This is a genomic window from Sphingomonas rubra (genome assembly GCF_900115745.1).
Taxonomy (GTDB): domain Bacteria; phylum Pseudomonadota; class Alphaproteobacteria; order Sphingomonadales; family Sphingomonadaceae; genus Sphingomonas; species Sphingomonas rubra.
The window spans coordinates 109270-165031 of record NZ_FOXP01000001.1; the positions used below are offsets into that span (position 1 = coordinate 109270).

Here is a 55762-nt window from a genome sequence, read left to right on the forward strand (position 1 = left end):
TCCGGAGGTGTTCCTGTGCCGCACGGCGCCGGTGCCCTTCGCGCAGTTCGGGCCGGCGGCCGTCTATCCGGCGACGGGCGCCTCCGCGTGAACGATCCGATCCCGCTGGGCGTCCTTACCTTTCACGACAGCATCAATTACGGGTCCTACTGGCAGGCGCGCTGCCTGGTCGAGGGACTGAGCGTGCGGGGGTGGCCGGCGGTGTTGCTTGACCATCGCTCGCGCCACGTCCGTTCGGCGGAGCTGCGCAGCGCGTTTCAACCGGAACTGCCCGCGCGCACGCCGCGGCATCGCCATCCCGCGCTCGGCCGCAAGGTGCGCGCCTTCGCACAGGCCGTGGCGGCGCTGCCGCGCTCTCCCGCCTTTCCGCTCGATGCGCCGCACGAGGCGCCCGCCTTCGACGCCGTGGTGGTGGGCAGCGACGAGGTGTGGAACTTCTCCCATCCCTGGTACAGCGCCAAGACGCTGTTCTTCGGCGACGGCCTGCGCACGCCGCGGCTGGTATCCTACGCCGCCAGCTTCGGCAATCACGCCGACGGGCTGGACGGAGGCTGGACGGAACGGTTGCGCGGGTTCAGCGCGGTATCGGTGCGTGACGAGAATTCGCGCCGCATCGTCGCGGACGCGCTCGGCCGGGAGCCGGCGATGGTCCTCGACCCCTGCCTGCAATTCCCCGAGGTGCTGCCGCCGCGCGGCGCGGCGGGCGACTATGTCGTCCTCTACGGCCACGGCCTGCCCGACTGGTTCGCGCGGCGCGTGCGCCGGTGGGCGGACGGCGCGGGGGTACGGATCGTCTCGGTCGGCTACCACCATCCGCTTGCCGACGAGGACCGCAGCGATGCCGGCCCGATCGAGTTCGCCGCGCTGATGGCAGGCGCGCGCGCGGTGGCGACCAGCTTCTTCCACGGCACGGTGTTCGCGCTCCATTACGACAAGCCCTTCGTCGCCGCGGCCTCGCCCTATCGCCGCATCAAGCTGGAGGGGCTGACCGCGTCGCTCGGCGCCGAACATCGCCTGATCGACGAGGCGACGGGCGATGCCGAGATCCGGCGGCTGCTGGAGACGCCGGTGGAGGATGCGGTGCACCGCGCCATCGCCGAGGGGCGACAGCGCTCCGCCGCCTATCTGGACCGGGCGCTTGGCTGAGGCGGCGATCACGCCGGAGCGGATCGTCGCGTCGGGCCTGTGCATCGGGTGCGGCGGCTGTGCCGTGGGACCGGAGCGAACGATGCGCTGGGACGCCCATGGCCTGCGCAAGCCGACGGGTGCGCTGGCGGAGGCGGCGCCGTCGTTCGAGCGCACCTGCCCCTTCTCGCCCGCCGCGGGCGACGAGGATGCGATCGCCGCCGCGCGCTTTCCCGCCGCCCCGCAGGCGGACGCGCGGCTCGGCCGCTTCGAGACCGGCTATGTCGGCCACGTCGCGGAGGGCGGGTTCCGCGCCGGCGGCAGTTCGGGCGGGATGGTCAGCTGGGTCGCGGCCGAACTGCTGCGTACCGGCGCGATCGACGGCGTCGCGCACGTCGTGCCGGTGACGGGAGAGGCGGGCGTGTTCTTCCGCTACGCCATCTCCCGCAGCCCCGCCGAGATCGCGCGCGGCGCGCGCTCGCGCTATTTCCCGGTCGACATGGCCGAGGTGATCGCCGCGATCCGCGCCACGCCCGGCCGCTACGCGATCGTCGGCGTGCCGTGCTTCATGAAAGCGGTGAACCTGCTGCGGGCGGAGGACCCGGTGATCGCCGAGCGCGTTACCCACCTGCTCGGCCTGTTCTGCGGCCATATGAAGAGCGCCCGCTTCGTCGACAGCTTCGCCTGGCAGCTGGACGCACCCCCGAGCGACGTGCGGGCGGTGGAGTACCGCCGCAAGGACGCGGGCCGCCCCGCCAACTGGTACACCGCGCAGCTGACGCTGGCGGACGGCGAGGTGCGCGACCGCGACTGGTGGCACCTGGTCGACGGCGACTGGGGTGCCGGCTTCTTCCAGGCGTCCGCCTGCAACTGGTGCGACGATGTGGTGGCGGAGACCGCCGACATCGCGTTCGGCGATGCCTGGGTGGAGCCCTATTCGTCGGACGGGCGCGGCACCAACGTCGTCGTCGTCCGCTCGCCCGCCCTGCGCGACATGCTCGCCGGCGCGATCGGCGACGGACGGTTGGGGCTGGAGGCGGTCGACGCCGACTTCATCGCCGACACGCAAGCGGCAGGTTTTCGCCAGCGGCGCGAGGGACTCGCCTATCGCCTGACCTGGGGCAAGCGCGGCATCGTCCCGCGCAAGCGCGTGGCGCCGGGCAGGGGCGACCTGCCGTGGCGGCGGCGGCTGATCTACCGCACCCGCGCGGGCATCTCCGCGTGGAGCCACCGGATGGCCGGGGCGGCGCGTGCGACGGGTGTGGCGAGGCTCTACACCGGCTGGGCGCGGGTCTCGCTCGCGCTCTACCAGGGTCTCGCCTATGGTCGCGGCCGGTCCGGCACGCTGTTCGACCGGATCGAGAAGCTGACGGGGTCGCGCCGGTGACCGGCGGAGAGCGGAGAGCGGAGGGCGCCGTGGCGAGCGTCGAGGTAAGCGCCCTGGCCAAGCGGTTCGGCACGTCGACCGCGCTGCACCCGACCGACCTCACGATCGGCGACGGCGAGTTCGTGGTGCTGGTCGGCCCGTCGGGGTGCGGCAAGTCGACCTTGCTGCGGATGATCGCGGGGCTGGAAGATCCGAGCGACGGTTGCGTGCTGATCGGCGGGCGCGACGTGACGCACGCCGCCCCGTCGGACCGCGGCGTCGCCATGGTGTTCCAGTCCTACGCGCTCTACCCGCAGATGACGGTGGCGGAGAACATCGCTTTTCCGTTGAAGGTCGCCAAGCTCCCCCGCGCCGAGATCGAGGAACGGGTGCGCGACACGGCGGCGATGCTGGACCTGTCGGCGCTGCTCGATCGCAAGCCGCGCGCGCTGTCGGGCGGGCAGCGCCAGCGCGTGTCGATCGCGCGTGCGGTGGTGCGCCGGCCACGCGTGCTGCTGCTCGACGAGCCGTTGTCGAACCTGGACACGTCGTTGCGCGCGCGGATGCGGCACGAGTTCGCGCGGCTGCACCAGCAGTTGGGCAGCACCATGATCTACGTCACGCACGACCAGCTGGAGGCGATGACGCTGGCCGAGCGGATCGTGGTGATGAGCGCGGGCCGTGTCGAGCAGGTCGGCGCGCCCATCGACGTGTACCGCGCGCCCGCCAGCCTGGCGGTGGCGGCGGCGATCGGGTCGCCGGGGATGAACCTGCTGCCCGCCACAGTCGTCGCCGTCGATGCCGACGGAACGACCGTGCGCCTGGGGGGCGGCGAGGACGTCCGTACGGCCGTGCGCGTGCCGGGCGACGCGATCGGCGCAGCCGTGACGCTCGGCATCCGGCCGGAGCATCTGCGGCCCGACGAGGCGGGGCCTTTCGCAGGCGCAGTGGAGCTGTTCGAGCGATTGGGGCCGCTGTCGTTCGCGCATCTCGGCGCGCGGGGCGAGGCGGGGACGATCGTGGCGCAGCTGCCCGGCGACCGGGCGGTGACGCTGGGCGAGACGATGCGAGTCGCCGTCGCGCCGCAGGACGCGCACCTGTTCGCCGCCGATGAACGGGCGTTTCCGCGGGCGTGATCTCCATCCTTCCTGCCACAGGATCGCCGCATCCAGCCTCCCCGGCGGGGGCGAGACCGCTGCGAAACTACTTCGTCATGCCGGACTTGTTCCGGCATCCACCGTGCCGCAAGCCAATAAGCTGTTGATTTCGCGGCACCATGGACCCCGGATCAAGTCCGGGGTGACGAAAGAAAAATGCTTTTGGAGGAGTTTCGCAGAGGTCTCGCGGAGGCCGGGGTCCAGGTGAGACGGGCGTCGTTGATTTCCCGAGCCGTTATCCAACTGGGCCCCGGCCTCCGCCGGGGAGGTGAACGGTAGGGAGGGTGAGGTTCCGCAAACATCCCTTGCAGGAGAGGATCGTCAGCCCTTGACGCTGCCGCCGAGCAGGCCGGTGAGGTAATAGCGCTGGAGCGTCAGGAACAGCAGCAGCACCGGCAGCGTCGTCACCACGGAGGCGGCCATCATCAGCTCCGCGTCGGCGGCGTGCTCGCGCGCAATGGCGGCGACGGCGACGGGGAGGGTGTAGCGGTTCTGGTCGGCGAGCACGATCAGCGGCCACAGGAAGTCGTTCCATGAGCCCAGGAACATGAACAGCGCCAGCGTGACGACCACGGGCGTCAGCAGCGGCAGCACGACGACGCGGAAGATGCGCGCCTCGCTGGCGCCGTCGATCCGGGCGGCGTCGATCATCTCGTCGGGGATCGCCAGCGTGGCCTGGCGGACGAACAGCACCGCGAAGATGCCCGCCAGGCTGGGCAGGATGACGCCGGCATAGCTGTTGACCAGGCCGAGCTCCTTGAAGATCAGGAACAGCGGCAGCATCGCCACCTGCCCTGGCACGACCAGGCTGGCGATCAGCAGCTGGAGCAGCCGCTGGCGCCCGCGGAAGCGCAGCTTGGCGAAGGCGTAGCCGGAGGGAACGGTCAGCAGCAGGCCGAGCAGCGTCGACAGGCTCGCCACCCAGACGCTGTTCCACAGCGCCGGCACGATGCGGTAATCGAACCAGGCGCCGTCGATCAGGCGGCGGACGAGCAGCTCGTAATAGTTCTCGCCCGACCAGCGCGACGGCCAGAGCGGCGTCGGCAGCGTGCTCGATTCCCCCCGCGGCATGAACGACACGACCGACATGTAGGCGAGCGGCGCGATCGTAAGCGCGGTGAGCAGCGCCGCCGCACCGGTGGTCAGCACTCCGCGCAAGGAGCGTGTCACAACCATTCGTACCGCCTGCCGATCCGCGTCTGGACGAGGGTGATGGCCAGGATCATCAGGAACAGGATGAAGGCGACGGCGCTGGCCTGGCCCAGATTCCACCATTTGAACCCTTCCTCGAACATGAAGAACAGCACGGTGGTGGTACTCTGCGCGGGGCCGCCCATCGTCATCACGTACGGCTCGGCGAAGATCTGGAGGAAGCCGGCGATGCTCATCACCGCGGCGAGCAGCAGCGTCGGGCCGATCGCGGGCAGCGTGACGTGGCGGAAGCGGCGCCAGCTGCCCGCCCCGTCGAGGCGCGCCGCCTCCATCAGGTCCTGCGGCACGGCGGAGAGGGCGGCGGTGAAGACGATCATGTTGTAACCGAAGGTCTTCCAGGTGACGAACAGCAGGATGGCGGGGATGGAGGTATGCGGGTTCCCCAGCCAGTCGACCGGCGGCAGCCCGATCGCGCCCAGCGCGCGGTTGAGCAGGCCGAACCGTTCGTTGAACAGGAAGCGCCAGACCACCGCGGTGGCGACCACGCTGGTGACGTAGGGCGCGAACAGCAGCACCCGCCACAGCGGTTTCCAGCGTACGGTGGTGTCGTGGAGGAGCAGCGCCACCGCCAGCGACGTGCCGATCGCCATCGGCACGCCGAGCCCGGCGAACATCAGCGTGTTGCCGAGCGCGCGCCAGAACAGCGGCGTCGACAGCAGGTCGACGAAATTGCCCAGGCCGACGAAGCGCAGATTCTGCCAGTCGCCGAGGGCGTAGACGGAGTAATCCGTCACCGACAGCGCCATGGCGAGCGCGGTCGGCAGCACGAAGACGAGCGCGATGATCGCCAGCACCGGCGCGCAGAACAGCCAGGCGGCGCGTTCCTGGCGGGTCATGCGAGCTTGCCCGCCTCGACCAGCGAGCGGCGCTTGGCGAGGAGCCGGTCGACCCGCTCGTCCAGGTCGGCGAGGGCCTGCGGGATGGTCTGCAACCCGCGCACGACGCGCTCGGCGGCGAACTGGATTTGGATCTGGATCTGCTCCCACTCGATCACCTTGGGATCGGGGGAGGGAAAGCGCATCTGCTCGGCGAACGGGCGCAGGACCGGTTTTTTCATCTGCGGCGAGGCCCAGGCGCGGACGCGGGCCGGGAGGTTGCCGATCGCGCGCTGGAAATGCAGCTCGCTGTCGATGGAGGTGAGGTGGCGGACGAGCGCCCATGCCTCGGCCGGGCGCCGGGTGGTCGCCGACACGCACAGGCTGGCGGACTGGCCCGACAGCGGCCCCGGCCCGTCCGGCCCGGCGCAGCGGGCGGTGCTCCATCGCTCCGGCGGCACGCCGCGCTGCGCCAGGTCGCGCAGCGTCGTCGGGCCGCTGGGCCAGATCGCGAAATAGCCCTGCGCGAAGGCGGCGACGGGGTCCTGCACCTCGGTCGACAACGCTTTGGGGGCGAGGCCGTCGGCGAACAGCGAGGCGTAGTAGGCGAACGCCTGTCGCGCCTCGGCCGTGCGGAAATTGCCGCGCGTGTTCCGGTCGCGCAGCGGGGTCGCGCCCGCCAGCGACAGGATGTTGACCAGCGCCGTCGGCCAGTTGAGCAGCATCAGGAAGACGTAATCGTCGGGCCGCCGCCGCTTGAGCTTCAGCGCCATCGCCCTGAGGTCGTCCCAGTCGCCCGGTGGCGCGTCGTAGCCGATCGCGGCGAGGAGGTCGCGGCGATAGAAGTTGACCTGCGGCGCGACCGACCAGGGCACCGCGTAATCGCGCCCGCCAACCCGCGTCGATGCCAGCACGCCGGGGAAGATGTCCGCGACCAGGCCGGGCGCGGGCACGGGGGCGATCGCGCCGATCGTCGCGAACTCCGTCACCCAGCCGTTGAACAGCATGAACACGTCGGGCAGCGCGCCGCCCGCGGTGGCGATCAGCAGCTTCTCGTGACTGGCGGTGGTGGGCAGCGACTGGACCTCGACAGGCACGCCCGTCGCGGCGGTGAAGGGAGGCATCAGCAGCGGCGAGTAATCGCCTTCCCAGCTCATCGCCCACATCCTGAGCGGATCGTCGCCGCCGCGGGCACAGGCGGCGAGCCCCAGCGCGGGCAGCGATCCCAGCACCGCGCGCCGCGTCCAACCGGTTGCGTCCATCCCCATCGCCCGCCAGCGTGGCGCATCCGGGCGGCGCGCGCTACCGCTGCCCGACGATAATCGCGCGAGGGTTGCCACAGGTAAACCGCTTCTACGCCGGGGCATTCGCAGCCGATTGATCGGCGCCGCCCGACCGTTCACAGGAAAGGGCAACACGCCGGCAGGGGCAAGGCCGGCCAACAGGGAGAAACATCATGTCGCGCACCATCCGGCGCACCCTTCTGACCGGCGCGGCGCTGCTCGTCGCGCCGCTCGCCCAGGCGCAGACGGCGCCGCAGGACGGGGGCGCGCCGCCGTCGACTGGCACCCAGGGGGCCGAGGATCAGGCCGACACGGGCGAGATCGTCGTCACCGGATCGCGCATCGCGCGGCCGGATTACGCCGCCCCCAATCCGATCGTGTCGTTCGGCGCGGCCGACATCCAGCAGTCGGGCAACACCAACGTCACCGCCTTCCTCCAGCGGGTGCCGGCGCTGACCAACTCGATCGACGGCAGCCGCTCGGCGGGCAACGCGCAGGCCGACGGTGCGGTCGGGCAGGCCGGGCTCAACCTGCTCGACCTGCGTGGGCTCGGCACCAACCGGACGCTGGTGCTGGTCAACGGTCGCCGCCACGTCGCCAGCCAGTTCGACACCGCCGCGGTCGACATCAACACGATCCCGACCGATCTCATCAGCCGCGTCGACGTGCTGACCGGCGCCGCCTCGGCCGTGTACGGCGCCGACGGCGTATCGGGCGTCGTCAACTTCATCCTGCATCGCGACTTCGAGGGGCTGGGCGCCCGCGCGCAGATGGGCGCGTCGAGCCGTGGCGACGCGGCAAACCGCTTCGCCTCGCTGATCGGCGGCCGCAACTTCGCCGACGGGCGCGGCAACGTGACGCTGGCGTACGAGTATAATGCCGAGGAGGCGCTGGCGAATGACGACCGCAGCTACCTGCGCTCGCCGAGCCGCGTGTTCTTCGTCAACAACCGCAACTACGTAGCGGGGCAGGCCGGCTCGTTCCAGAAGATCCCGGTGCGCGACAACCGCTACACCGGCGGTTACTTCGACGCCGACGGCGTGCTCCAGCCGGGCGGCTCCTACGCCAACATCCTGAAGATCGGCGATCGCTTCTTCCGGGGAGACGGGCAGCCCTACACGTTCGGGCCGCAGAACGAGACGTTTGATTATTCCAACGGCGGCGACGACACGCCGGTCGCGGGCTATATCGGCGACATCCTGCCGAGGACCCGGCGCCACGCGGTCAACCTGCTGACCCATTACGACGTGTCGGACGCGTTCAAGCTGAGCGTCGAGGGCAAGTTCGTCCAGGCCTCGGCGCGGACGTTCAGCAGCTATAGCGGCACCTACGGCGTGCCCATCACGCTCGACAACCCGTTCCTGCCCGCGCCGATCCTCGCCGCCGCGCAGGCGGCCGGGCTTACCTCGGTCACGATCAACCGCAACAATTTCGACCTGCCCCGGCGCGGCGAGGACGATCGCCGCCGCACCTGGCGCGGCGTCGTCGACGCGAGCGGGCGGATCGGCGACCACGCGTCCTACGACGCTTATTACACCTACGGCCGCACCGACGTGCGCGCGACCAAGCTGAACGATCGCCTGCCCGCGCGATCGTCGCAGGCGCTGGATGCGATCCGCGATCCCGCGACCGGGCAGATCGTGTGCCGATCGGTGGAGGCGCGGGCGGCGGGCTGCGTCCCGCTCAACACCTTCGGGACGTTCGTCGCCGACCCCGCCTCCTTCGCCTATGTCTACGACGATCCGGTCAGCAACGCGCGGGTGCAGCAGCACGTCGCCAACGCGACGCTGACCGGCGATTTCGGCGCCTTCTTCGAGCTGCCGGGTGGCCCGGTCCAGTTCGCCGCCGGCGGCGAGTACCGGCGCGAGTCGAGTCGCTTCCGCCCGGCCCAGGGCCTGATCGACGGCGCCTATTACTCGCCGGCCGACGGCGTCTACGACGAGCCGCTCAACCTGACGCCGAGCAGCGGCCGCTTCGACGTGTGGGAGCTGTTCGGCGAACTGAACGTGCCGCTGCTGAAGGACCTGCCCTTCGCGCACCTGCTATCGGTCGGCGCGGCGGGGCGCTACTCCGATTACTCCACCGTCGGCAGCACCAACGCCTATCAGTTCAACGCCATCTACGCGCCGGTCGCCGACATCAGCTTCCGCGGCTCTTACGGTCGATCGGTGCGCGCGCCCAACATCGCCGAGGTGTTCCGGCCGCGCACGGGGCTGTCCGATTTCATCGAGGACCCCTGCTACCTGGCGAACCGCGACCAGGGCACGCAGTTCCGCGCGGCGAACTGCCAGGTGCTGATAACCAGCGCCGGCGGCAACAACGCCCAGTTCACCCAGGATCGCAACCCGGACGCCAACCTGAACATCGTCGGGATCGAGCAGGGCAACGCGGCGCTCGACCCGGAGGTCGCGCGGACCTGGACCGCGGGGATCGTGGCGCGCCCCGGCTTCGTGCCGCGGTTGCAGATCGGCGCCGACTGGTACGACATCCGGCTGCGCGGCGCGATCACCCGTGCCACGCCGACCGATCTCGCCCGGCTGTGCGTCGATCTCGAATCGATCGACAATCCCTACTGCGCCGCGGTGTCTCGCCGGCAGGGGACCGGCTACATCAACGGCTATACCGTGTCGCCGCAGAACGTGGCCGCGTTCCGCACCGCCGGGCTCGAGGTCAATCTCAGCTACGTCGTCGAAAGGGAGGGGATCGGCCGTTTCGACCTGCGGCTGGTCGGCGGGTATCTGCACCGGCTGGAGCTGATCCCGCTGCCCGGTGCCGCGGTGACCGACAATCGCGACCAGCCGTTCAGGCCGAAATACACTGCCGTATTCTCGCCGACCTGGACGATCGGCCGGCTGACCACTTCCTACAATCTCCGCTACCAGAGCGGCACGCGGCGGTTCTCGCGTGCGGAGACGAACGGCCGTCCCGATTACGTCGATCCGCGCTACTTCCGCTTCAAGGAATTGTGGCAGCACGATTTGCAGGCGCAGCTGGAGGTGGACGAGCGCTTCTCCTTCTATGGCGGCGTCAACAACCTGGCCGATCAGAAGCCCGATATCGGGTTCGAGACCAATGTGCCGATCTCGCCGCTCGGCCGCTTCGTCTATCTGGGGGCGAAGCTCCGTTACGGGGGCCGGTAGCGCCATCCCTTGTGTGGGGGCGGAAAACCGGCATGGGGCGGGGATGCTTCACCAACAGACGATCATCTTCGCCCCCCTCGCCACCTACGACGTCGTCATCCCCTGCAATAACCGCGCGCACGTCGTCGCGGATGCGGTGCGCAGCGTCCTCGACCAGGAACACGCGCCCGGCCGCGTCATCGTCGTCGACGATGGGTCATCCGACGATAGTGCGCTGGTCATCCGCGACCTGATGAAGCGCCATCCGCGGGTCGAGGGCGTGATCCTGCCGCGCAACGTCGGCGCGTCGCAGGCGCGCAACACCGGCGCGGGGCTGGCGCGGGCCGAGTGGATCGCGTTCCTCGACAGCGACGATATGTGGCTGCCGGGCGCGGCGCGGGCGCTGCTCGACGGGCCGATGGCGATGGCGCACGACATCGTCGTCGGTCATTTCGCCCGCGTCGAGGGCGACGGCGCGCCGGGCGAGCCGGAGTGCGGCTGGGACGCGGGCTGCATCCGCCGCGGTCTCGCCAGCGGCGGAGTGATCGGTCCGAGCTGGTCGGTGGTGCGCCGCGCGATCGTCGAGCGGGTCGGCGGGTTCGACCCGAGTTTCCACAACTGCAACGACTGGGACTTCTACACGCGCGCGGCCGCGGCGGGTGCCCGCTTCGGCCGGATCGACGCGTGCGTCGCGCTTTATCGTACCGTCGCGGGCGGCCGGCTGGTCAACGACATCGCGATCGGCGCCCGCAACGCCGACCGGGTGTTGTCGCATCCCTATCTGCTCGGGGTGGACGCCTGATCCGACGCCGCTATCCATCGGGGTGAAGGAGAGGCCGGGATGAACGACAGCGTACGCGCCGGGATCGGGCAGATCAGGCTGGCACAGACCTACGCCGCCGGCATGATGGGGCAGCGCGCCGCTGTGCCGTTCCGCGCCGACGAGCTGGAGGCGCGGGCGGCGGCGATCATGAGCGCGGAGGGCTTCGGCTATCTTCGTTCGGCCGGGATGGAGACGACCGCGCGGGCCAATCGCGAGGCGCTCGACGCGGCGAGGCTGGTGCCGCGGATGGCGCGCGACGTCGGCATGCGCGATCTCGGCATCGAGCTGTTCGGGCGGCGGCTGGCGTCGCCGCTATTGCTCGCGCCGATCGGCGTGCAGGAACTGGCGCATGCCGAGGGCGATCTCGCCACGGCGCGTGCGGCCGCATCACGCGGTGTGCCGGCCATCTTCTCCAACCAGGCCTCGGTCGACATGGAGACGTGCGCGGCCGCGATGGGCGATGCGCCGCGCTGGTTCCAGCTGTATTGGACGCGAAGCGAGGCGTTGTCGGAGAGCCTGGTGCGCCGCGCGGAGGCATGCGGGTGCGAGGCGATCGTGGTGACGCTCGACACGACGATGCTGGGCTGGCGACCGGTCGATCTCGGCCACGGATTCCTGCCGTTCCTGAGCGGGCAGGGGCTGGCGCAATATACCGGCGATCCGGTGTTCCGCGCGATGCTCGACAAGCCGCCCGAGGAGGACGTGCTGGCCGCGGCGCAGTTGTTCAGCCGCATCTACTCGGACCCGAGCCTTGACTGGGGGCGATTGAAGCGCATCCGAGACTGGACGCGGCTGCCGGTGGTGCTGAAGGGCATCCAGCACCCCGCCGACGCGCGTCGCGCGGCCGAGGAGGGGTGGGACGGGATCGTCGTCTCCGACCATGGCGGCCGGCAGGTCGACGGTGCGGTGGGGAGTGCCGCGCAGCTCGCCGCCTGCGTCGAGGCGGTGGCGGGGCGGATCAGGGTGTTGTTCGACAGCGGTATCCGCGGCGGTGCAGACGTGGCGAAGGCACTGGCGCTCGGCGCGGACGCGGTGCTGCTCGGCCGGCCGTATATCTGGGGACTGGCGGTCGACGGCGAGGCGGGCGTGGCGGCGGTGATCGACAACGTGTTGGGCGAGCTCGACCTGACGATGGGCTTGATCGGGTGCTCGAGCGTCGCGGAACTGGGGCGGGACTACCTGGCGTAATCCCCCGTTGCCCTTGATCTGTGCCGGCATCCGGGGCCGTGGGCGACGTTGCTGCCTGGCTTTGATCCCGGCGCCAAGCGAGACCTCTGCGTGAGTCCTACGTCATGCCGGACCTGTTCCGGCATCCACCGTGCTGCAAACCAATAGCCTATTGATTTCGCGGAACGGTGGACCCCGGAACAAGTCCGGGGTGACGGGGAGGGAGGATTCGAGGGAGCGCGAGGCCCGACGCAAGGCGGGGGCGACGAGCGTCCAGGGCAGGATCAGGCCGTCCGACCCAGCGCGATGTAACGTTGCAGATGCTGGTCCTGATCGCCGAGCTGCTGGTCGATCATCGTCAGCCGCTTGGCATAATGCGACAGCGGCAGTTCCCAGGTCATGCCGATGCCGCCGTGGAGCTGGATCGCCTCCTCCGCGACCAGCTGGCCGGTGGCGCCGACGGTGTATTTGGCCGCCGACAGCGCGCGGGGGCCGTCCGCGCGGTCGAAGGCGTCGGCCGCGTTGATGACGGCGGAGCGGGCCTGCTCGATCTCCAGCAGCACGGTGGCGATGCGGTGCTGGAGCGCCTGGAACTTGCCGATCGGCACGCCGAACTGTTTGCGCGTCTGGAGATAGTCGATCGTCGCGGCCTTGGTCACCTCCATGACGCCGAGCGCCTCCGCCGACAGCGCGAGCAGCCCTGCCGCCTCCGCCGCCGCGAGCGCCGCCGTGCCGTCCTCCGCGACCAGCGCGTCGGCACCGACGCGGACACCGGCGAGACGGATCTCCGCCGAGCGGCCGCCGTCGATATTGAGGTAGCCGCGCTTCTCCACGCCCGCGGCGTCGCCGGGAACGAGGAACAGCGACGCGCCCGCATCGGTCTGCGCGGAGACCAGCAGCAGCGTCGCCGTGTCGCCGCTGGCGACCACCGCCTTGGCGCCGTCGATCGTCCAGCCGTCGCCGTCTCGGCGCGCCACGCTGGCGAGCGGCGCCCCATCGGCCCGGTCCTGCGGCTCGGCATGGGCGAGCGCGGGCACGACCGTGCCGGCGATCAGCCTCTCGATCTCGTCGGTGCGACCCGCGGCGGCGAGCGCGCGGCCGACCATCAGGGCGCCCAGGAACGGCTCGACCGCGAGGGCGCGGCCGATCTCCTCGAACACGACGGTGATGTCGTGGCCGGCGCCGCCGAAGCCGCCGACTTCCTCGCCGAACAGCGCGCCGATCACGCCCAGCTCGGCGAGCCCGGCCCAGACCTGCGGATCGTAGCCGGTGTCGCCGTAAGCCGCCTTGTTGCGCGCCTCGATGCCGGCGCGCTCGGCCAGGAAGCGACGGAGCGTGTCCGCCAGCATCTGCCGGTCCTCGGTATGCTGGAAATCCATCAGAGCCCCACGATCATCTTCGAAATGATGTTCTTCTGCACCTCGTTCGACCCGCCGAAGATCGAGAGCTTGCGGTTGTTGAAATAGCTGGCCGCGGCGGGGGCGGCGCCCTCCGGGCCGACGGGTTCGCCGTTATAGCCCTCCTCCAGCGCCTCGGGCACGAAGGGCTGGGCGTAGGGGCCGTAGGCGCGGCGCTGGAGCGCGGTGATCGCCTGGCGGATCTCGGTCCCCTTGATCTTGAGCATGGAGCTTTCCGCGCCCGGTGCGCCGCCGCCCGCCACCGCGGCGACGACGCGCATGTTGGTGGTGGCCATGTTGGCGAGATTGATCTCGATCCGCGCCATGCGGGCGGCGAACAGCGGGTCCTCCGCCAGCGGCTTGCCACCGCGGGTGAGGGTGTCGGCGGTCGCCTTCAGCCGCTCGAACGCGGCCATCGACGCGCCGACGCCGGCGATGTTGGTGCGCTCGTACGTCAGCAGGTATTTGGCGTAGGTCCAGCCCTTGTTCTCCTCGCCGACCAGATTGGCGACGGGCACGCGCACGTCGGTGAAGAACACCTCGTTCACCTCGGCGTCGCCGTCGAGCAGGACGATCGGGCGAACCTCGATGCCGGGCGACTTCATGTCGATCAGCAGGAACGAGATGCCTTCCTGCGCCTTGGCCTTGGGATCGGTGCGGACCAGGCAGAAGATCCAGTCGGCGTACTGCCCCAGCGTCGTCCAGGTCTTCTGCCCGTTGACGACGTAATGATCGCCGTCCCGGACCGCGCTGGTCTTGAGGCTGGCTAGGTCGGAGCCGGCGCCGGGTTCGGAATAGCCCTGACACCACCAGTCGCTGCCGTCGAGGATGCGCGGCAGGTAATGGCGGCGCTGCTCCTCCGAGCCGTATTTGATGAGCACGGGACCCAGCATGTTGACGCCGAAGGGCACCACGCGCGGCGCGTACGCCTTGGCCGACTCGTCCTCGAACAGCGAGCGTTCGACGACGCTCCAGCCGGGGCCGCCGTAACGTTCCGGCCAGTGGCTGGCGAGCCAGCCCTCCGCGTGGAGGACGGCGTGCCATTCCTCCATGTCGGCCTTGGTCAGCTTCAGCCCGCGCCGCACCTTGTCCGACAGGCGGGACGGCAGCTTGTCGCGGAAGAAGGAGCGTACCCGGTCGCGGAAAGCCTCTTCGTCGGGGGAAAGGCGCAGGTCCATAATACGCTCCGTCGTGCTGGTGCAGCGGCTTCTAGCATGGTGGAGGACGGGAACAAGCGCAGCGTACCGGATATTCGATCCGATGGCCGTTGCGTTGCCGGGCCGATGCGGGCACAGCGATGGCATCAGGCAGGGGGAATGATTGAACGAGGCGGTGACGACCGGCCCGGGGCACGCGATCGTGCTCGGCGCCGAGGGGCGCGTGGGCGGGGCGTTCGCGCGGCGGCTGGCGCTGCATGGCTATCGCGTATCCCGCGATCCGCGGCGGCCGGAAGCGCTCGCCCGCGCGATGCCGGGCACGCTGCTGCTCGACTGCGCGTACCGCGACGGCGAGGCGGAGGAGCATGTGTGGCGGGTGGAGGCCCACCTCGCCTCGTGGCGCGATTATGCGGGCATCTTCGTGCCGTCGTCATACTGGATCGAGGGCGACGGCGGCTATGCGCGCGCCAAGCGACGGGTGGAGCAGTTGGCGGCAAGCTACCGGGCGCTCGGCGCCAACGTGGTGACCGATCGGATCGGTTATTTCCCCGGTGACGGGGTGGAGCCCGACGCCAACGAACCGATGATCGCGCACCTGGTCGACGGCGATACGCTGTACGCGCGGGTCATGGCGCAGTTGACGTGCGGATTGCGGCGCGACGCGGCCGAGACGGTCGCGGTGGGCTGACCCTGCCACGTGAGCACGGTTGCGTCATGCCGCCCGGCGGGCGGCCTCCGCGAGAACGCGGTCCGCGAGATCGGGGCGGCAGATGACCAGATCGGGCAGCAGCGGGTCGGCGCAATTGTAGACGAGGGGACTACCGTCCAGCCGCGAGGCGTGGAGGCCGGCAGCCAGCGCCACGGCAGCGGGCGCGCAATTGTCCCACTCGTACTGTCCACCGTCGTGCAGGTAGAGGTCGGCGCGGCCGTCGACCACCGCCATAGCCTTCGCGCCGGCCGAGCCCATGCCGATCACCTCGGCGCCAAGCGCGTCGGCGATTCGGTGGACCACGGCGGGGCAGCGCGTGCGGCTCGCCACCACGCGTAGCCGGCCTGGCGTGCGCGGAGGTGGGGGCGTGACCGTATCGGTAGACCAGACCCGTCCCCGCTCGGGCACGGCGACGGCGCCGATCGCGGGCCTGCCATCGAGCGCGAGGCCGATGTGCACCGCCCAGTCGTCGCGCCCGTCGGCATAGTCGCGGGTACCGTCGAGCGGATCGACGATCCAGGCGCGGCGTGCGCCGCAGCGGCGGCGATCGTCGACGCTCTCCTCCGAAAGGACGAAGTCGCCGGGGCGGGCGGCGGCGAGGCGGGCAAGGATCAGCGCGTTCGCCTCCCGGTCGCCGCGGTCGCCGAGCGCCTCGCCCGTTTCCCGCCCCTCGGCGCGGATCGCGAGGAGCAGCGCGCCCGCTTCCTCGGCGATCGCGGCGGCGAGCGCGTCGTCCGTCACAGCTCGTGGCTCCAGACGCCAATGACGTGCTCGACGATGCGGCGCGCCGCGGCTTCGGCGATCTCGGTGGTGGTGTCGATGTGCAGGTCGGGGCGGATCGGCGCCTCATAGGGGCTGGAGATGCCGGTGAACGAGGCGATCTCGCCGGCGCGCGCCTTGGCGTAGAGGCCCTTGGGATCACGCGCCTCGGCGACGGCGAGCGGCGTGTCGACGAATACCTCCACGAACTCGTTCGGCGGCAGCATGGCGCGCACCATGTCACGTTCGGCGCGGAAGGGCGAGATAAAGGCGGTCAGGACGATGAGGCCGGCATCGGCCATCAGCCGCGCGACCTCGCCGACACGGCGGATGTTCTCCGTGCGGCCGGCGTCGGAAAAGTCGAGGTCGCGGTTGAGGCTGTGGCGGATGTTGTCGCCGTCGAGCAGGAAGGTATGGCGGCCGAGCGCGTGGAGTTCCCGCTCGACCAGGTTGGCGATGGTCGACTTGCCCGAGCCGGACAGGCCGGTGAACCACAGCACGCGCGGGCTCTGCCCCTTCTGCAGCGCATGCGCCTCGCGCGTCACGTCGTGCGACTGCCAGTGGATGTCGCCGCCGCGGCGTAGCGGATCGGCGATCATGCCGGCGGCGACGGTGGCGTTGGTCATCCGATCGATCAGGACGAAGCCGCCCAGCGCGCGGTCGTCGGCGTAGCGTTCGAAGACCAGGGGGCGGGCGGTGCGGAGCTCGACCGTGCCGATGTCGTTGAGGCGCAGCGTGTCGGCGGGGCGCTCCGTCTGGCTGTTGACGTCGACCACGTGGCGCGGGGCGGATACGGTCGCGACCGCCGTCTGCGTCCCCAGCTTCATCAGGTAGCCGCGGCCCGGGACCAACGTCGCCTCCGCCATCCACACCAGCGTGGCAGCGAAGGTGTCGGCAGCCTGGGGAGGCGCGGCGGCGGCGGCGATCACATCGCCGCGCGAGCAATCGACCTCGTCGGCGAGGAGCAGCGTGATCGACTCGCCGGCCATCGCGGTCGCGCGCTCGCCATCGGGCCCGAGGATGCGGGCGACGGCGGTGGTGCGGCCGGAAGGCACGACGCGGACGGGATCGCCCACCGCGATCGTGCCCGAGGCGACCAGTCCGGCGAAGCCGCGAAAGTCGAGATCGGGCCGGTTGACCCATTGCACCGGCAGGCGGAAGGGCCGGTCGCGATCACGGTCCCCGTCCACCGACACCGTTTCCAAGTGGCCGAGCAGCGCCGGCCCCGTGTACCACGGCATCGCGGGCGACGGCTCGGCGACGTTCGCGCCGGTCAGCCCTGACAGCGGAATGGCGGTGAAGCGATCGATGCCGACCGTGTTCGCGAAGCTGCGGAAGTCGGCGACGATCGCGTCGAAGGTATTCCGGTCGTGCCCGATCAGGTCCATCTTGTTGACCGCCAGCACGACCTCGCGGATGCCGACGAGGTTCGCCAGGTAGGTGTGGCGCCGCGTCTGGCCGAGGATGCCCTTGCGCGCGTCGATCAGGATCACGGCGAGGTCGGCGGTCGAGGCGCCGGTGACCATGTTGCGGGTGTACTGCTCGTGCCCCGGCGTGTCGGCGACGATGAACTTGCGCGCCGGCGTCGCGAAGAAACGGTAGGCGACGTCGATGGTGATGCCCTGCTCGCGCTCGGCGGCGAGGCCGTCGACGAGGAGCGCGAAATCGAGCGCAGTCCCCTGCGTGCCCATGCGCGCCGAGTCGGCCTCCAGCGTTTCCAGCTGATCCTCGAAGATCGCGCGCGAATCGTAGAGGAGGCGGCCGATCAGCGTCGACTTGCCGTCGTCCACTGAGCCGCAGGTGATGAAGCGCAGCATCGACTTGGCCGCTTGCGCGCCGAGATAGGCGTGGATGTCGGCGGCGACCAGCGCGTCTGGGCGGTAGGCGCGCGACTTCCCCTTCCCTTCCGGGGATGGATTGGGGGCGGGTACCGAACGCAGCGAGGCTCCAGCCGCTTCCGTAAAGCGCATCCCTGCGGGCTGCGCACCCACCCCTGGCCCCTCCCTGGAAGGGAGGGGAGTGTTGTTGGCAGCCATCAGAAATACCCCTCGCGCTTCTTCTTCTCCATGCTGGCGGCCTGGTCGTGGTCGATGGCGCGGCCCTGGCGTTCGGAGGTGGTGGCGAGCAGCATTTCCTGGATCACTGCGGGCAAGGTCGTCGCCTCGCTCTCGACCGCACCCGTCAGCGGATAGCAGCCGAGCGTGCGGAAGCGGATCGAGCGCTCGACCACCTGCTCACCCGGCCGCAGCCGGAACCGGTCGTCGTCGACCATCAGCAGCATATCGTCGCGCTCCACCGTGGGACGGGGAGCGGCGAGGTAGAGGGGAACGACCTCGATCCCCTCCGCCAGGATGTACTGCCAGATGTCGAGCTCGGTCCAGTTGGACAGCGGAAAGACGCGCATGCTCTCGCCGCGGTCAAGGCGCATGTTGTAGAGGCGCCAGAGTTCGGGGCGCTGCGCCTTGGGGTCCCAGCCGTGGGTGGCGGAGCGGAAGGAGACGATGCGCTCCTTGGCGCGGCTCTTCTCCTCGTCGCGGCGAGCGCCGCCGAACGCTGCGTCGAAACAGCCGGCGGCGAGTGCCTGTTTCAACCCTTCCGTCTTCCACAGGTCGGTGTGGCGGCTGCCATGGTCGAAGGGGTTGATGCCGAGTTGCTCGGCCTCCGGGTTGCGGTGGACGATCAGGCGCATGCCGGCCGCCGCGGCCGCACGATCGCGCAACTCGTACATCGCGCGGAACTTCCAGGTCGTGTCGACGTGGAGGAGCGGGAAGGGCGGGCGCGCGGGCGCGAACGCCTTCGCCGCCAGGTGGAGCATGACCGCGGAATCCTTGCCGACCGAGTAGAGCATCACCGGGCGTTCCGCCTCGGCGACGACCTCGCGCAGGATGTGGATGCTCTCGGCCTCCAGGCGTTGCAGGTGGGTCAGCGTCGTCATGGGCGGCCGGGATAGAGCCGGCGCGGGACCGACGCCGCACAGTTATCCTGTCAACCGTGAAAGTCGGCGCGCTCGCGCTCCAGTGAATCGAGGATGCGCGCGCCGGCCATGAACACCGCGACGGGGCAACAGGCGAACAGCAGGTAGCCGCCGGTGCCGGGATATTGTTCCAGATAGTTGACGCCGCGTTCCGCCGCCCCGGTAGCAAGGCCGTAGATGATAAGGAACGCCTCGAACTTGGTCTTGATGACGAACAGGCGGCCAATCTTGCGGAGCATACCCGAGAGTTAAGCAAGCTCCGCGCCAATGGTGGTTTTGCGCGCTCGGCGGGTTAACGCACGTGGTTACCTGTCAATTAACCCGACAGATCATGCCAGCTCGTCGAGGTCGAGCGCGTTCAGCAGCGCGGCCCGCGCGGACGCGATGCGGGTGAGGAGCGCAGGGTCGCCGATCGCGTCGGGGTCGATCGTGTCGGGCCAGTGACGCTCGACGATGGCGGAGAGGCGATCGAGCTTGGCGGCGTCGACCAGGAAGCGCGGGTCCACCGTGGCGGGGTCGCAGACGACGCGCAGGCGCAGGCAGGCGGGGCCGCCGCCATTGGCCATCGACTCGCGCACGTCGACCACGCGCACGCGGCGGATCGCGCCGTTGCCGCCGCGGTGGCGTTCGAGCCAGGACCAGGTGGAAGCCGTGGTGCGCGTCTCCTCCGGCGCGATCAGCGTGGGGCCGTCTTCGGTGGAGACGAGCTGCGCGTTGAACAGGTAGGAGGCGATGGCGTCCTCCAGCGGCACCTCGGCGGCGGGGACCTCGACGATCTCGACGTGCGGGAGCAGGCGGCGAAGGTCGTCGTGGAAGCGCGCCGGATCGGCGAAGGCGTGCTCGTGCGCGAACAGCACGGGGCCGTCGGCGACCGCGACGACGTCGTTGTGGAAGGCGCCGGCGGCGATCGCGCGCTCCGACTGTTCGACGAAGAGGGTGCGGGCGGGATCGAGACGGTGGGCGCGGGCGATGGCGGCGCACGCCTCGCGGTGCTGACGTGCCGGAAAGCGGCCGCCGGCCCGGCCGTAGACGAAAACCTCGACGCCGGGCGCGCCGTGATCGGCGCACAGGCGCATATGGTTGGCCGCGCCCTCGTCGCCGAACGGGGCCGGGACAGGCGCGTGGATGGCGAAGGCGGGGTGGGCGAAGGCGAGGCGCAGCTGCGCCAGCGTGTGCGGCCACTCGTGGCTGCGATGCGGCATGGTCACCAGATTGGCGACGGTCAGGTGGCAGCGACCGTCGCGCGTGTCCGGCGCGGGTGAGACGGTGGCCGCGTTGGCGGCCCACATCGGCGAGGCGGACAGCGCCTGCGCCTGGAGATGGCGGTCGGCCCCGGTATAATCGGTGGATAAGGTGCGCAACCAGCCATGGTCGGGGCGGGGGTGGGGCAGGAGGATGCCCTGCACCAGCCCCAGCGCGAGGTTCGCGCGCATCTTGTCGATGCCCTGCAGCGCGGCGGCGCGCGGCCGCGAGGAATGGCCGGCATTGCGCGTCGCGGCGAGGTTGCCCGGCGACAAGCCGGCATAGTTATGGCTGGCGCCGATCAACCCGTCGAAGTTGATCTCCCGCATCAGTTGCGGCCGACATGGATGACGCGATCGTCCTCGCCGATGCCCAGCGCGGCGGCGGCCGGCGCGGACAGCACGATGCCGTCGCCGTCGCCGACTGGGCGGACCTTGGCCATCGTGCAGCGGAAATCGGCGAGCGTGCCGGTGGCGACCAGCGCGTCGCCGCCGCCGTCGCGATCGACCGCGACCACGCGGGCCGTGCGCGCGTCGCGGATCGAGCGGACCTTGTCGATCCGCGCGGTCATGGTCGGGCCACCGTCGAAGATGTCGAGATAGCCTTCGTAGGAGAAGCCCTCATTCTCCAGCATGCGCATCGCGGCGCGGCCGGAAGGATGGGGCATGCCGATCGCGGCGCGCGCGCTCTCCGACAACATGGCGGTGTAGATGGGATGTTTGGGCATCAGGTCGGCGATGAACTGGTGGCCGTTGACCGCGTTGAAGCGATCGGCATCTTGAAAGTTCATGCCGAAGAAGCGGCCTGCTAGCCCATCCCAGAAGGGCGAGCCCCCTGCCTCGTCGATGATGCCGCGCAACTCGGCGAGGATACGATCGCCGAAACGGGCGCGGTGCGCGGCGATGAACAGGTAGCGGGCACGGGCGAGCAGCAGGCCGAGACCGCCGGCCCGCTCGCCGGGATGGAGGAACAGGCCACCCACCTCCGACGAGCCCTCCAGGTCGGTGGTGAGCGACAGCATCTCGGCACGAAAGGTGCGGTCGAGTTCGCGGCTGTGCTGTGCCAGCGTGCCGAGACGGTAACTGTAGAAAGGATGGCGGCGGCCGACCTCGGTGAAGATCTGGCAGGTGCCGCGGACCTCGCCGGTGTCGACATTCTCCAGGATCAGGACGAACAGTTCGTCTTCGACCGGACCGTCTGCCCGCGCGAAGGCGGCGTGGCTGCGTTCCAGCTTGGCGGCGAGCGCGGGGCGATCGGGGGGCAGGTTGGTGAAGCCGCCGCCGGTCAGCTTCGCCATCTCGTACAAATGCTTGAGATCGTCGTCGACGGCGGCGCGGACGCGGAAGTTCATGCGGGCGTTCCCAGGCGGAGGATGGAAAGGGCGGAGAGCGCCGCGCGCTCGACCAGGCTGTCGGTGAAGAAATATTCGTCGGACGAGTGGATGGCGCCGCCACGCACGCCCATGGTGTCGACCACGGGGACGCCCGCGGCGGCGACGTTGTTGCCGTCGCAGACGCCGCCGGTGTCGCGCCGCCCGATGACGAGGCCGAGATCGGCCCCGGCGTCGGCGACGAGCGCGAAGAGGCGCTCGGCGGCCGCGTCGACCGGCTTGGGTGGCCGGTTGAAGAGGCCGTGGACCTCCACCGCGACGTCGTGATCGCGGGCGACCGTGTCGGCGATCTCGCGGAGCAGCGCGCCCGCGGCCTCGATCGCGGCGGCGTCGCGCGGGCGGAAGTTGACGCGGAGCACGGCATGGTCGGGGACGACGTTGTTGGGGCCGCCGCCGTCGATCCGCGCAGGGTTGACCGCGAGGGTCGGGGCGCGCGCCGCCGCCAGCCGCACGGCGAGGTCGGCGGCGGCGACCAGCGCGTTGCGACCGTCTTCCGGATTGCGGCCGGCATGCGCGCTGCGACCGCGCACTACCACTGAGAAATTGCCGGTGCCGCCGCGCGCGCCGGCCAGCGTGCCGTCCGGCAGCGCGGGTTCGTAGCCGAAGGCGGCGTGCTTGCCGCGTGCCACCTCGCCGATCAGCGCCGCGGAGGAGAGCGAGCCGGTCTCCTCGTCCGAATTGACGAGAACGTCGTAGCCGATGGCGTCGATGACGCCCCCCGCCTCCAACGCCGACAGCGCGGCGAGCATCACGGCCAGTCCGCCCTTCATGTCGGTCACGCCCGGCCCGACCAGCGCGCCGTCGTCCCTGGTCGTGAGCGACTGGAACGGGTGGTCGACGCCGTACACGGTGTCCATGTGGCCGAAGAACAGCAGGCGCCGCGTCGCACCCGGCCGGACGGAGAGATGGAGGTGGTCGCCGTGGCCGATCGCCTCGACCCGGCCGTCGACGGCCACGGTGTCGACCGGGGCGGCGGGCACCAGGCGCACGCTGCCGGGCAGGGCGGCGGCGGCGTCGGCGAGCAGCCCGGCCATGGTCGCGTTGCCGGCGAGGTTGCGCGTGCCGCTGTTGATTGCGGCCCATTCCTTCGTCCGCGCGAGCATCGACGCGCCGTCGAGCCGCGCGAGCGTGTCCCGCTCCGTGGTGGTCAGCCTCTCCATGGGGCGCCGTCTAGCGCCGGTGTGCGCCGCTGGCGAGCCTTCAGAACGCGTAGACCAGCGATGCGCGCGTGGTGGTGTCGGTGGTGCGGCGGCCGGCCGGCGGCATGCTCTCATACTGCACGTAGTAGGAGAGTTGGGCAGAGAGCGGTCCCAGCAGCTTGGCGTTGACCCCGGTGGTGGAGGCGAGGGTGGAGTTGAACCGTTGGGCGATCGCGATCGTGTTCTGCGTCAGCGACAGGCCGGGCAGCAGCCGCCAGCGGAAGTCGACCGACGCACGCCCGGTGAAACTCGACTGCTCGCTTTCGTCGGTGAAGGCGGTGTAGCGGTAGCCGGGCCCGAGTTCGAGATCGAGCTGCACCGCCGGGCTCTTGATCGCGCTGTAGCCGAGCCCCGAGGAGACGGCGAGACGGTCGTCATAGCCGAGGAAGCGATCGCTCTCGTACGAGGTCTGACCGTAGACGTAGGCGCGATCATCGAACTTGTAGTTGGGTTCGTACGATAGGAGATAGTGCTCGCGCGTGGTGGTGCCGAGGCTCTCCTGATAATCCGCCTGGGCGCGGAACTTGTGGCGCCACTGCAATCCCTCGCGTGTCGCGTCCAGGATAGCGCTGCCGCCGGCGATCTCCGAATTGCCGGTGGAGACGAACCCGCCCAGTTCGGCACGACCGCGCCACAGGTTGAAGATGCCGGCTTGCCGGATCACCGCCTCGCGCTGGGCGGCGCGGTCGGCACGCCATTTCTCGGCGATGGCGAGGACGGCGTCGCCGCTGAACGGATCGGCGGCGCGCGCGTAGCGGACGATGGTCGACACGTCGCCGTCGTTGCCGGACTCGATGGCAGCGTCGAGCATCGCCCGGATATTCTCCGGGATCATCGCGCCCGCGTCCGACTGTTGCGGCGGGGCGGGCGCGGCGGCCGTTCCGTTGGCGACGGCGAGGAGCAGCAAGGGGGCGATCACACGTGGATGCCTAGCGGTGGGTCGCCCGGGCGCAAACCGGTCAGCGGGACGGACTTGCGCCGAGATGTGGCCGAAGCGCGGCGAGCACATCCTGGTACAAGGCGCGCTTGAACGGCACAATCAGGCGCGGCAGATCGTCCGGATCGATCCAGCGCCAGGCACGGAACTCTGGATGCTTGGTGGCGATGTTCACGTCGGGGTCTTGCCCCAAGAAGCGGAACAGGAACCAGCGCTGCGTCTGGCCGCGCCACTTGCCCTTCCATACTTTGCCGATCAGCTCGGGCGGCAGGTCGTAGGTGAAGTCGCGATCGGGCGCCGCGAGCAGTTCGACATGCTCGGGCGCGATGCCGGTCTCCTCGCCCAGCTCGCGGACGGCGGCGGTGAGCGCGTCCTCACCGGGATCGATCCCGCCCTGCGGCATCTGCCACGCCTCCAGCGTGGTATCGAGGCGCTGGCCGACGAACACGTGCCCGTCGCGGTTGACGAGCATCACGCCCGCGCAAGGACGATAGGGAAGCGCGCTCATGCCGGTACGCCCGCCGCCTGCGCCATCACGCGCGCGCCTTCCGCTGAGACGATCGCCTGCTTGAGCGCGACGAGATAGGCGGCAAGGTCGCCCTGGCTGGACGGAATCGCGCGGCGCAGATTGAGAAAGCCGTGGACGTTGCCCGTCGCTTCCTGGAACACGGTGGGCACGCCCGCTCCTACCAGCGCGGCGGCATAGGCGCGTCCCTGGTCGCGGATCGGGTCCAGCCCGGCGGTGACGATCACCGCGGGCGGCATGCCGGCGAGATCGTGGGCGAGCGGCGAGGTGCGCGCGTGCGGCAGGTCGGCGGCGTAGGCGTCGGCGAACCAGCGCATGGTCTCGCGCGTCAGCAAGTAACCGTCGGCGAATTCGGCGAAGGACGGGTATTCGCGCGCCATGTCGGTGGCCGGGTAGAGCGGCGCCTGCACGATCACCGGCACCGCGGCGGGCGCGCCGCGCAGGGCCATGGCCGTGACGATCGCCAGGTTGCCGCCGGCGCTGTCGCCGCACAGAACCAGGCTGGTGACCACGCGGTCGAGCTCCGGCGGATTGCTCGCCAGCCAGCGCGCCGCCGCCTCGCAATCGTCGGGCGCGGCGGGCCAGCGATGCTCGGGCGCGAGCCGATATTCGACGGAGACGACGGGCAGCGCCAGAACACGCGCGATCTCCGCGCAGGCGGCAGCGTGCGTATCGACGCTGCCGATCACGAAGCCGCCGCCGTGGAAGAACAGCAGCGCGGGGCCGGGCTCGCGTCGCTCCGCCGCGTCGAACAGACGGGCGGCGATGGTGCCGGCCGGTCCCGGGATGGCAAGGTCGCGAACCACCGCCAGCTCGCCCGCGGGCAGGTCCGCGACGCCGGGCATGGCCGCGAAGATCGCGCGGGCGGCGGGAGCATCCAGTTCGTGCGTGCGAGGGCCGGGCAGGTTGTTGAGATAGGCCAGGAACTGCGCGGCGTCAGGGCGGACGTACGGGGCGGCGGGTGCGGTCATGGCGGTCCTTCTCGGTCGCGTGCGGCACCCTAACTAGAAGGCATGATCCACGTCGTCCATCATCCCGCCTACGTGACGGCCGCCCCCGCCCGATCGACCTATCGCTGGGGCAAGAACGGGCTGATCCGCGACCTCTTACGGGCGGAGGGCGCAGGCATCGCGTGGCACGAGCCGGCCCCGATGCCGGTCCGCTGGTTGGAACAGGCGCACGATCCCGACTATGTCGCCGAAGTACTGGCGGCGGACGTGCCGGCGGCCAAGACGCGGCGGATCGGTTTCCCGATCACGCCGGAAGTGGCGGCGCGGGCGGCGGCGGTGCCCGGCGGTACCTATCTCGCGGCGCGATTGGCGATGGAGCACGGCTTCGCCGCGAACACCGCCGGCGGCAGCCACCACGCGCTGCACGACACCGGCGCGGGGTACTGCGTCTTCAACGACCTGGCCGTCGCTGCGATCAGGCTGGTGGAAGAGGGCACGGTCGCGCGACTGTTGATCGTCGACGTCGACGTGCACCAGGGCGACGGAACCGCGGCGCTGACCGCCGGGCGCCCGGAGATCGCGACCTATTCGATCCACGCGGAGAAGAACTTCCCGGCGCGCAAGGCGCGCTCGACACTGGATGTGCCGCTCGCCGACGGGATCGGCGACGACGCCTATCTGGAAACGCTGGAGCGGACGCTGGCGCCGCTCGTCGCGGAGGTGCGGCCGCAGCTGGTGCTCTACCAGGGTGGGGTCGATCCTTATGCGGGCGATCGGCTGGGGCGGCTGTCGCTGTCGCTGTCGGGTCTGGCCCGGCGCGAGCGGCTGGTGGCGTCGTTGCTCGCCGGCGTGCCGATCGCGTGCACGGTGGGCGGTGGCTACGGCGACGATGCGTTGGCGATCGCCAGGCGGCACGTCGACGTGATCCTTAATCTGGGTCACTCGATCGCGGGAACGCGAGAAGCGGTCGGGGCGTAGCGGCTGGTGTGACCGATCCCGTGATCCTCTGGTTCCGCCAGGACCTTCGCCTCGCCGACCAGCCCGCCTTGTCCGCGGCGATCGGGCAGGGGCCGGTCGTGCCCGTCTACGTGCTCGACGACGACGGGCCGGGCGACTGGCGGATGGGCGGGGCGCAGCGCTGGTGGTTGCATCGCAGCCTCGCGGCGCTCGACCGCCAACTGCGCGACGCCGGTAGTCGGCTGATCCTGCGCCGGGGCCGGGCGGCCGAGACGCTGGCGGTGCTGATGGAAGAGACGGGCGCGACGCGCATCCACGGCTTGCGTCACTACGAGCCGTGGTGGCGGGCGGCGGAGGAGGCGCTGGGCGATCGGCTGTGCCTGCATGACGGCAACCATCTGGTGCGGATCGAGGACGTCCGCACCGGATCGGGTACGCCGTTTCGCATCTACTCGGCCTTCTGGCGCGGGTTGCAGCCGCTGCTGCCACCCGACCGGCCGCTGCCCGCGCCCGACGATGTCCCTGGACCTGCGCGATGGCCGAAGAGCGACACGCTGGCCGAGTGGCGGCTGTCGCCCAGCGGGCCCGACTGGTCGACCGGTTTCGACGAGGATTGGACGCCGGGCGAAGAGGGCGCGGCGGCGCGGCTGAAGCGCGTCGCCGGCCTGATCGGGGGCTATCCGGTCGATCGCAACCTGCCGGCGGAGGATGGGACCACCCGCCTGTCGCCGCACCTTCATTTCGGCGAGGTGTCGCCCCGCGCCGTGTGGCACGCGAGTGGCGGCGGCGCGGAAGTCGACAAGTTCCACAAGGAGCTGGCCTGGCGCGACTTCACCTCGGGCGTGGTGATGCAATTGCCGCGCTACGCCGACGACAATGGCCGGGCCAAGTACGATCGGCTGGAGTGGCGCACCGGCAAGGCGGCCACCGCGGACCTGCGCGCCTGGCAGCGCGGGCGCACCGGCTACCCGATCGTCGACGCGGGGATGCGGCAGTTGTGGACCAGCGGGTGGATGCACAACCGCGTGCGGATGATCGCCGCCAGCTTCCTGGTGAAGCATCTGCTGATCGACTGGCGCGAGGGCGAGCGCTGGTTCTGGGACTGTTTGGTGGACGCGGATTACGGCAACAATTCCGTCAACTGGCAGTGGATCGCGGGCACGGGGATCGATGCCAATATGTGGAGCCGGATCATGGCGCCGCTGACGCAATCGGAGAAGTTCGACACGGGCAATTACATCCGCCGCTGGGTGCCCGAACTCGCCGACGTCGCCGACGCCGCGATCCATGATCCCGAGGGGGCGGGGGTGCGACCGAGCGATTACCCGGCCAAGATCATCGGCCATCGCGAGGCGCGCGAGCGCGCTCTTGCCGCCGGACGCGCCATCTAGCCTATCGACGCGGGGCCGTGCATGGCGGCGGAATGGAACAGGGGGTAGTGACAGCCGCGCGACGCGGCCGATGGTGGCGGCTGATCGCGGCGCCGTTCCACCGCATGCTCGATCGGATCGACCGGGGGCTGGAGGCGGGCGCGATCGAGGCGACGCTGCCGGACGGCACCGCGCGGCTGCTCGGCGGACGACGCGAGGGGCCGGTGGCGATCGTCGCGGTGCACCGTTGGCGGGCGCTGCGCCGCCTGGCGCTTGGCGGCTCGGCGGGCTGGTACGAGGCGTGGGCGGCGGGCGATTGGTCCAGCCCCGACCCGGTGCCGTTGTTCGACCTGTTCATGCGCAACCGGCTGAGCCTGGGCAGCGCGGCGCGGGCCAAGGGGACGGGGCGGCTGCTGCTGCGCGGGTTCCACGCGTTGCGGCCGAACAGCCGGCGGGGCGCGCGGGCGAACATCGCCTTCCACTATGACCTGGGGAACGACTTCTACGCGACCTGGCTCGACCCGACGATGAGCTATTCCAGCGCGATGTTCGATGGCGCGGACGAGCAGCTGGAGGCGGCGCAGCGGCGCAAGGTGGCGCGGCTGCTCGATCGGCTACGCCTGCGCGACGGGGCGGCGATGCTGGAGATCGGCTGCGGCTGGGGTTTCCTGGCTGGCGAGGCGGCGGCGCGGGGCGCGCGGGTGACCGCGCTGACGCTGTCGGCGGAACAGGCCGAGGTGGCGCGGGGCCGCGCGGGCGCCGGGGTGGTGGTCGAGCTGACCGACTATCGCGACGTCCGCGGACGGTTCGACGCGATCGCCAGCGTCGAGATGGTGGAGGCGATCGGCATCGCGCAGTGGCGGACGTACCTGGAGGCGATCGCGCGGCTGCTGGTGCCGGGTGGGCGCGCGGGGCTCCAGTTCATCTCCATCGCCGACGACGTGTTCGACGCCTATGCCGCCAATGCCGACTTCATCCAGCGCTACGTCTTTCCCGGCGGGCTACTGATTTCGGAGCGGCGGTTCCGCGCCCTTGCCGAGGCGTGCGGGCTGGAATGGACCGACCCGGTGGCGTTCGGGATCGATTACGCGGAAACGCTGCGGCGTTGGCGGCTGGAGTTCGACGCGGCCGACGCCGACGGGCGGCTGCCGACGCGCCTGGATGCGCGGTTCAAGGCGCTGTGGCGATATTACCTGATGTACTGCGAGGGCGGCTTCCGCGGCGGCGGCATCGACGTGGCGCAGGTGACGCTGGTGAAGCGCTAGCGACGGCGGTCGCGTTGCCAGACCAGCACCGCCGCGAGCGATCCGGCGGCAAGGCCGATCAGGGCGCCGGGCGTGGCCTGTCCGAGCAGCAGGCCTACACCCGCCCCGACGAGGACGCCGACCGCCACGAGGAAACCGCCGGCGTTGCTGGAAGGGGGCTGGGGCATAGCGGCGCCGATGCCATGTCCTTCGACGGGATGCCAGTGGGGATGGCGGATGACGGCGTGGCGGAGCCACGCCGTTGGTCGAGCCGGTGGCCCGCCGGCCGTGCTCGGGCGCGCCGATGGCGCGCCCTGCGCATCAGCCACTATAGTACATATCGTACTCGACCGGGCTCGGCGTCATCTCCCACCGGGCCACGTCCTGATACTTGATCTCCACGTAAGCCTCGATCTGCTCCTTGGAGAACACGTCGCCCTTGAGCAGGAAGTCGTGGTCGGCGGTCAGGCTTTCCAGCGCCTCACGAAGCGACGCGCAGACGGTCGGCACCTCGGCGAGTTCGGCCGGGGGCAGGTCGTACAGGTTCTTGTCCATCGCCTCGCCCGGATGGATGCGGTTCTGGATGCCGTCGAGACCCGCCATCATCAGCGCCGCATAAGCGAGGTACGGATTCGCGAGCGCGTCGGGGAAGCGCACCTCGACGCGCTTCGCCTTGGGGCCGGTGCCGTAGGGGATGCGGCACGACGCCGAGCGGTTGCGCGCCGAATAGGCGAGCAGCACCGGCGCCTCGTAGCCGGGCACCAACCGCTTGTAGCTGTTGGTCGACGGGTTGGTGAAGGCGTTGAGCGCCTTGGCGTGGCGGATGATGCCGCCGATGAAGTAGAGGCACATATCCGACAGGCCGGCATAGCCGTTGCCGGCGAACAGCGGCTCCTTGCCGTTCCAGATCGAGAAATGCGTGTGCATTCCCGAGCCGTTGTCCTCCTTGATCGGCTTGGGCATGAACGTCGCCGTCTTGCCGTAGGCGTGCGCGACCTGGTGGACGACGTATTTGTAGATCTGCATCCGGTCGGCGGTGGTGGTCAGCGTACCAAAGGTCATGCCGAGTTCGTGCTGCGCGGCGGCGACCTCGTGGTGGTGCTTGTCGCAGGGCAGGCCCATCTCCAGCATGGTCGAGACCATCTCGCCGCGGATATCGACCGCCGAGTCGACCGGCGCGACGGGAAAGTAGCCGCCCTTGGCGCGCGGACGGTGGGCGAGGTTGCCGCCCTCGTAATCGCGGCCAGTGTTGGTCGGCAGCTCGATATCGTCAATCTTGAAGTAGGAGCCGGCGTAGTTCGTGTCGAAGCGGACGTCGTCGAACATGAAGAACTCGGCCTCGGGGCCGACGTAGACGGTGTCGCCGATGCCGGTGGTCTTGAGGTACGCCTCGGCGCGCTTGGCGGTGGAGCGCGGATCGCGGGCGTAGAGCTCACCCGTCGATGGCTCGACGATGTCGCAGAACACGATCAGCATCGGGGTGGCCGAGAAGGGATCGGTGTAGATCGCTTCCAGATCGGGTTTCAGGATCATGTCGGACTCGTTGATCGCCTTCCAGCCCTCGATCGAGCTGCCGTCGAACATCAGACCGTCGTCCCACTCGTCCTCGCCCATGACCGAGGCGACCATGGTCAGGTGCTGCCACTTGCCCTTGGGATCGGTGAAGCGGAGGTCGACCCACTCGATCTCCTCTTCCTTGATGCGCTTCAGGATGTCGGATGCGGTGGTGGCCATGTCACGTGTTCCTTCTGAGAGATCCCTCCCGCTGGCGAGAGGGGCTAGGGGAGGGGAGTGCTCGTACCGCTCGCTTGCGGCCCTGCCCTCCCCCGACCCCTCCCGCAGGGTTCCCATCAAAGTAGTACTTTGATGGGGCCCAAGCGGGAGGGGAGAAAACTAGATCGCGGCGTCGTCGCGTTCGCCGGTGCGGATACGCAACGCCGATTCGACGGGGATGACGAAGATCTTACCGTCGCCGATGCGACCGGTCTGCGCGGCGGCGGCGATCGCCTCGACGCAACGTTCGGCGAGTGCATCCTCGACGACGACTTCGAGCTTCACCTTTGGGAGGAAATCGACGACGTATTCGGCACCGCGGTAGAGCTCGGTATGGCCCTTCTGCCGGCCGAAGCCCTTCGCCTCGGTGACGGTGATGCCGGATACGCCGATCTCGTGGAGCGCTTCCTTCACCTCATCGAGCTTGAACGGCTTGATGATGGCTTCGACCTTTTTCACGTGACTGCGTCCCCGGCTTGTCGTTGAACCCTCGCCCGTGCGGGCGCCTTGCACCTGTCGTGCCAATCGGGCCTTCCTCGGCAACGGCGCGATAGGGGGCGCTCGGCTGCCTAAGGATTGAGCAGGGTCGCGATACGTGCCTGCCGATGTGGCATCGACGAGGCGTTCGTTGACCGTTGCTTGACTCGATTGACCCCTAGAACGAAACACGACACCGTCATCGTTTCCAGATTCGAGCTGATGTCGGCCTGTCCGATCCTTGTCGCACATCCGGGCCTTGTAGGACAGCGGGTCGCGATGTCGGTTACAGGATATCGTGCACGCGTTCCGGCGGACGGGCGAGGACAACGCCGTTCGAGGTCTCCACCAGCGGTCGCTCGAGGAGGGCGGGATTGGCGGTGATCGCGGCGAAGACGGCGTCGGCCGCGAGCTTAGGTGCGTCGGGGCGGAGGAGCTGGTGCGCTGTGAGGCCGGCGCGGTTCGCCAAGCGGGCGAGGTCTTGTGTCGAGGGTGGGTTCTGGAGGTAGTCGATGATGGTGATGTCGGCGCCAGCTTCCTGGAGGAGGGCGAGGGCGGCGCGCGACTTCGAGCAGCGGGGGTTGTGGTAGATGGTGGCTCGACCCACTTCCGTTCGTCCTGAGGAGAGGCTGAGCGAAGTCGAAGCCTCGTCTCGAAGGACTGGTGCCCTTCGGCTGGCCGGCACGGCCGGCCGCTCAGGACAGGCTTCGAGACGGCATTTCGACAAGCTCAATGCCTCCTCAGCACGAACGGTTCTACTTAACATCCTCTCGCTCCCGCTGCGTCGTCAGACACGGCCCTTCGGCTGCCTGCCAAGGCAGGCGCTCAGGACAGGCAGCCGCGTCTTGTGACGCGCTTCGCCATGCTGGCCGGGCACGCGCGCGTGCGCAGTAGCCAGGCTACTGCGTCTCTCGCGCCAACCACTCCTCCAGCCACTTGATCGTATAGGCCCCCTCCAGGAATTCCGGATCGTCGATCAGGTCGCGGTGGAGCGGGATGGTGGTCTTCATGCCCTCGATCACGAACTCCTCCAGCGCGCGGCGCAGGCGGGCGATACAGCGGTCGCGGGTGGTGCCGTAGACGATCAGCTTGGCGATCATGCTGTCGTAATAGGGCGGCACCTTGTAGCCGGCGTAGAGCCCCGAATCGACGCGGACGTGCATGCCGCCGGGGGCGTGGAACTGCGTCACCAGGCCGGGCGAGGGGGCGAAGGTACGCGGGTCCTCGGCGTTGATGCGGCATTCGATCGCGTGGCCGGTGAAGCGGACCTCCTCCTGCTTGACCGATAGGGGGCAGCCCTCGGCGACGCGGATCTGCTCGCGGACCAGGTCGATGCCGGTAATCATCTCGGTCACCGGATGCTCGACCTGGAGGCGGGTGTTCATCTCGATGAAGTAGAACTCCCCCGCTTCCCACAGGAACTCGATCGTGCCGGCGCCGCGATAGCCCATGTCGGCCATCGCCTTGGCGACGATGCCGCCCATGCGCGCGCGCTCCTCCGCCGTGATGACGGGGGAGGGGGCCTCCTCCAGCACCTTCTGGTGGCGACGCTGGAGCGAGCAGTCGCGCTCGCCGAGGTGGATGGCATTGCCCTCGCCGTCGCCGAACACCTGGAACTCGATGTGGCGCGGGTTGCCGAGGTACTTCTCGATATAGACGGTGGCGTCGCCGAAGGCGGCCTTCGCCTCGCTGCCCGCCTGCTGCATCAGCGTCTCCAGCTGATCCTCGGACGCGCAGACCTTCATGCCGCGGCCGCCGCCGCCCGAGGCCGCCTTGATGATGACGGGGTAGCCGATCCGCGCGGCGATCTCGCGCGCCTCGGCCACGTCGCTGACCGCGCCGTCGGAGCCTGGAACGAGCGGCAGGCCGAGCGCGCCGGCGGTGCGCTTGGCCTCCACCTTGTCGCCCATGGTGCGGATATGCTCGGGCTTGGGGCCGACGAAGATGAGGCCGTGCAGCTCGACGATGTCGGCAAAGCGGGCGTTCTCGCTGAGAAAACCGTAGCCGGGGTGGATCGCGTCGGCGCCCGAGATCTCGGCGGCGGAGATGATGTTGGGAATGTTGAGGTAGCTGTCGGTCGCCGACGGCGGGCCGATGCAGATCGCCTCGTCCGCCAGGCGCACGTGCATGGCGTCGGCATCGGCGGTGGAATGTACCGCGACGGTCTTGATCCCCATCTCGTGACAGGCACGGTGGATGCGGAGCGCGATCTCGCCGCGATTGGCGATCAGCAGCTTCTTGATGGGCTTCATGTTATTCGACGACGACCAGCGGCTGGTCGAACTCGACCGGCTGGCCGTTCTCGACCAGCACCTGGGTGACGGTGCCGGCGGTCGGCGCGACGATGGGGTTCATCACCTTCATCGCCTCGACGATCAGCAGCGTGTCGCCGGCGGCGACCTTCTGGCCGACGGCGGCGAAGGGCTTGGCGCCGGGCTCGGCCGACAGATAGGCGGTGCCGACCATGGGCGACTTGACCGCGTCGGCGCTGACGGTGGGGGCGAGCGCGCCCGCCTCGGCCGGCAGCGGCGCCGAGGGCAGCGTGCCGGCGGGTGGCGGAGGGGCGTAGTGCATTGGCGGCGCGGCGTTGACGGCCGCCGCCTTGCGCGCGACGCGGATTTTCCGCGCGCCGTCCTCGACCTCGATCTCGGTCAGCGAGGTGGCATCGAGCAGTTCGGCAAGCTGGCGGACGAGATCGACGTCGACCTTCAGCGCTTCATTGGGTTCGGTCATCGTGGCTTCCCTGTTCAAGCGCGCGCGTGTGTCAGATGCGGGCCGCGGCTTCAAGCGCGAGCATGTAGGACAAGGCGCCGAAGCCGGCGATCGTGCCCTTCGCCGCCTGGCCGACGAGGCTGACGTGGCGGAAGGATTCGCGGGCGTGGGGGTTGGAGAGGTGGACCTCGATCACCGGGGTGGTCACCGCCTTGATCGCGTCGTGGATGGCGACCGAGGTGTGGGTGAAACCGCCGGCGTTGAGGAGGACGGCCTTGGCGCGGGTCGCCTGCGCCTCGTGCAGCCAGTCGACCAGATGGCCCTCGTGGTTCGACTGGCGCAGGTCGATCTCCAGGTCCAGCTCGCGGGCGCGGTCTTCCAGGCGGCCGGCAATGTCGTCGAGCGTGTCGTGACCGTAGATGTCGGGCTCGCGCAGGCCGAGCAGGTTGAGGTTGGGGCCGTTCAGGACGAAGATGGTGGACATCGCTGCTCCGGTTGAACGTGGCGGATGGGACGCCTAGGTGCGGTGGCCCCCTCTTAGCGCGAACGGAAGCTGCGGCACCATGGCCCATAGCGACGGCACCATCACGATCACCGTCAACGGCGAGCACAAGCGCGTCGTGGCGGGCATGAGCATCGCCGACCTCGCCACCGAACTGGGCCTCGTGCCCGAGAAGGTGGCGGTGGAGCGGAACATGGAGGTGGTGCCGCGGTCGACGCTGACGGAGGTGCGGCTGGAGGATGGCGACGATTTGGAAATCGTGCACTTTGTCGGCGGGGGCGATCACGCGCGGCCGGTGGATGCGGATACGTGGATGGTGGCGGGGCGGACGTTCCGGTCGCGGCTGATCGTCGGCACGGGCAAGTACAAGGATTTCGCGCAGAACGCCGCTGCGGTCGAGGCGTCGGGTGCTGAGATCGTGACGGTGGCGGTGCGGCGGGTGAACGTATCGGACCGGAACGCGCCGATGCTGACCGACTTCATCGACCCCAAGCGCGTGACGTACCTGCCCAATACCGCCGGCTGTTTCGATGCGGAGTCGGCGATCCGCACGCTGCGGCTGGCGCGCGAGGCGGGGGGGTGGGATCTCGTCAAGCTGGAGGTGCTGGGCGAGGCGAAGACGCTGTACCCCGATATGCGCGAGACGCTGAAGGCGACCGAGGTGCTGGTGCGCGAAGGTTTCAAACCGATGGTCTACTGCGTCGACGATCCGATCGCCGCGAAGCAGCTGGAGGAGGCGGGGGCGGTCGCCATCATGCCGCTCGGCGCGCCGATCGGGTCGGGGCTGGGCATTCAGAACCGGGTGACGATCCGGCTGATCGTCGAGGGTGCGGGCGTGCCGGTGCTGGTCGATGCGGGCGTCGGTTCCGCCTCCGACGCGGCGGTGGCGATGGAGCTGGGCTGCGATGGCGTGCTGATGAACACCGCGATCGCCGAGGCGAAGGACCCGGTGATGATGGCGGCGGCGATGCGTTCGGCGGTGGAGGCCGGGCGGCTGTCGTACCGGGCCGGGCGGATGGGTATGCGGCGCTACGCCGACCCGTCGAGCCCGCTCGCCGGATTGATCTAACGCAATTTTCACGGAACCGCGCGACCGGGAAGACCGTTTCTCTACCGCAACATCAAGCCGGCGCGGCGGTCGCGACGGCACATGCGTAGGAGGTCCGAATGGGCGAGTTCACCGACAAGGTCGCAGCGGCGGCGAACAAGGCGGTCGGCAGCGTGAAGGAAGCGCTGGGCGATCATAACCATGACGAGAGCTTGAAGGCCGAGGGTCAGGCGCAGCAGGCCAAGGGCACCGGCCAGGACGTCAAGGGTTCGGTCAAGGGCGCGCTCGGCGACAAGATCTAACCGGCACTGCCGACGTTTACGAGGCCGCTCCGAGCGATCGGGGCGGTCTTCTCGTATGTGGGTGATATCGGGGGTCAGCGCGATCGGATGGCGGTCAAGGTCGTCCCGTTGGTGATCGTCTCCACGTCCGTCTTCAGGTGCAGCAGGCGGACGCCGGAAGCTTCGGCCGCGCGGGCGAGGGCAGGGGCGAAGTCCTCTGTCCGCTCGACCGTCTCCGCCCAGCATCCATAAGCGCGGGCAAGCGCGGCGAAATCCGGATTGCGCAGTTGCGTGGCGACGGCGCGGGTCGGGAATTCACGTTCCTGATGCATGCGGATCGTGCCGTAGGCGCCGTTGTCGACCACGATGACGAGGAGCGACGCGTTCGCCTGTACCGCGGTGGCGAGTTCCTGGCCGTTCATCAGGAAACACCCGTCGCCCGCCAGCGCGACGACGCTGCGGCCGGGGTGGCGCAGGCTGGCGGCGATCGCGGCGGGCAGGCCGTAACCCATGGCGCCGGCGGTGGGCGCCAGCTGCGTACCGGGACCGGCGTAGCGCCAGTAACGGTGCCACCAGCCGGAATAGTTGCCGGCGCCGTTGCAGATGATGGTGTCGGCCGGCAGCCGGTCCCGCATGGCAGCGACGCAGGGGCCGAGATCGAGCACGACGTCGCGCGGCGCCGGTGTCGACCAGGCGAGGTAATCGGCATGCGCCTCGGCCCCCGTCGTTCGAGGGCGGAACTCGGACGCGGTCGTGGCCAGTGCCTCGCAGAAATTGGCAACATCGGCGCAGAGCGACAGGTCCGTGTCGAACACGCGGCCGAGCTCGTTCGGGTCGGGATGGACGTGGACCAACCGCTGACCGGGATGGTCGGGCGTCACCAGCGTGTAACCGTCGGTGGTCGCCTCTCCCAGCCGCGCGCCGACGACGAGGAGCAGGTCGGCGTCGCGGACGCGCGCGGCGAGCTTCGGGTTGGGCCCGTAGCCGAGATTGCCGGCGTACCACGGCGCGTCGTTCGCCACCGCGTCCTGCCGCCGAAAGGCGGCGACGACGGGAATGCCGGCGGCGTCGGCGAAGGTGGAGAAGGAGCGCGACGCGCGGGCCGCCCAGCCGGCGCCGCCGATGATCGCCACCGGCCGCTCGGCCGCGTTCAGCATGTCCACCAACGGAGCGAGATGGGCGGCGTCGGTCGGTTGCTCGACCCATTGACGACACGGGCGGTCGGCTGCGTCGACCCGATCGAGCAGCATGTCCTCCGGCAGCGCGATGACCACAGGGCCCGGCCGACCGCTGGTCGCCACCGTCCAGGCGCGTGCGAGATATTCGGGGATGCGGGCGGCATCGTCGATCCGCGTCGCCCATTTGGCGAGCGGACCGAACATCGCGGTGAAATCGACCTCCTGAAATCCCTCGCGGTCGCGCATGGAGCGGTCGACGTCGCCGATGAACAGGATCATCGGGATGGAGTCCTGCATCGCGACGTGGACGCCGATCGAGGCGTTGGTCGCGCCCGGCCCGCGCGTTACGAAGCAGATGCCCGGTCGACCGGTGAGGGTGCCGTCGGCGCAGGCCATGAACGCGGCACCACCCTCCTGCCGGCAGGTGACGACCTCGATCGCGGGCGTGTCGTGGAGCGCGTCGAGCACGGCCAGGAAACTCTCCCCCGGCACGGTGAAGAGCCGATCGCAGCCTTGGGCCACGAGTTGATCGACGAGGATGCGGCCGCCGGTGCGTTGAGTCATGCCGGCGGCATAGCGGCTGCACCGTCGCGTGGGAACTGGGCGGTGGTATGCCGTTACTCGTTACCTGCGACGGGCGAGTTCAGTGCTTCGCGAGCTTGGCCAGCGCTGCGTCGAGCGCCGAGAGGAAGCGGGATCGGTCGGCCTTGGCGAAGGGCGGTGGGCCGCCGAGCTGGTCGCCGCCGGCGCGCAGGTCGGCCATGATCGCGCGGGTGGCGATGGCGCCGCCGATCGAGGCGGTGGTGAAGGGCTTGCCGGTCGGCGCGAGAACGGTGGCGCCGACCTTCAGGCAGCGGTCGGCGAGGAGGATGTCGGCGGTGACGACGATCGAACGGGCGTCGGCCGCCTTGGCGATCCAGTCGTCGGCGGCGTCGAAGCCGTCCGAGACGACGACGCGGGTGACGAGCGGGTGCTGCGGCACGCGGAGGTGCTGGTTGCTGACGATCGTGACGGGCACGCCGACGCGCCAGGCGACACGGTAGATCTCGTCCTTCACCGGGCAGGCGTCGGCGTCGACGAGGATGCGGGCGGGGTGGGGGATCGTCGCTGGCTCCATGAGAAAAGGGCCGGGGTGCTAGCCCCAGCCCTTTGTCTCTCTACCAGGCCGTCACGGAAGTAAATTCCATGAAGCCAGACGCGGGCTGGCCCACACTGGCCGGCCGTTCGCGTGCGCGATGCGTACCGGTGCGTAGCTTGCGCTACGCACCTCGCTTCGGCTTACGCGCCTGCCAGCTCGGCGGTATCCACCCGAATGCCAGGCCCCATCGTCGAGGAGATCGCGACCTTCTTGACGTACTTGCCCTTGGCGCCCGACGGCTTGGCCTTGACCACCGCGTCGAGCAGCGCGTCGAAGTTGGCGCGTAGATCCTCGGCGGGGAAGCTCGCCTTGCCGATGCCGGAGTGGATGATGCCGGCCTTCTCGACTCGGTATTCGACCTGACCCGACTTGGCGTCCTTCACCGCCTGCGCGACGTTCATCGTCACGGTGCCGAGCTTCGGGTTCGGCATCAGGCCCTTGGGACCCAGCACCTTGCCGAGGCGGCCGACGATGCCCATCATGTCCGGGGTCGCGATGCAGCGGTCGAAGTCGATGGTGCCGCCCTGGATGGTCTCCATCAGGTCCTCGGCGCCGATCACGTCGGCACCCGCCTCACGCGCCTCGTCGGCCTTGGCGCCGCGGGCGAAGACGCCGACGCGGACGGTTTTGCCGGTGCCCTTCGGCAAATTCACGACGCCGCGCACCATCTGGTCGGCATGGCGGGGGTCGACGCCGAGGTTGAGCGACACTTCGATCGTCTCGTCGAACTTCGCGGTGGCGTTGGTGCGCGCCAGGGCGATCGCCTCGTCGAGTTGGTGGAGCTGCTCCGAGTTGATCGTGAGCGCCTTCTGCTTCTTGGTCAGCTTGGCCACGTTCAGCCCTCCGTCACTTCGAGGCCCATCGCGCGGGCCGAACCTTCGATGATCTTGGTCGCCGCCTCGATGTCGTTGGCGTTGAGATCCTTCATCTTGACCTGGGCGATCTCCGAGAGCTTGGAGCGCGCGATCTTGCCCGCCGACACCTTGCCCGGCTCCTTCGAGCCCGACTTCAGGTTCGCGGCCTGCTTGATGAGGAAGGTGGCCGGCGGCGTCTTCGTCTCGAACGAGAAGGAGCGGTCGGCGTAGACGGTGATCTTGGTCGGGATCGGCGTGCCCTTGGCGATGTCGCCGGTGGACGCGTTGAACGCCTTGCAGAATTCCATGATGTTGACGCCGCGCTGACCCAGCGCCGGGCCGATCGGCGGCGCGGGCTTGGCGTCGCCGGCGGGAACCTGCAGGTTGATGTAACCTGTGATCTTCTTTGCCATTGTCTCTCTGTTCCAAGGTTAGTGGTGATAGCGGACGCCCAAGCGCCCTCCCACGGCATTCCATAGCGATGATGCGTTGGAAGCGCGGGCGCATAGCCGAACGGCGGGCCGGGGGCAAGCGACACGGGAACCGCGAGCCCGCGCGGTGCGTCGTCGCCACCCGTTTGTCGATACGAAGGAAGCCGCCGCCATGGCCGATCAGGACCGCCACGAGGCCGAGCCGCCGCCGCATACCGCCAAGCTGGCCGGCTACGGTTACCTGATCTTCCTGGGTGTGGTGCTGACCGGACTGGCGGTGTGGTTCGTGCTGACGCGGACGAGCTGAGCGCGTTTCCTGCCAGATTCCAAAGCGTAACAGGAACGCCATCGAGCAGGGTTAACGCGCGCTTCGGCATCATCCGTGATCGCCGCGTTCGGGAGACCCATGTCGTGACCATCCGTTTTCTCGCCTCGGCCATCGGCGCCGTGCTTCTCGCCACGCCGGCGGGCGCTGCCACTGTGCTCGACTTCAACGAACTGCACCCGACCCGCGGGCGCACCTACGTCTACGGACCGTATGAGCAGGCCGGCTTCCGGCTGTCGTCGAGCGCCTGCCCGATCGCCGGCACCAACGGACGCGCGCAATGTTTCGTCACGCCGGCGAACACGATCAACAATATCGATCGCGTGGGCGCGGCGCTGGTCAACTTCGCAGGGAACGCGGTCGTGTCGCTGGCGAAGGTGGACGGCGGGCTGTTCACCCTCGACTCGCTCGTTCTGGCGTCCAACATCAACAACGCGAGCGGCCTGGGCCGTGCCACGCAGGACGCGTCGTTCACCTTCATGCTGGCGGACGGATCGACCCTGACGCGGACGCGGACGATCGATTCGACGGGCGTCGCCAACCGTAACCTGCTGACGTTCGACGTGGGGCCGCTGACCGGCTTCAGCTTTCGGCCGAGCACCGGCACCGGCGGTTTCCTGCAATTCGACGACATCGCCGTCACCGCCGTCGCCGCGGTGCCGGAGGCATCGATCTGGGCGATGATGCTGGTCGGGTTCGGCGGGATCGGCGTCGCGCTGCGTCGTCGCAGGAGCAAGGTGACGGGCCGGGTCGCCTTCGCCGCCTGACCCGACGCCCACTGGGCCGCGAGGACGCTCGTAATGCGCCGTCCGTCGTCCTTGTCGGGGACGGCGGCGGCGGCGCGTGGGGCTTGCAATGTTGGAAAAATAGCGGAACGTAGCGGGAACGATGAGTCGCCCGCTGACCCGCGCCAAGATGCTGGAGAATGCCGCCTTCCTGCGGATACTGGCGCGCACCGGCAACGCCAAGGGCGCGGCGGAGGCCGTCGGCGTATCGCACTCGGTCTTCTACCGGCGGCGGCAGGCGCATCCCGACTTCGCCCAGCGTTGGGACGCGGCGATGGCGGCGGGGCAAGCGCGGATGCGGCGTGCGCGCATCACGGGGCGTGACGGCGGCGGCAGCGCGCGCGGGCCCGGACGCGCGGACGAGCCGCACCGGACGCTCGGTGGCGAGCCGGTGACCGTGCGCGCGGCCGGCGGCCGGTTGCAGGTCCGCCGCGCGCACCCGAACAAGCTGACCCGCGCGTGCGAGCAGGCGTTCCTCGCGGCGCTGTCGGCGACGGCCAACATCGCGCTGTCGGCGGCGGCGGCGGGCGCTTCTACCAACGCGTTCCGGACGCGCCGCGCGACCAACCCTGCCTTTGCCCGCGAGATGCGGCTGGCGCTCCAGGCCGGATACGAGCGGGTGGAGGCGGCGTTGCTGGAGAGCTGGCATCCGGGTGCGCGCGAGGACGAGGCGTGGCGATCGAACGAGGCGCCGCCGATGCCGGCGATGACGGCGAACCAGGCGCTGCAACTGCTGTACCTGCACCAGAAGGAGGCGCGGCTGACCGCGATGCCGGCGTGGTGGGCGCAGCGGGCCGGCGAGACGGGCGACCTGCACGATGCGCGGCTGCGCGACCAATATCTGGCGCGGCTGGCGGCGGAGGCGGAGGACCGGTTGCTGGCGACAGTGATGCGGAACGATCGCTCGGCGGAGATACGGCACGGTCGGGGGATGGATGATGACGCGCCGGTGCTGCCGGCGCTGGATCAGGTGACGGGCTGGTCGCGGGCGGACCCGGACAAGGTGCCGGCGGATGGGAGCCGCGCGCTGTTCGGCGGGCACCGGGTGGAGCATCTGACGCCGGAAGAGAAGGCGCTGGCGCGGCGGGGGCGGAGGATGACGAAGCGGGGCGGTTGAGCGAGAGGCTCGAAGGCGTGGCGTTGCGAAATATCCCTAAGCGGGGCCTTGTTGCGGAGGCCGGACGTTTCCCGTTTCTCCATCTCCCATGGGTAGTTTCGGGAAAGAGCAATCGGGAACACGTTTCGGGAAAATGCTGGAAGAAGATGTCCGTCGGCATGCCATGCAGCAGCGTTTTCTCGCTGATCGTTCGTTTTCGGGAAAGGGTGCCTTAACCCGGTCTGTGCGACGAAGCCGCATGATCAAGTTTTCAAAGGTAAGGATCGTCAGCGTTGCTGCCGGTATAATGCTGGCAGCACCCAGCATGGCCGTATCACAGGTTACAGTTGGTGATCCCGACCTTCCAATCGCTTTTACAAATGTCGTGCCGGATGTGTGCTTCGGGGTCGCAAATGGAACGCCGTTAACCCAAGAGCGGGCACCTGAGCTTCTGTTAGAACACCTCAATGGTCCTCCAGCAGCATTGCGAGGCACCTACGCGCATGTGCCGAACTGGTATAGGGCGCAGGCAAAGCCCCGCAATATCTTCGTTGGAGTAGGTGACGCTCCAGGCCGTTGCCACGTCGTCCTAGCTGATACGAAGGATGCAAAGCAGGCTTATCGCAACCTATCTACCATTCTCAGGGCAACCGGGTTTTCGGCTCTGGAGGATAAAAGCGGTCGTGCCTTGACGTTGTACGTCAAGCACGGACCGACCGGGAATATGCTTGTGCTGCTGAAAGGGCTGACCGATGCTGACGACGGGAACGGCCCTCAAGTTTCGGTCGATGTAAGCTCCGCCTCCGACGATATGCTCAAATCACTACTTAGTCCGAGATAGGGGCCGTCGCGGGCAGCTTTCCCGTTTCACCATCGTTTTTGAGAAAGGGAGAACACGCGATGCAAGTGGTATCACGTTCGGAGGCGGTCTGGGAAGAATCGTAGATCGATGCGTCCGCGCTCACGCAAAAACGACGCAGGAGTGAATCCCGCGTCGTGACGTCGGTCGGGTTCGCTGGCGCGACCGCCGGCCGGTCGAGCGCCGTCTCGCTTCGAGCTTCGCTCGGCGCGTGCGGAACTCGAAGTAAGGCTCCACCTTACTTCGAGCGCTCGACCTGCTCGAAGTTCAGCTCCACCGGGGTCGCGCGGCCGAAGATCGAGACGCTGACCGAGACCTTGGACTTGTCGAAGTCCAGCGCCTCGACCACGCCGTTGAAGCTGGCGAAGGGGCCTTCCAGGACCTTGACGGCGTCGCCGATCTCGTAGTCGACCTTGACCTTCTGCTTGGGCGCGGCGGCGGCTTCTTCCTTGGAGTTCAGCATGCGGGCGGCTTCGCCCTCGCTGATCGCCTGGGGCTTGCCCATCGAGCCGAGGAAGCCGGTCACCTTGGGCGTGTTCTTGACGAGGTGGTAGACCTGGTCGGTCATGTCGAGCTTGGCGAGGACGTAGCCGGGCATGAACTTGCGCTCGACGGCGATCTTCTTGCCGCGGCGGGCCTCGGTCACCGTCTCGGTCGGGACCTCGATCTGCTCGACCAGGCGGTCGAGGCCCATGCGGGTCGCCTCGGCCATGATCGAATCGCGGACCTTGCCCTCGAAGCCCGAATAGGCGTGGATAATGTACCAGCGCGCCATAACTCTATCGTTCCTTACTGGGCCAGCTTGAGCAGGAAGTTGACGATCGCCTCGAACGCGGAGTCGACGCTGAGGAAGAAGACCGCCAGGATCGTCGTCATGATGACGACCATCAGCGCGGTCATCCAGGTTTCCTTCCAGGTCGGCCAGGTCACCTTGGCGGTCTCCGCCTTGACCTGATTGATGAATTCCAGGGGGGTCGTCTTCGCCACTGCTGCCAGCCTTAAATTGCGTGACCGCGGAGGCATGGGTCCGCCCGCCGCCCGGCGGCGGCCGGGCCGGCGCGGGGGATTATCCTCGCTGTCGGATAAGGACGGCATCTAGGCCGGTGCGGGGGTGGGCGCAAGTGGGGTGTGGGGTGGGTGCATCCTCGCTACCGGCGACACCCCTCCGTCATGCCTGCGGCATGCCACCTCCCCTTGCAGGGGAGGATGTCAGGCGATGCCCAGATCCTTGGGTCCGAAGGCGTTCGGGAGGAGGTCGGAGAGGCGATAGGTGTGGACGCTGTCGCCCTCCGCGGCGCCGCAGTGGACGGGCAGGTCGCGGCCGGCCATCTGCGCGGCCTCGTTCAGGACCTGGCGGCAGCGGCCGCAGGGGCTGACGGGGTGGGTGCCGGTGGGGCGGCCCGCCTCGTCCATCGGGCCGCCGATGACGGCGACGGCGACGATGTCGGCGAGGCGGCCGGCGGCCGACGCGGTGGCGACGGCGACGGTCTCGGCGCAGAGCGACAGGCCGTAGCTGGCGTTCTCGACATTGGCGCCGGTGACGGTGCTGCCGTCGGCCATCAGCAGCGCGGCGCCGACGGCGAAGCGGCTGTAGGGGGCATGGGCATTCGCCGCCGCCCGGCGGGCGAGGGCGATCAGGTCGGATTCGGTCATGGTGCGACGACGTCCCAGTTGACGGGGCCTTCGATCCCCTCGATCCGGCGCAGGTCGCTCGCGCGCCACAACCGCCAGGGGCGGGCGGCATAGTCGGGCCGGAGGAAGTTGGCCAGCGACCAGACGGGGCGATCGATCGCCTCGGTCAGGCGGTAATCGTCCTCCACGGGCTCGGCGATGCGCAGGAGGACGGGCTTGCCGGTGTGCGCCTCCACCGTCTCCACGAAGCGGGCGAGGTCGGCGACGAGGGCGGCGCGGTCGGGACGGGCGGTGCAGTCGTCGCGGAACTGCACGTCGACGGCGGCGGGCAGCGCGTCGGCGACGCGGGGGACGACGGTGTTGAAGGCGTTGGCCTGGTCGCGGCCGTCCTGGCAGAACGAGTAGAGGTGGACGGCGCCGCGGCGCAGGCCGGCGGCGGGCAGGGCGTTCCAGTTCGCCTCGAAGGAGGGCACGCGGCGGTCGGCGCCGGCGGTGGCGGCGAGGTAGGCGAAGTCGGCGCCCTGCGCGCGGACGGTGCCCCATTCGACCGCGCCGGGCTCCTCGCCCAGGTCGACGCCTTGCAGGGGGAAGTCGGCGGGCGAGGGCGCCCAGCCAGTGGCGGCGTGGCGCACGGCGATGCCGGTGCCGCCGAGAAGGGCGAGGGCCAAGGCGGCCTTGTGGAGAAGTTTCAATTCCGTGCTCCGTCACGCCCTGACCGTCCCGGCGTTCGGAGGCGAGCGGTGTCGCCCTCGTGGTCCTGGATGCCGGGACGAGCCCGGCATGACGAAGGGGGGAGCGCCTCAGCCACGGATGTGGAGCACGCAGATCAGGGTGAAGAGGCGCCGCGCCGTGTCGAAATCGACGTCGATCTTGCCGGAAAGCCGATCGCGCAGCATCTCGGCCGCGTCGTTGTGGAGGCCGCGACGGGCCATGTCGATCGTCTCGATCTGCTGCGGCGTCGACGCGCGGATCGCCTGGTAATAGCTGTCGCAGATCGCGAAATAATCGCGGATCGAGCGGCGGAACCGGCCGAGTGCCAGCACCAGCGTTTCGAGATGCGAGCCGTCCTCGCGGTGGAGGTGGAGGCCGAGGCGCCCCTCCTCCGCCTGGAGCTTCAGGCGATAGGGGCCGGCATAGCCGTCGGCATGGACGCGGGTGGGGGCGAAGCTGTTGTCCTCCAGCAGGTCGAAGATGGCGATGCGGCGTTCCTGCTCGATATCGGCGGAGCGCCAGCCGAGGCTGGTCTCGTCGAGTTCGACCGCGATGATGCGCCTGTCGGGGGAACGGGGGGCCGCCATTCATGTCGGTTAATCGCGCGCGCGCCTCACGACAATTCCTCATTCGCGAGCGCGCGTCGGCGCGGTATGGGCGGGCGCATGGCCACTCTCGCTTTCCCCACCGCCCCCCACGCCGCCGGCACCGTCCAGCCCGAGCCCAAGCAGCTGCCCCGCAATGTCGAGGCGGAGGCGGCGATGCTGGGCGCGATGATGATCGACAATCGCCTGGCCGACGATCTGGTCGACCGGCTGGACCCGGTGCATTTCTACGAGCCGCTGCACGGGCGCATCTTCGCCGCGATCAAGACGCTGCGGTCCAACGACATGCTGGCGACGCCAGTCACGCTGCGTCCGATGTTCGAGGCGGACGAGGCGATGCGCGAGCTGGGCGGGCCGGCGTACCTGGCGGGCCTGACGGGATCGGGCGCGGGGCTGATCGGCGCGCGGCAGTTCGCACAGCAGATCTACGATCTCGCCATGCTGCGCGCGCTCGTCAGCGTGGGCACGACGCTGGTCGACCGGGCGATGGACACGTCGGAGGAGGTGAACCCGCGCGCGCAGATCGAGGCGGCGGAGGAGGAGCTGTACAAGGTCGCCGGCGACGGCGGCGCGGAGAGCCAGGTCAAGACCTTCGCCCAGGCGACCACCATGGCGGTGAAGATGGCCGAGCGGGCGCTGAACAGCGGCGGCCACGTGTCGGGGATCACGACGGGTCTCGATTCGGTCAACGCCAAGATCGGCGGCATGCACCATTCCGACCTGATGATCCTGGCCGGGCGGCCGGGCATGGGCAAGACCTCGCTCGCCACCAACATCGCCTTCAACGCGGCCCGGCGGTGGATGCGCGACATGGCGGACGGCATCCCGCCGTCGGAATCGGTGGGCGCCAAGGTGGCGTTCTTCTCGCTGGAAATGAGCGCGGACCAACTGGCGACGCGTATCCTGGCCGAACAATCGCAGATCAGCTCCGAATCGCTGCGCATGGGCAAGATCAGCCGCAGCGAATTCGCGCAGCTCGCCGCCGCCGCGGCGGAGCTGGAGAATTTGCCGCTGTTCATCGACGATACCGGCGGGCTCAGCATCTCCGCCCTGCACACCCGCGTGCGGCGGTTGCAGCGGCGGCACAACAACGAGATCGGGCTGGTGGTGGTCGATTACCTCCAGCTGCTGACCGGCGGCGGCAAGGGGTCCAAGGAGAACCGCGTGCAGGAGATTTCCGAGATCTCGCGCGGGTTGAAGACGCTGGCCAAGGACATGAACGTGCCGGTGCTGGCGCTGTCGCAGTTGTCGCGCGCGGTGGAGAGCCGCGAGGACAAGCGGCCGATGCTGTCCGACCTGCGCGAATCAGGATCGATCGAGCAGGACGCCGACATGGTGTGGTTCGTGTTCCGCGAGGATTACTACACCGCCGCGCGCGAACCCAAGCGGCCGACCGAGGGCGACGATTCGAAGACGTTCGAGGATCACGCCAAATGGGCGAGCGACATGGAGCGCGTCTACGGCCTGGCCGAACTGATCGTCGCCAAGCAGCGCCACGGCGCGACCGGCAAGGTGGTGCTGAAGTTCGATCCGACGATCACGCGGTTCTCGGATTACGCGGGGTATTGAAGGTCGCTGTGTGCGTGTGATCTACGAGTACGCGGTTGGGCGTGTTGGATGCCGCTCTTCATAGAAGCAAATGGGAAACCTCGACTGCGATGAAGAGACACGTCCCTGCCGCTTAGAAATGACAATGCTGATGAGGCCCGAGTAGCAAATGCCCGTCATCTCGTGAAGACTTGCCGCTGTAGGCCGCGGCTGGATAATATCGCCATGCTCTGACCTCGAAACAGTCGAGGAAGCCGTACTTCCAGCAGCGGCGCAAGCAGTATGGCAACGGCGATCGGCAAGAAAATAGCACAACTTGCGCGAAGGATGGTTGAGCCCGAATGAGTCAAGGTCTGTATGGCTATAAGCAAAGGCCAGTGGGTAAGATAGAGGGTGAAGGTGATGCCAGCGAACCCTTTCGCTATCGCTTGCCATCGATGAAGGTCGCCGGATATGTGGCGTAACGCTGCAAGCGCACAACCAATGAAGACCGCTCCAATAGTATCTGTTATGAAGTAACTAGAAAAACGAAGTTGCATGAAGTTGAAGTCCAACGAGTTCGATGGCTCGGCGACGGTATGCGGCAGTCCACTCCACTGGGAAAACGCGAAAAGGGTGATCGAAACTGCGAACGTACATCGGGGATGCGTGATCCTTACATCGTTACCCCGTTTGCCGAGTGCGACCCCGATCAGCCAAGCAGGCATGAGCAGCCACACCAAGCCGTCAGCAGCTACGATGGCGAGCGCGATCGACACTATACGGATAGGACCCCGACTGAACGAGTATAAGCCAAAGGTCGTATAGAACCAAACTTCGTAACATAGTGACCAGAATGGTGGGTTCAGTGGTGGCCCAACGCCATCCAAGCGCTCACTTACGAATATCAGCGGCATCATGATTGTAGAAGCCGATAGATGATTGTAGCGAGTCTCATCGGCCACATGTAGGCCGGCACGTACAAGTAAAAGGAAAGTGCCGGTCGATAGAAGGAGCGAGAATAACGCTACTGGTACAATGCGGGCCATGCGCGCCTTGGCGTACGTTGCCAGCGTCTGGTTCGGCCGGGAAGCCGACTGCTGGATCATGAGACCGGACAAAACAAAGAAGAATATCACGGCGGAATGCTGGAACGTGTCATCAAACGGCCAAGCGGCTCCGAGAAGCCCAAGTTGTCCAGCATGTCCTACGAGCACGACGAGCGCTGCCCCGGCTCGACCGAGATCGAGATAGATGGACATGCGTTGATCGAGAAAGCGACTGGTAGGCCCTGTCATTGCACCGGCGTACGACGCACCGGTCGTTACTTCGTTAAAGCGTCGGCTGCCGTCTCGAAAAGCTGAGTGAACGATCGCTGCTGGTCGCGGTGGAATTTACGCGCGCCTGCCAGCGGTGCGCGTTCACGATCATGTGAATCGAGATGACGGGAGGTCATCAACGGGTAACCGTTTGCCTGGAGCCGGGGGCCAAAGGGCCGAGAGCGACCTGTACTCGACTGTGTTCAGCATGACAGGTCAGGCCGGCCATGGTCGGTATATGACGGTTAGATCGCGGGTTCGTTGCCCGTACTCAGGTGGATACCGCATTCGACTTTGGCGAGCCCTCGCCAGCGGCCGGCGCGGGGGTCTTCGCCGGGGATGACGGGCGAGGTGCAGGGGGCGCAGCCGATCGAGGGGTAGCCGGTTGCCTCCAGCGGGTGCCGGGGCAGGTCGTGGGTGGCGAACCAGGCGTCGAGATCGGCCTTCGACCAGTCGGCGAGCGGGTTGATCTTGAGGCGGCCGGCGTCTTCCTCGAAACGGGGCAGCGCCCGGCGGGTGCCGGATTGGAAACCCTTGCGGCCGGAGATCCACGCGTCGATGCCGGCCAGCGCGCGGGCGAGGGGTTCGACCTTGCGGATCTCGCAGCAGCCGTCGGGGTCGTAGGACCAGCGTGTGCCCGCGGCGTCGCGCCGGGCTAGGCGGAGCGGGTCGGGGCGGTGGACCCGCACGTCGGTGAGGGCGAGGCGCGCGACCAGGGCGTCGCGATAGGCGAGCGTCTCGGCGAACATCTGCCCCGTGTCGGTGAAGATCACCGGCAGGGCCGGATCGATGGCGGCGACCATGTGGAGGAGCACCGCCGATTCCGCGCCGAACGACGACACCGCGGCGAGGCGGCCCCCGATGCGCTGCTCGATCACGGCGCGCAGCATCGCGGGCGCGGGGACGCCGACGAAGCCCGCCTCCAGCCGCATCGCGTCGGCGGGGGTGAAGGCGGGCCCGGCGTCGATGGTGTCGAGCACGCGGGCGGGCTCAGCCACCGCGAAGCTTCCACACGGGGGCGATCGGGTCGGCGCCGCGCTGGTAGCGATAATCGTAGCGCGACAGGCTGCGGCGCAGCGTCGCGGCGTCGATCTCCGCCTCCGGGGCGAAGCTGTCGAAGCCGCAGCGGCGCATGAGGGGGAGTTGGTCGACGAGCACGTCGCCGGCCGCGCGGAGTTCGCCCGAATAGCCGGCCTCGCGAAGGATGCGCGCGGCGGAATAGCCGCGGCCGTCGCGGAAGGTGGGGAAGCTCACCTCGATCAGCGCGAGGCGATCGAGGTGCGGGAGGAGGGCGCGCGCGTCGTCGCCTGCCTCCAGCCGGACGGCGGTCGCGCCGGAAGGTTCGGGGGTCTGGTCGGCGAGGAACGCGTCCAGGGTGACGGCGGGCTCGTCGTGCGGCTGGTCGTCGCGGAAGCGGAGCAGGGGTTCGCCGCCGATCTCACTTTGGTCGCGATCAGCCATAGATGGCCTCCTTAAAGGGTTGCATGCCGACGCGGCGGTAGGTGTCGAGGAAGCGTTCGCCGGGTTCGCGCAAGGTGCGGTAGGTGTCGGTGGCGCGTTCCACCGCGTCGACGACGCCGTCCTCGTCGAAGCCGGGGCCGGTGATCTTGGCGAGGCTGACATCCTCCGCCCCCGAGCCGCCGAAGGAGAGCTGGTAGTTCTCCGTCCCTTTCTTATCGACGCCGAGGATGCCGATATGGCCGGCGTGGTGGTGGCCGCAGGCGTTGATGCAGCCGCTGATCTTCATCTTGAGCTCGCCGAGGTTGTGCTGAACGGGGGCGAGGCGCTCCGATAATTTCTGGGCGAGGGGGATGGAGCGGGCGTTGGCCAGGCTGCAATAGTCCAGGCCGGGGCAGGCGATGATGTCGGTCGCGAGGTCGAGATTGGGTTCGGCCAGGCCGGCGTCGGCGAGCTGCTGCCAGATGGCGTGGAGATCGGACGTGCGGACGTGCGGCAGGACGAGGTTCTGCGCGTGGGTGACGCGCAGTTCGTCGAAGCTGTGCCGCTCGGCGAGGTCGGCGACGAGGTCGATCTGGTCGGCGGTGGCGTCGCCGGGAATGCCGCCGACGGGTTTGAGGCTGATCGTGACGATCGAATAGCCGGGCGCCTTGTGGGCGCGGACGTTCTGGTCGAGCCAGAGGGCGAAGTCGGGGTCGGTGCGGTCGATTTCCGCAGGGGCGGCGGGGTCGAACGGCGGGGCCGCGAACATCGCGGTGATGCGCGCCAGCTCGGCGGCGGGAGGGTCGAGGCCGAGTTGCTTTACCGCGGCGAACTCCTCCTCGACCTGGGCGCGATAGGCGTCGGCGCCGATCTCGTGCACCAGAATCTTGATGCGCGCCTTGTAGATGTTGTCGCGGCGGCCGTAGCGGTTGTAGACGCGCAAGGCGGCTTCCAGGTAGCTCATCAGGTCGTCGGCGGCGACGAAATCGCGGATCAGCGGCGCGATCATCGGCGTGCGGCCCATGCCGCCGCCGACGTAGATGCGGGCGCCGAGGAGGCCGTCCCGTTCGACCAGCTGGATGCCGATGTCGTGCAGGCGCATGGCGGCGCGATCCTCGTCCGCGGCGATGACGGCGATCTTGAACTTGCGCGGCAGATAGCTGAATTCGGGGTGGAAGGTCGACCATTGGCGGATCAGCTCCGCCCAGGGGCGCGGATCGGCGACCTCGTCGGCAGCGGCGCCGGCGAACTGGTCGGACGAGATGTTGCGGATGCAGTTGCCCGAGGTCTGGATGGCGTGCATCTCGACCGTCGCCAGTTTCGCCAGGATGTCCGGCGTTTCCTCCAGCTTGATCCAGTTGAACTGGAGGTTCTGGCGGGTGGTGAAATGGCCGTAGCCGCGATCATGGTCGCGCGCGATCGAGCCCAGCATCCGCATCTGGCGGCTGTCGAGCGTGCCGTAGGGGATGGCGACGCGCAGCATATAGGCGTGGAGCTGGAGATAGAGGCCGTTCATCAGCCGGATCGGCTTGAACTGGTCCTCGGTCAGCTGGCCCGACAGGCGGCGGGTAACCTGGTCGCGGAACTCGTCGACGCGGGCATCGACGATCGACTGGTCGTAATGGTCGTAGCGGTACATCGTTCTTCCTAGATCCTCCCCAGCACGGGGAGGGGGACCAGCCGCAGGCTGGTGGAGGGGGGTCGCGGGAGGCGGGACGTTCGTGGAGAGCCCCCTCCACCACCGCTTCGCGGCGGTCCCCCTCCCCGTGAACGGGGAGGATCAGTGGGGAGCGTCATATCACCCAGCTTCCCGCCTGGGGGTCGGCTGGTTTGAGGGTGAGGTCCGGTCGTACCGTGGGTCCCAGGGCGCGGATGCGGTCCTTGATGTGGGCGGGGCGGGGTCCGTCGGGGGTGGCGGCAGCGTCGATGACGTAGGGGACGTTGACGCGGCGGGCGCCCTCCTCGGCACGGGCGATGGCCTCGCCGTCGGCACCGACATCGGCTGCGTCCTCGACGTGGCGGGACCAGCCGCTGCCGGTCCACCAGGTGACGTCGCCGGTGGCGAGGTCGTTGCCGGTGAGAAGCTTCACGCCTGCTCCTCCAGGGCGGGGGCGAGGCGGGCCCAGCGGGCGAGCTTGTCCTCGGCGTCGGACAGTTCGACGACCTCGCCGACGACGATGATGGCGGGGCTCTGCACGCCCTCGCGCGTGACCATCGGGCCCAAGTCGGCGAGAAGCGTCTTGAGCGCGCGGTGGCCGGCGAGCGTTCCCTTCTCCAGCACGGCGACGGGCATGTCGGGGGCGACGCCGTCGGCCATCAGCTTGTCGGCGATCTCGGTCGCGGTGGCGACGCCCATGTAGATGACGAGGGTGCGGCCTTGGCCGGCGAGGCCGGACCAGTCCTGCTCGCTCAATCCCTTGCACTGGCCCGCCACGAACGAGACCGCCGACGAATGGTCGCGGTGGGTGAGCGGCAGCATCGCCTCCGCCGCGCAGCCGAGGGCGGCGGAGACGCCGGGGATGACCTCCACGGCCAGGCCGGCGGCGCGGACCGCCTCCACCTCCTCGCCACCGCGACCGAAAATGAAGGGGTCGCCGCCCTTCAACCGCACCACGACGCTGCCGGTTCGGACGTGCGCGACGATCAGGGCGTTGATCGCCTCCTGCGGCAGCGTGTGGCGCGCGCGGGACTTGGCAACGGAGATGCGCTGCGCGGCGGCAGGCGCGAGGTCGAGCACGCGGGGGTCGATCAGGCCGTCATGGACGACCACGTCCGCCGCGCGCAGGGCCTCCACCGCGCGGACGGTGAGGAGGCCGGGATCGCCGGGCCCGGCGCCGACGAGGATGACGCGGCCGCGGGCCGAGGGATCGAGAAGCGTTGCCATGGCGGCGGGATGCGCCTCCCGCCCGGTGGGGGCAATTCAGCGATGCTTGGGGACGAGGTAGGGAAGCTTTGGCGCGCCGCGACGTCAGAGGCGCACGAACATCGTGACCGAGGCGATGTGGTTGACGAGGACGGCGCCGCCGGTCCGGTTGACGGTCTGGTTCATGTAGCCGAGTTCGGCGGTCGAGGTGCCGAACAGTGGCACCTCGGCACCCGCGAAGGTGCGGAGCTGGTCGAAACCGGCGCGCGGGCCCCAATCGGCGTCGTTGAGGGCGACGAATGCCTCGGCATGGATCAGCGGGCGCGCCTTGCCCTTGCCCGCCGGCAATTCGTAGCGGAGCATCTGACGCAGGCGGAACGCCACGTCGTTGCCGTCGGAGCGGAAGCGCTGCTCGAAACGGGTGCGGCTCTGGAGCTCGCCATGGGGAACGGGAACGAGCCAGGTCGCCTGCTGAAAGGGACGTTCCTCGTTGCGGTCGCGTCGACCGCGGAGCGGCTCGGCGACGTGAAGATAGCCCTGGTAGAGCGTCAGGCGCGGGGTGACCTTGTACCCGATCGCGCCGCGCAGGAGCAGCTGGTCGAGATGCGACACGTCCTGCTGCACGCGCGGCTGGATCTCGGCGAAGAAGACGAGGTCGCCGGCGACCGGGCCCTGGACGGTGACGTTGGTCCAGGAGGAGAGGTCATGCTCGGTCCGCGCCGCGGCGGGCGTGGCGACGACGAGGAAGGTGGCGGCGAGGCAGGCGGCAGCGAGGAGGCGCGGGAACATGGCAGCGGCTGTAACCGAACCGTCACCTCGGTGCCACCGATGCCGGTGGGCGCGGGCGATCGTTCAGGCGTCGCTGAGGCCGATGCCGATGGAGGCGCGGGCGCTGTCGGCCTCGCTGCTGACGACGGGATAGGCGCAGTAATCGGCGGCGTAATAGGCCGATGGGCGGTGGTTGCCGGACCAGCCGACGCCGCCGAAGGGCGCGTTGGAGGCGGCGCCGTTGGTGGGGCGGTTCCAGTTGACGATGCCGGCGCGGATGTTGGCCCAGAAGCGGTCGTAGAGCGCGGGCGTCTGGCTGACGAGGCTGGCGGACAGGCCGTAACGGGTGTTGTTCGCCTCGGCGATCGCCTCGTCGAAATCGGCGGTGCGGAAGAGCTGGAGGATGGGGCCGAACAGCTCCACGTCGGGGCGCTCGGCCATGCCGGTGGTCTCGATCAAGGCGGGGAGGAGGAAGGGGCGGGCCGGATCGGGCCGCGCGAGGTGACGGATCGGTCGGCCGCCCCGCATCAGCAGCGCGAGGAAGTTCTCGGTCAGCTGGTCGGCGGCGTCGTTGTCGATCACCGGGCCCATGAAGGGCGCGGGCGTGTCGTGGGGCGCGCCGACGATCAGGCGGCGGAGGATCGCGTCGATCGCGGCGAGCAGCGGCTCGGCCAGGCGGTCCTCGACGATCAGGCGGCGCGCGGCGGTGCAGCGCTGGCCCGCGGAGGTGAAGGCCGACTGGATCACCAGGGTTGCGGCGCTGTGCAGGTCGGGCGTATCCCAGACCAGGATGGGATTGTTGCCGCCCATCTCCAGCGCCAGGATCTTCTCCGGATGGTCGGCGAACTGGCGGTTGAGCGCCAGGCCGGTGCGCGCGGCGCCGGTGAAGAGCAGGCCGTCGATCCCCGGATGCGCGGCGAGGGCGCGGCCCTCGTCCGGGCCGCCGATCAGCAGGCGGACGCATTCGGCGGGCACGCCGGCGGCGTGGAAGCATTCCACCAGCATCGCGCCGGTGGCGGGCGTCTTCTCCGACGGCTTGAAGACGACGGCATTGCCGGCGAGGAGCGCGGGGACGATGTGGCCGTTGGGCAGGTGCGCCGGGAAGTTGTAGGGGCCGAGCACCGCCAGCACCCCGTGCGGCTTGTGGCGGAGCGCGACGCGGGCGCCCATCGCACCCTCCATGCGGCGCTGCGCGGTGCGATCGGCGTAGGCGGCGACGGAGATGTCGACCTTGGCGATGACCGAGTCGAGTTCGGTGCGGGCTTCCCACAGGGGCTTGCCGGTCTCGCGGGCGAGGAGGTCGGCGAAGGGCTCGTGCCGTTGGCGGACGATGTTGGCGAAGCGGCGCAGCGCCTCCACGCGAAAGGCGAGCGGCTTGGCGGCCCAGTTCGCCCAACCGCTGCGCGCGACCTGGACTTCCGTATCGGCGTCGCCGATCGGAAGTCGGGCGAGTTCGACGCCGGTGGCAGGTTCGATCGTGACGAGTTCGGCCATGCGCATCTTCATAATGGGAGTCGGATGGTGGGCAAGGTCTCCGTCATGCCGGACTCGTCCCGACATCAGAGCCCCATGAGACGCCGCCCGTACCCTGGATGCCGGGGCGAGCCCGGCATGACGGTCAGGCGAGGGCGTCGCCCATGGCGCGGATGGCGGTGATCTTGGCGTGGAGGGGGGACCAGTCGTCGTGCTCGGCGATGGGGGACCAGATCGCTTCCACTTCGTCGATCAGCATGGAGCAGGGATTGCCCGACCAGTAGGCGTGGGTGCGGTCGCGACGTGGGGCGGCGGCGGCGAGAAGCGCGCGGACCTCGGCGAACTCGTCGCCGTAGGTGTCCGGCAGCGTGCCGCCGAACGCGTCGAAGAAGAAGCGGTCCAGGGGTGTCTGCGTCGACAGCAGCGCGCGTTCGACCGCCCGGGTGAGGGCGCGGGCGGCGGGCTCGTCGACCGAGACGACGCCCAGCCGCCAGGGGACCGCCTCGGCCAGCGCGGCCTGGAAGCGGGGCGCGAAGCCGTCGAGCGCGGCGACCAGGGGATCGCTGTCGGCGATGAGGCGCAGGCACGAGGCGAGTTGCATCACGTCCCAGCCGATCGCCTCCGGCTGGCGCCCGTAGGCGTAGAGGCCGGTCTGGTCGAAATATGCCGCGGTGAAGCCGGGGTCCCAGATGGGGGCGAAGCGCCAGGGGCCGTAGTCGAAGCTCTCGCCGGTGACGTTAATGTTGTCGGAGTTGAGCACGCCGTGGACGAACCCCGCCGCCATGTAGCGGGCGGCCAGGGTGGCGGTGCGGGCGACGACGAGGTCGAGGAGGCGGACGGGATCGTCCCCGGGTTCGTCGTAGAGGTTGGCGAGGACGTAGGCGACGAGGCGACGCATGGCATTCTCGTCGCGGTGCCAGGCGAGGCGCTGGAAGGTGCCGATGCGGATATGGCCGTGGCTGAGGCGGACCAGGACAGCGGAGCGGGTGGGCGAGGGCTCGTCGCCGCGATCGAGCGCCTCGCCGGTCTCGACCAGCGAGAGGGTGCGGCTGGTGGGGACGTTCAGCGCCTCCAGCATCTCGGTGGC

Annotated in this window: 58 protein-coding genes (2 of these 58 running past the window's edge); 18 read left to right on the top strand and 40 right to left on the bottom strand. The window is 69.2% G+C overall.

All coding sequences use genetic code 11. The features are described from left to right. The 4 genes in view from BM145_RS00585 to BM145_RS00600 are tightly spaced (at most 29 nt apart) and all read left to right on the top strand, a layout consistent with a single transcriptional unit that may run on beyond the window. Positions 1-91: the 3' end of a TIGR04290 family methyltransferase gene (locus tag BM145_RS00585; protein WP_093330772.1), read on the top strand. 722 nt of this gene lie to the left of the window's left edge; 91 of the gene's 813 nt are visible here — the last part of the coding sequence; its start codon lies beyond the left edge, outside the window; the stop codon is at positions 89-91. Continuing rightward, a complete protein-coding gene (locus BM145_RS00590; RefSeq protein ID WP_218149593.1) occupies positions 88-1146 on the top strand; it encodes a polysaccharide pyruvyl transferase family protein in 1059 nt (352 codons plus the stop codon). The genes BM145_RS00585 and BM145_RS00590 overlap by 4 nt, the downstream gene beginning before the upstream one ends. Continuing rightward, positions 1139-2512 carry a Coenzyme F420 hydrogenase/dehydrogenase, beta subunit C-terminal domain gene (locus tag BM145_RS00595; protein ID WP_218149594.1) on the top strand — a complete coding sequence of 458 codons (1374 nt, stop codon included), beginning with the start codon at positions 1139-1141 and terminating at the stop codon, positions 2510-2512. The genes BM145_RS00590 and BM145_RS00595 overlap by 8 nt, the downstream gene beginning before the upstream one ends. Positions 2513-2541: 29 nt before the next feature. Continuing rightward, positions 2542-3627 (top strand): ABC transporter ATP-binding protein, encoded by a 1086-nt coding sequence (locus tag BM145_RS00600; RefSeq protein ID WP_093330778.1) that lies wholly within the window; start codon positions 2542-2544, stop codon positions 3625-3627. Between the two features lie 342 nt (positions 3628-3969). On the opposite strand, the gene BM145_RS00605 is transcribed toward BM145_RS00600, so the two are convergent. The 3 genes from BM145_RS00605 to BM145_RS00615 are packed head-to-tail and all read right to left on the bottom strand — an operon-like array spanning position 3970 to position 6937. Further along, positions 3970-4824 carry a carbohydrate ABC transporter permease gene (locus BM145_RS00605; RefSeq protein WP_245738981.1) on the bottom strand — a complete coding sequence of 285 codons (855 nt, stop codon included), beginning with the start codon at positions 4822-4824 and terminating at the stop codon, positions 3970-3972. Beyond that, positions 4815-5696: a carbohydrate ABC transporter permease gene (locus tag BM145_RS00610; protein ID WP_093329999.1), complete on the bottom strand. Its 882-nt coding sequence runs from the start codon at positions 5694-5696 to the stop codon at positions 4815-4817. The genes BM145_RS00605 and BM145_RS00610 overlap by 10 nt, the downstream gene beginning before the upstream one ends. Next, positions 5693-6937, bottom strand: coding sequence for an extracellular solute-binding protein (locus BM145_RS00615; protein WP_177200035.1), 1245 nt, complete (start codon positions 6935-6937; stop codon positions 5693-5695). Before BM145_RS00615 ends, BM145_RS00610 begins: the two co-directional genes overlap by 4 nt. A 194-nt stretch (positions 6938-7131) precedes the next feature. Here BM145_RS00615 and BM145_RS00620 point away from each other — a divergent pair, with 194 nt between their 5' ends. The 3 genes from BM145_RS00620 to BM145_RS00630 are packed head-to-tail and all read left to right on the top strand — an operon-like array spanning position 7132 to position 12088. After that, on the top strand, positions 7132-10098 hold the full coding sequence (locus BM145_RS00620) for a TonB-dependent receptor plug domain-containing protein (RefSeq protein ID WP_093330003.1): 2967 nt from the start codon (positions 7132-7134) through the stop codon (positions 10096-10098). Between the two features lie 43 nt (positions 10099-10141). Beyond that, complete coding sequence (locus BM145_RS00625; protein WP_093330005.1) at positions 10142-10879, top strand: glycosyltransferase family 2 protein; 738 nt, start codon at positions 10142-10144, stop codon at positions 10877-10879. 39 nt (positions 10880-10918) lie between these two features. Next, entirely contained in the window at positions 10919-12088 is a 1170-nt protein-coding gene (locus BM145_RS00630; RefSeq protein ID WP_093330007.1) for an alpha-hydroxy-acid oxidizing protein, read from the top strand. 263 nt (positions 12089-12351) lie between these two features. Here BM145_RS00630 and BM145_RS00635 read toward each other — a convergent pair whose 3' ends face one another. Both BM145_RS00635 and BM145_RS00640 read right to left on the bottom strand, forming a co-directional pair. Next, positions 12352-13446 (bottom strand): acyl-CoA dehydrogenase family protein, encoded by a 1095-nt coding sequence (locus BM145_RS00635; protein WP_093330010.1) that lies wholly within the window; start codon positions 13444-13446, stop codon positions 12352-12354. Beyond that, the gene (locus BM145_RS00640) at positions 13446-14642 is read right to left on the bottom strand and encodes an acyl-CoA dehydrogenase family protein (RefSeq protein ID WP_093330011.1); all 1197 of its coding nucleotides are present in this window, start codon (positions 14640-14642) and stop codon (positions 13446-13448) included. The genes BM145_RS00635 and BM145_RS00640 overlap by 1 nt, the downstream gene beginning before the upstream one ends. A gap of 142 nt (positions 14643-14784) precedes the next feature. Between BM145_RS00640 and BM145_RS00645 the strand changes: the two genes are divergently transcribed. After that, positions 14785-15309 carry a Rossmann-fold NAD(P)-binding domain-containing protein gene (locus BM145_RS00645; protein WP_093330012.1) on the top strand — a complete coding sequence of 175 codons (525 nt, stop codon included), beginning with the start codon at positions 14785-14787 and terminating at the stop codon, positions 15307-15309. Positions 15310-15333: 24 nt separating this feature from the next. On the opposite strand, the gene BM145_RS00650 is transcribed toward BM145_RS00645, so the two are convergent. From BM145_RS00650 to BM145_RS00695, 10 genes are all read right to left on the bottom strand, one after another. Then, positions 15334-16071 carry an inositol monophosphatase family protein gene (locus BM145_RS00650; protein ID WP_245738982.1) on the bottom strand — a complete coding sequence of 246 codons (738 nt, stop codon included), beginning with the start codon at positions 16069-16071 and terminating at the stop codon, positions 15334-15336. Then, positions 16068-18059, bottom strand: coding sequence for a sulfate adenylyltransferase subunit CysN (gene cysN, locus BM145_RS00655; protein WP_093330782.1), 1992 nt, complete (start codon positions 18057-18059; stop codon positions 16068-16070). The genes BM145_RS00650 and cysN overlap by 4 nt, the downstream gene beginning before the upstream one ends. 65 nt (positions 18060-18124) lie before the next feature. Beyond that, complete coding sequence (gene cysD, locus BM145_RS00660; RefSeq protein ID WP_093330016.1) at positions 18125-19024, bottom strand: sulfate adenylyltransferase subunit CysD; 900 nt, start codon at positions 19022-19024, stop codon at positions 18125-18127. A 50-nt stretch (positions 19025-19074) separates the two neighbouring features. Beyond that, positions 19075-19302: a hypothetical protein gene (locus tag BM145_RS00665; protein WP_093330018.1), complete on the bottom strand. Its 228-nt coding sequence runs from the start codon at positions 19300-19302 to the stop codon at positions 19075-19077. A 90-nt stretch (positions 19303-19392) separates the two neighbouring features. Then, a complete protein-coding gene (locus BM145_RS00670; RefSeq protein ID WP_093330020.1) occupies positions 19393-20637 on the bottom strand; it encodes an N-succinylarginine dihydrolase in 1245 nt (414 codons plus the stop codon). Further along, the gene (locus tag BM145_RS00675; protein ID WP_093330023.1) at positions 20634-21656 is read right to left on the bottom strand and encodes an arginine N-succinyltransferase; all 1023 of its coding nucleotides are present in this window, start codon (positions 21654-21656) and stop codon (positions 20634-20636) included. The genes BM145_RS00670 and BM145_RS00675 overlap by 4 nt, the downstream gene beginning before the upstream one ends. Further along, positions 21653-22855: a hydrolase gene (locus BM145_RS00680; protein WP_177200036.1), complete on the bottom strand. Its 1203-nt coding sequence runs from the start codon at positions 22853-22855 to the stop codon at positions 21653-21655. Before BM145_RS00680 ends, BM145_RS00675 begins: the two co-directional genes overlap by 4 nt. 40 nt (positions 22856-22895) lie before the next feature. Then, complete coding sequence (locus tag BM145_RS00685) at positions 22896-23813, bottom strand: DUF481 domain-containing protein (RefSeq protein ID WP_245738983.1); 918 nt, start codon at positions 23811-23813, stop codon at positions 22896-22898. A 40-nt stretch (positions 23814-23853) separates the two neighbouring features. Continuing rightward, complete coding sequence (locus tag BM145_RS00690) at positions 23854-24339, bottom strand: RNA pyrophosphohydrolase (RefSeq protein ID WP_093330028.1); 486 nt, start codon at positions 24337-24339, stop codon at positions 23854-23856. Further along, positions 24336-25328, bottom strand: coding sequence for an alpha/beta hydrolase (locus BM145_RS00695; RefSeq protein WP_093330029.1), 993 nt, complete (start codon positions 25326-25328; stop codon positions 24336-24338). The genes BM145_RS00690 and BM145_RS00695 overlap by 4 nt, the downstream gene beginning before the upstream one ends. Before the next feature lie 42 nt (positions 25329-25370). Between BM145_RS00695 and BM145_RS00700 the strand changes: the two genes are divergently transcribed. Genes BM145_RS00700 through BM145_RS00710 form a run of 3 tightly spaced genes read left to right on the top strand, consistent with a single transcriptional unit; the run spans position 25371 to position 28899 of the window. Beyond that, the gene (locus BM145_RS00700) at positions 25371-26285 is read left to right on the top strand and encodes a histone deacetylase family protein (RefSeq protein WP_093330032.1); all 915 of its coding nucleotides are present in this window, start codon (positions 25371-25373) and stop codon (positions 26283-26285) included. A gap of 8 nt (positions 26286-26293) precedes the next feature. Then, on the top strand, positions 26294-27655 hold the full coding sequence (locus tag BM145_RS00705; RefSeq protein WP_093330035.1) for a cryptochrome/photolyase family protein: 1362 nt from the start codon (positions 26294-26296) through the stop codon (positions 27653-27655). A 32-nt stretch (positions 27656-27687) separates the two neighbouring features. Next, positions 27688-28899 (top strand): SAM-dependent methyltransferase, encoded by a 1212-nt coding sequence (locus tag BM145_RS00710; protein ID WP_425441067.1) that lies wholly within the window; start codon positions 27688-27690, stop codon positions 28897-28899. Here BM145_RS00710 and BM145_RS15900 read toward each other — a convergent pair. The 7 genes from BM145_RS15900 to aroQ form a co-directional block, all read right to left on the bottom strand. Beyond that, a complete protein-coding gene (locus tag BM145_RS15900; protein WP_177200037.1) occupies positions 28896-29066 on the bottom strand; it encodes a hypothetical protein in 171 nt (56 codons plus the stop codon). The two genes, BM145_RS00710 and BM145_RS15900, sit on opposite strands and share 4 nt — an antisense overlap. Positions 29067-29199: 133 nt before the next feature. Continuing rightward, the gene (glnA, locus tag BM145_RS00715) at positions 29200-30612 is read right to left on the bottom strand and encodes a type I glutamate--ammonia ligase (RefSeq protein WP_093330037.1); all 1413 of its coding nucleotides are present in this window, start codon (positions 30610-30612) and stop codon (positions 29200-29202) included. Positions 30613-30771: 159 nt separating this feature from the next. Continuing rightward, complete coding sequence (locus BM145_RS00720) at positions 30772-31110, bottom strand: P-II family nitrogen regulator (RefSeq protein WP_093330040.1); 339 nt, start codon at positions 31108-31110, stop codon at positions 30772-30774. Positions 31111-31414: 304 nt separating this feature from the next. Further along, on the bottom strand, positions 31415-31735 hold the full coding sequence (locus tag BM145_RS00725; protein WP_245738984.1) for an ArsC/Spx/MgsR family protein: 321 nt from the start codon (positions 31733-31735) through the stop codon (positions 31415-31417). Between the two features lie 292 nt (positions 31736-32027). Continuing rightward, positions 32028-33380, bottom strand: a complete 1353-nt coding sequence (gene accC, locus BM145_RS00730) for an acetyl-CoA carboxylase biotin carboxylase subunit (protein WP_093330044.1) — start codon at positions 33378-33380, stop codon at positions 32028-32030. A gap of 1 nt (position 33381) precedes the next feature. Continuing rightward, positions 33382-33861: an acetyl-CoA carboxylase biotin carboxyl carrier protein gene (gene accB / locus BM145_RS00735; protein ID WP_093330046.1), complete on the bottom strand. Its 480-nt coding sequence runs from the start codon at positions 33859-33861 to the stop codon at positions 33382-33384. Between the two features lie 31 nt (positions 33862-33892). Further along, a complete protein-coding gene (gene aroQ / locus BM145_RS00740) occupies positions 33893-34324 on the bottom strand; it encodes a type II 3-dehydroquinate dehydratase (protein ID WP_093330049.1) in 432 nt (143 codons plus the stop codon). 79 nt (positions 34325-34403) lie between these two features. On the opposite strand from aroQ, the gene thiS reads away from it, so the two are divergent. Beyond that, a complete protein-coding gene (gene thiS, locus BM145_RS00745; protein WP_093330051.1) occupies positions 34404-35411 on the top strand; it encodes a sulfur carrier protein ThiS in 1008 nt (335 codons plus the stop codon). A 98-nt stretch (positions 35412-35509) separates the two neighbouring features. Continuing rightward, positions 35510-35692 carry a CsbD family protein gene (locus tag BM145_RS00750; protein WP_093330053.1) on the top strand — a complete coding sequence of 61 codons (183 nt, stop codon included), beginning with the start codon at positions 35510-35512 and terminating at the stop codon, positions 35690-35692. Between the two features lie 74 nt (positions 35693-35766). Here BM145_RS00750 and BM145_RS00755 read toward each other — a convergent pair whose 3' ends face one another. The 4 genes from BM145_RS00755 to rplK form a co-directional block, all read right to left on the bottom strand. Beyond that, positions 35767-37413: a thiamine pyrophosphate-binding protein gene (locus BM145_RS00755; RefSeq protein ID WP_093330055.1), complete on the bottom strand. Its 1647-nt coding sequence runs from the start codon at positions 37411-37413 to the stop codon at positions 35767-35769. 79 nt (positions 37414-37492) lie between these two features. Beyond that, a complete protein-coding gene (locus tag BM145_RS00760) occupies positions 37493-37966 on the bottom strand; it encodes a YaiI/YqxD family protein (RefSeq protein WP_093330057.1) in 474 nt (157 codons plus the stop codon). A gap of 161 nt (positions 37967-38127) precedes the next feature. Then, a complete protein-coding gene (gene rplA, locus BM145_RS00765; RefSeq protein ID WP_093330060.1) occupies positions 38128-38820 on the bottom strand; it encodes a 50S ribosomal protein L1 in 693 nt (230 codons plus the stop codon). Between the two features lie 2 nt (positions 38821-38822). Further along, positions 38823-39254, bottom strand: coding sequence for a 50S ribosomal protein L11 (rplK, locus tag BM145_RS00770; RefSeq protein ID WP_093330063.1), 432 nt, complete (start codon positions 39252-39254; stop codon positions 38823-38825). Positions 39255-39444: 190 nt separating this feature from the next. Between rplK and BM145_RS16490 the strand changes: the two genes are divergently transcribed. The 4 genes from BM145_RS16490 to BM145_RS15525 all read left to right on the top strand — a co-directional run bounded on the left by BM145_RS16490 (position 39445) and on the right by BM145_RS15525 (position 42319). Then, on the top strand, positions 39445-39579 hold the full coding sequence (locus tag BM145_RS16490; protein WP_281244325.1) for a hypothetical protein: 135 nt from the start codon (positions 39445-39447) through the stop codon (positions 39577-39579). Positions 39580-39683: 104 nt separating this feature from the next. Further along, positions 39684-40364, top strand: coding sequence for a PEPxxWA-CTERM sorting domain-containing protein (locus BM145_RS16275; RefSeq protein WP_093330065.1), 681 nt, complete (start codon positions 39684-39686; stop codon positions 40362-40364). Between the two features lie 121 nt (positions 40365-40485). Then, positions 40486-41499, top strand: coding sequence for a hypothetical protein (locus tag BM145_RS00780; RefSeq protein WP_093330068.1), 1014 nt, complete (start codon positions 40486-40488; stop codon positions 41497-41499). 88 nt (positions 41500-41587) lie between these two features. Beyond that, positions 41588-42319, top strand: a complete 732-nt coding sequence (locus BM145_RS15525) for a hypothetical protein (RefSeq protein ID WP_143090069.1) — start codon at positions 41588-41590, stop codon at positions 42317-42319. 256 nt (positions 42320-42575) lie between these two features. Here the strand turns inward: BM145_RS15525 and nusG are convergent, their stop codons facing one another. The 5 genes from nusG to BM145_RS00805 form a co-directional block, all read right to left on the bottom strand. Beyond that, a complete protein-coding gene (nusG, locus tag BM145_RS00785) occupies positions 42576-43112 on the bottom strand; it encodes a transcription termination/antitermination protein NusG (RefSeq protein WP_093330070.1) in 537 nt (178 codons plus the stop codon). A 14-nt stretch (positions 43113-43126) separates the two neighbouring features. Next, positions 43127-43324 carry a preprotein translocase subunit SecE gene (gene secE, locus BM145_RS00790; protein ID WP_093330072.1) on the bottom strand — a complete coding sequence of 66 codons (198 nt, stop codon included), beginning with the start codon at positions 43322-43324 and terminating at the stop codon, positions 43127-43129. Positions 43325-43546: 222 nt separating this feature from the next. Then, the gene (locus BM145_RS00795; protein WP_093330074.1) at positions 43547-43990 is read right to left on the bottom strand and encodes a cytidine deaminase; all 444 of its coding nucleotides are present in this window, start codon (positions 43988-43990) and stop codon (positions 43547-43549) included. Next, positions 43987-44661, bottom strand: a complete 675-nt coding sequence (locus BM145_RS00800; RefSeq protein WP_093330077.1) for a GH25 family lysozyme — start codon at positions 44659-44661, stop codon at positions 43987-43989. The genes BM145_RS00795 and BM145_RS00800 overlap by 4 nt, the downstream gene beginning before the upstream one ends. Positions 44662-44769: 108 nt before the next feature. Beyond that, complete coding sequence (locus BM145_RS00805; protein WP_093330080.1) at positions 44770-45267, bottom strand: UPF0262 family protein; 498 nt, start codon at positions 45265-45267, stop codon at positions 44770-44772. A 78-nt stretch (positions 45268-45345) separates the two neighbouring features. Between BM145_RS00805 and BM145_RS00810 the strand changes: the two genes are divergently transcribed. After that, positions 45346-46854: a replicative DNA helicase gene (locus BM145_RS00810; RefSeq protein ID WP_093330789.1), complete on the top strand. Its 1509-nt coding sequence runs from the start codon at positions 45346-45348 to the stop codon at positions 46852-46854. A gap of 155 nt (positions 46855-47009) precedes the next feature. Here the strand turns inward: BM145_RS00810 and BM145_RS00815 are convergent, their stop codons facing one another. The 9 genes from BM145_RS00815 to BM145_RS00855 form a co-directional block, all read right to left on the bottom strand. After that, positions 47010-48074: an acyltransferase family protein gene (locus BM145_RS00815; RefSeq protein ID WP_177200038.1), complete on the bottom strand. Its 1065-nt coding sequence runs from the start codon at positions 48072-48074 to the stop codon at positions 47010-47012. Between the two features lie 302 nt (positions 48075-48376). Then, positions 48377-49129 carry a phosphoadenylyl-sulfate reductase gene (locus BM145_RS00820; RefSeq protein WP_093330085.1) on the bottom strand — a complete coding sequence of 251 codons (753 nt, stop codon included), beginning with the start codon at positions 49127-49129 and terminating at the stop codon, positions 48377-48379. Then, positions 49122-49592 (bottom strand): DUF934 domain-containing protein, encoded by a 471-nt coding sequence (locus tag BM145_RS00825; protein ID WP_093330088.1) that lies wholly within the window; start codon positions 49590-49592, stop codon positions 49122-49124. Before BM145_RS00825 ends, BM145_RS00820 begins: the two co-directional genes overlap by 8 nt. Next, positions 49585-51210 carry a nitrite/sulfite reductase gene (locus tag BM145_RS00830; RefSeq protein WP_093330090.1) on the bottom strand — a complete coding sequence of 542 codons (1626 nt, stop codon included), beginning with the start codon at positions 51208-51210 and terminating at the stop codon, positions 49585-49587. Before BM145_RS00830 ends, BM145_RS00825 begins: the two co-directional genes overlap by 8 nt. A 154-nt stretch (positions 51211-51364) precedes the next feature. Beyond that, the gene (locus BM145_RS00835; protein ID WP_093330093.1) at positions 51365-51661 is read right to left on the bottom strand and encodes a DUF2849 domain-containing protein; all 297 of its coding nucleotides are present in this window, start codon (positions 51659-51661) and stop codon (positions 51365-51367) included. Continuing rightward, positions 51658-52455 carry a uroporphyrinogen-III C-methyltransferase gene (gene cobA / locus BM145_RS00840; protein ID WP_093330096.1) on the bottom strand — a complete coding sequence of 266 codons (798 nt, stop codon included), beginning with the start codon at positions 52453-52455 and terminating at the stop codon, positions 51658-51660. The genes BM145_RS00835 and cobA overlap by 4 nt, the downstream gene beginning before the upstream one ends. 84 nt (positions 52456-52539) lie before the next feature. Further along, a complete protein-coding gene (locus tag BM145_RS00845; RefSeq protein WP_093330099.1) occupies positions 52540-53223 on the bottom strand; it encodes a DUF2490 domain-containing protein in 684 nt (227 codons plus the stop codon). Between the two features lie 63 nt (positions 53224-53286). Then, positions 53287-54696, bottom strand: a complete 1410-nt coding sequence (gene astD / locus BM145_RS00850; RefSeq protein ID WP_425441068.1) for a succinylglutamate-semialdehyde dehydrogenase — start codon at positions 54694-54696, stop codon at positions 53287-53289. A gap of 124 nt (positions 54697-54820) precedes the next feature. Further along, positions 54821-55762: the 3' portion of a protein adenylyltransferase SelO family protein gene (locus tag BM145_RS00855; protein ID WP_093330102.1), read on the bottom strand. The gene runs 414 nt beyond the window's last position; 942 of the gene's 1356 nt are visible here — the last part of the coding sequence; the start codon falls outside the window, past its right edge; its stop codon occupies positions 54821-54823.

What these genes read in the sequence shown, in the direction of transcription:
- BM145_RS00605 (WP_245738981.1), bottom strand. Translation starts at nt 4,824, where the DNA reads ATGGTTGTGACACGCTCCTTGCGCGGAGTGCTGACCACCGGTGCGGCG.
- BM145_RS00610 (WP_093329999.1), bottom strand. Translation starts at nt 5,696, where the DNA reads ATGACCCGCCAGGAACGCGCCGCCTGGCTGTTCTGCGCGCCGGTGCTG.
- BM145_RS00615 (WP_177200035.1), bottom strand. Translation starts at nt 6,937, where the DNA reads ATGGACGCAACCGGTTGGACGCGGCGCGCGGTGCTGGGATCGCTGCCC.
- BM145_RS00620 (WP_093330003.1), top strand. Translation starts at nt 7,132, where the DNA reads ATGTCGCGCACCATCCGGCGCACCCTTCTGACCGGCGCGGCGCTGCTC.
- BM145_RS00625 (WP_093330005.1), top strand. Translation starts at nt 10,142, where the DNA reads ATGCTTCACCAACAGACGATCATCTTCGCCCCCCTCGCCACCTACGAC.
- BM145_RS00630 (WP_093330007.1), top strand. Translation starts at nt 10,919, where the DNA reads ATGAACGACAGCGTACGCGCCGGGATCGGGCAGATCAGGCTGGCACAG.
- BM145_RS00635 (WP_093330010.1), bottom strand. Translation starts at nt 13,446, where the DNA reads ATGGATTTCCAGCATACCGAGGACCGGCAGATGCTGGCGGACACGCTC.
- BM145_RS00640 (WP_093330011.1), bottom strand. Translation starts at nt 14,642, where the DNA reads ATGGACCTGCGCCTTTCCCCCGACGAAGAGGCTTTCCGCGACCGGGTA.
- cysN (WP_093330782.1), bottom strand. Translation starts at nt 18,059, where the DNA reads ATGCGCTTTACGGAAGCGGCTGGAGCCTCGCTGCGTTCGGTACCCGCC.
- cysD (WP_093330016.1), bottom strand. Translation starts at nt 19,024, where the DNA reads ATGACGACGCTGACCCACCTGCAACGCCTGGAGGCCGAGAGCATCCAC.
- BM145_RS00665 (WP_093330018.1), bottom strand. Translation starts at nt 19,302, where the DNA reads ATGCTCCGCAAGATTGGCCGCCTGTTCGTCATCAAGACCAAGTTCGAG.
- BM145_RS00675 (WP_093330023.1), bottom strand. Translation starts at nt 21,656, where the DNA reads ATGAACTTCCGCGTCCGCGCCGCCGTCGACGACGATCTCAAGCATTTG.
- BM145_RS00680 (WP_177200036.1), bottom strand. Translation starts at nt 22,855, where the DNA reads ATGGAGAGGCTGACCACCACGGAGCGGGACACGCTCGCGCGGCTCGAC.
- BM145_RS00690 (WP_093330028.1), bottom strand. Translation starts at nt 24,339, where the DNA reads ATGAGCGCGCTTCCCTATCGTCCTTGCGCGGGCGTGATGCTCGTCAAC.
- BM145_RS00695 (WP_093330029.1), bottom strand. Translation starts at nt 25,328, where the DNA reads ATGACCGCACCCGCCGCCCCGTACGTCCGCCCTGACGCCGCGCAGTTC.
- BM145_RS00700 (WP_093330032.1), top strand. Translation starts at nt 25,371, where the DNA reads ATGATCCACGTCGTCCATCATCCCGCCTACGTGACGGCCGCCCCCGCC.
- BM145_RS00710 (WP_425441067.1), top strand. Translation starts at nt 27,688, where the DNA reads ATGGAACAGGGGGTAGTGACAGCCGCGCGACGCGGCCGATGGTGGCGG.
- BM145_RS15900 (WP_177200037.1), bottom strand. Translation starts at nt 29,066, where the DNA reads ATGCCCCAGCCCCCTTCCAGCAACGCCGGCGGTTTCCTCGTGGCGGTC.
- glnA (WP_093330037.1), bottom strand. Translation starts at nt 30,612, where the DNA reads ATGGCCACCACCGCATCCGACATCCTGAAGCGCATCAAGGAAGAGGAG.
- accC (WP_093330044.1), bottom strand. Translation starts at nt 33,380, where the DNA reads ATGAAGCCCATCAAGAAGCTGCTGATCGCCAATCGCGGCGAGATCGCG.
- accB (WP_093330046.1), bottom strand. Translation starts at nt 33,861, where the DNA reads ATGACCGAACCCAATGAAGCGCTGAAGGTCGACGTCGATCTCGTCCGC.
- aroQ (WP_093330049.1), bottom strand. Translation starts at nt 34,324, where the DNA reads ATGTCCACCATCTTCGTCCTGAACGGCCCCAACCTCAACCTGCTCGGC.
- thiS (WP_093330051.1), top strand. Translation starts at nt 34,404, where the DNA reads ATGGCCCATAGCGACGGCACCATCACGATCACCGTCAACGGCGAGCAC.
- BM145_RS00750 (WP_093330053.1), top strand. Translation starts at nt 35,510, where the DNA reads ATGGGCGAGTTCACCGACAAGGTCGCAGCGGCGGCGAACAAGGCGGTC.
- BM145_RS00755 (WP_093330055.1), bottom strand. Translation starts at nt 37,413, where the DNA reads ATGACTCAACGCACCGGCGGCCGCATCCTCGTCGATCAACTCGTGGCC.
- BM145_RS00760 (WP_093330057.1), bottom strand. Translation starts at nt 37,966, where the DNA reads ATGGAGCCAGCGACGATCCCCCACCCCGCCCGCATCCTCGTCGACGCC.
- rplK (WP_093330063.1), bottom strand. Translation starts at nt 39,254, where the DNA reads ATGGCAAAGAAGATCACAGGTTACATCAACCTGCAGGTTCCCGCCGGC.
- BM145_RS16490 (WP_281244325.1), top strand. Translation starts at nt 39,445, where the DNA reads ATGGCCGATCAGGACCGCCACGAGGCCGAGCCGCCGCCGCATACCGCC.
- BM145_RS00780 (WP_093330068.1), top strand. Translation starts at nt 40,486, where the DNA reads ATGAGTCGCCCGCTGACCCGCGCCAAGATGCTGGAGAATGCCGCCTTC.
- BM145_RS15525 (WP_143090069.1), top strand. Translation starts at nt 41,588, where the DNA reads ATGGGTAGTTTCGGGAAAGAGCAATCGGGAACACGTTTCGGGAAAATG.
- nusG (WP_093330070.1), bottom strand. Translation starts at nt 43,112, where the DNA reads ATGGCGCGCTGGTACATTATCCACGCCTATTCGGGCTTCGAGGGCAAG.
- BM145_RS00795 (WP_093330074.1), bottom strand. Translation starts at nt 43,990, where the DNA reads ATGACCGAATCCGACCTGATCGCCCTCGCCCGCCGGGCGGCGGCGAAT.
- BM145_RS00805 (WP_093330080.1), bottom strand. Translation starts at nt 45,267, where the DNA reads ATGGCGGCCCCCCGTTCCCCCGACAGGCGCATCATCGCGGTCGAACTC.
- BM145_RS00810 (WP_093330789.1), top strand. Translation starts at nt 45,346, where the DNA reads ATGGCCACTCTCGCTTTCCCCACCGCCCCCCACGCCGCCGGCACCGTC.
- BM145_RS00815 (WP_177200038.1), bottom strand. Translation starts at nt 48,074, where the DNA reads ATGTCCATCTATCTCGATCTCGGTCGAGCCGGGGCAGCGCTCGTCGTG.
- BM145_RS00825 (WP_093330088.1), bottom strand. Translation starts at nt 49,592, where the DNA reads ATGGCTGATCGCGACCAAAGTGAGATCGGCGGCGAACCCCTGCTCCGC.
- BM145_RS00830 (WP_093330090.1), bottom strand. Translation starts at nt 51,210, where the DNA reads ATGTACCGCTACGACCATTACGACCAGTCGATCGTCGATGCCCGCGTC.
- cobA (WP_093330096.1), bottom strand. Translation starts at nt 52,455, where the DNA reads ATGGCAACGCTTCTCGATCCCTCGGCCCGCGGCCGCGTCATCCTCGTC.
- BM145_RS00845 (WP_093330099.1), bottom strand. Translation starts at nt 53,223, where the DNA reads ATGTTCCCGCGCCTCCTCGCTGCCGCCTGCCTCGCCGCCACCTTCCTC.
- astD (WP_425441068.1), bottom strand. Translation starts at nt 54,696, where the DNA reads ATGGCCGAACTCGTCACGATCGAACCTGCCACCGGCGTCGAACTCGCC.